Source organism: Acinetobacter sp. 226, from assembly GCF_048147925.1.
Taxonomy (GTDB): Bacteria; Pseudomonadota; Gammaproteobacteria; order Pseudomonadales; family Moraxellaceae; genus Acinetobacter; species Acinetobacter pecorum.
Map to the genome: position 1 here is coordinate 1 of NZ_JAYWYX010000020.1, position 57,671 is coordinate 57,671.

A 57,671-nucleotide genomic window follows, 5' to 3' on the forward strand; every position below is an offset into this window, starting at 1 on the left:
ATTACTCTCTATCTCTAGAAAGTCAACCAGTCATGAACATTATTTTTAAACTTTCTTTCTAAAACCCAACTCAATCATTCTTAACTAAGTCACTGTTTTATCAGAAGTTTTAATCTTCATCACCGCCGATGGATGTGCATTCTACAGCATTTCACATCCCTTGCAACCCCATTTTTTAAATAATTCAGAAAAAACCTAACGACTGTTTATTATTTCTGCAAAATATACATATATGTATACTTTTCAATCTGAAATATTCTTTTTTTAACACTACAAACTTCTATTTTCACAATCTCATTATTAAAAATAATCTTTATTTCTTTATTAACTGAAAAATTACAATTTATGCTTCTTATTTTTTATGCCCTTTAATATCTTTTTAAAACTATTGTTTTGGAATAATTTAAATAAACCTTGTGTCGAAAATAATTGCTAATCCCAAAAAAAGTTCATTAATCAGAAGATCTTTTCTAATCACAGTTATTGGATATTCAAATGAAGAATGAGGAATGAGGAATGAGGAATGAGGAATGAGGAATGAGGAATGAGGAAATATTATTTTAATAACTTTAATAACCAGATAATTGATTAGTTATTTTTAACCCCAAATACTTATCCTTACTCACTTTAAGCCAAACATAGATTTCAGGCATAAAAAAACCGCTTAACGCGGTATCTTTTATCTCGACCATCTTGAAGGAGATGGTCGGAGCAGTAGGATTCGAACCTACGACCCCCTGGTCCCAAACCAGGTGCACTACCAGGCTGTGCTATGCTCCGAATTCAACTTTAAAAGTTGGGGTGAATGACGGGATTCGAACCCGCGACAACTGGAATCACAATCCAGGGCTCTACCAACTGAGCTACATCCACCATTATCACATTTAGTTCTTAATATCAAGCCACCAAATGGCGCGCCTGACAGGATTCGAACCTGTGACCATCCGCTTAGAAGGCGGATGCTCTATCCAACTGAGCTACAAGCGCTTTACTGATGCTAACATCATTTGCCTTGAAGAATTGGTCGGAGCAGTAGGATTCGAACCTACGACCCCCTGGTCCCAAACCAGGTGCACTACCAGGCTGTGCTATGCTCCGATTCATCTCAGCTTTTGTATCGAACATCTCGTTCGGTACGGTGTGCATTCTAGGCGTGACGCCCTGAGACGTCAACACCTATATTTAAAAAAAATCGAAAAAACACTTCAAGCGTTTATTTATCAAGCATTTCAGACATTTTTTATACAAATTTCTAGCGTTTTAAGCTGGCGCTAAAATCTAACATTCGATCTAGGGGTAATTTGGCTCGCTGAGCTAAAGTGGGGTCCACATGAATCTCCTGATCACGATGCTGCAAAACCTGCAAAATTCCATCAAGTTCGTTCATTGCCATCCAAGGACAATGTGCACAGGAACGACATGTTGCTCCTTCTCCAGCGGTTGGAGCCTCAATCAGGATCTTATCCGGGACAGCTTGCTGCATTTTATAGAAGATGCCACGGTCTGTTGCCACAATTAATCGCTTGTGCGGTAAAGTTTGGGCTGCCTTGATCAGTTGCGAAGTACTCCCAACTGCATCTGCAATTTCTACCACGGACATGGGTGATTCCGGATGTACCAAAACTGCCGCATCTGGATATAAAGCTTTCATACTAGCAATACCGCGGGAGCGGAATTCTTCATGTACGATACAAGCCCCGTCCCAAAGCAGCATGTCAGCTCCGGTTTTGTTCTGAATATAACGTCCCAGATGCTGATCCGGTGCCCATATAATTTTTTCACCCAGACTGTCCAGATGCTCAATAATTTCCACTGCACAACTTGAGGTGACCACCCAATCGGCACGTGCTTTCACCGCAGCAGAAGTATTGGCATAGACCACTACAGTATGATCAGGATGAGCATCACAGAACTTGCTAAACTCATCTACAGGACAGCCCAGATCTAGCGAACAGGTGGCTTCCAGAGTAGGCATGAGTACCGTTTTTTCAGGTGAAAGGATTTTTGAAGTTTCACCCATAAATTTCACACCTGCTACCACAAGCGTCGATGCTGGGTGATCGCGACCAAAACGTGCCATTTCTAGTGAATCCGAAACACAACCACCTGTAAGTTCGGCCAGCTCCTGCACTTCAGGATCACAATAATAATGCGCGACTAAAACCGCATTCTGTTTTTCCAGCTCGGTCTGAATCTGGGCAAATTTTTCCTGTTTGGCTTGTGCACTGATCTGATGCTCTTTGGGATCTCCTAAACGATCTAAATGCGCCTGCACAATCGATTTAGCTTCATTCGCTATTAATTTAGTCGCATCATTCATAACAACTCTTACTCTACCCTCATGGTTCATTATTCAATGAACCTTTCACCCTACATCCCGGTCATCTCTGGCGATATGCTATTTTTGACCAGTCATTAAAAATCATTAAGTATAAAAAAAGCCCCGCAATGGAGGCTTTCAAAACAATCTGGATTATGAACGATAATCTGCATTGATTTTTACATAATCATAAGATAAGTCACAGGTATAGACCGTATCTTTTGCTTCACCCCGTCCAAGATCAACACGAATCGTCATTTCAGCTTGTGCCATGACACGTGCACCTGCCGCTTCGGTATAATCTGCTGCTGCACCACCATCTTTGCAGATTTGTACATCATCTAACCAAACCTGAATTTTTGCAACGTCTAAATTTACTACACTGGCATAACCAATCGCAGCCAGAATACGCCCCCAGTTTGGATCAGAAGCAAAGATCGCAGTTTTAACTAGAGGTGAATGGGCAATGCTATAGGCTACATCACAGCATTCCTGGGTATTGGCACCCCCCTCGACTGTGACGGTAATAAATTTGGTTGCACCTTCACCATCACGCACGATCAGTTGTGCAAGGCGTTTCATGATACGCATCAGTACTTCTCGCACCGCTGCATAACGCGAATCTTCAATCGAATTAATTTCGACACCACCTGCCTGACCTGTAGCGATCAAGATACAGGAGTCATTGGTTGAAGTATCGCCGTCAATCGTAATACGGTTAAATGACTGGTTTACTGTCTCAGACAAAAGCTGCTGTACCAGTTCACGGCTGATCGGCGCATCTGTGGCCACATAGCCCAGCATGGTCGCCATATTTGGACGAATCATGCCGGCACCCTTGGAAATACCTGTCATGGTATAAGTAATACCATCCAGTTCGAACTGTTCGGATGCACCTTTCGGTGTGGTATCCGTGGTCATAATTCCTGTCGCTGCATCCATCCAAGCATCATCACGCAATGAATCCAGGGCTGGCTGCAACCCACTGAGCAAACGCTCCATTGGCAACTGCTCGCCAATCACACCTGTTGAAAACGGTAATACTTCTTCAGGTTTTACTCCGGCCAGCTCGGCCAGTTTGGCACAGGTCGCTTCTGCATTTACCATACCTGTCGGGCCAGTACCCGCATTGGCATTACCGGTATTAATGACGAGATACCGTGGATTGCCTATCTTTAAATGTGCTTTTGACACATGCACCGGGGCTGCGCAGAAGGCATTTTGAGTAAATACCCCTGCAACATTGGAGCCGGCAGCCAGTTCAAATATCACCAGGTCACGTCGGTTCTGATAGCGTACATAGGCTTCAGCCGAACCAATTTTAACCCCTTTCACCACATGCATCTGTGGCATAGATACGTCACCAACTGCCATTTTAAAATCCAATCTTGAAGTTTCAGAAAAATACAGCTTAGTTGATCTGCAATAAAAAATCGAGCCAAAGCCAGAGCTCGCCTAAGATTTATTATAGATTTTCACAATAAAAAACCAGTCATCAAGACTGGTTTTCATATTTTTTAATGAGATATTTTTAGTTTTGTGCAATTTGTCCAGCTTGATTCAATAAAGCCTGTTTGGCCTGTTGCTGACTTACGCTTGAAAGAGCGGGATTTGTAGCAACAATCCGGTCTGCATTTGCTGCATTGGCCGCTGCAATCGCAGCAGTCTGCAATACAATCGGACGATTCTGGTTAGCAAAGGTATAACTGATCCCCGTACGTGGACTGACTACCGTCACTTGTGTATCCGTGCGTTGCACTTGGGCAGTGGTCGTACCCACCGCTTGCTCAACCTTATCCAGTGTTGTGGTAGATGGAGTCTGTGCAAAACTTAATACAGGCATTGCCAAAGCAGCAATCATGAGCGTTTTTAATACTTTTTTCATTCAGGTTCTTCCACTTTGAGGTGTTGAATCAGCCATTAAATAGCATTTAATTCCTAAGACTGCAAACAGTATTCAATTTCTGAAAAATCTTCATACATAAAAAAATCAGAGCCATGTGGCTCTGATTTCTAATCCAGTTTAGATCTTGCCATGACACTGTTTGTATTTCAGGCCTGAACCACACGGGCAAGGTGCATTACGACTTGCCGGCGCTTCAAAGACTGGCGCTACAGGATTCGCCTGAGCATTCTGTTCGGTATCCATCTCATGTTCACCTGCAAGCAAGCCGTCAAATTCCTGATGAGATAGCTGCAAACGCATTGCCTCAGCCTGTGCCTGTTGCTGTGCTTCCATTTGGGCCAGTTCTTCAGGGGTCGGTACGTGGATACGCGACAGATCTGTCACGACATCGGACTTAATCGTACCGAGCATGTTCACAAACAGGTTATAAGCTTCTTTTTTGTATTCCTGCTCTGGATTCTTCTGTGCATAACCACGTAAATGAATCCCCTGACGCAAGTAGTCCATAGCCGCCAGATGTTCTTTCCAGTGACGGTCCAGAGAATTCAGCATAAAGTGACGTTCTAGGGATGCTGCAGATTCTTCACCCATTTGCTCACGACGTGAACGGTAGCGATTCAGCACTTCATCTGTAATACGCTCGACCAAAGCTTCTTCATCCAGACGACGGTCCTGTTCCAACCATTGTCCGACAGGAATATCTATTGACAGGTCTTCACGCAACGCCAGTTCCAGACCTTCAATATCCCACTGGTCATGAATCGATTCAGGTGGAATATAATTGGCGATCACACCTTGCATCACTTCACGGATCATTTCTTCAATATAATCCTGCAATGAGCTTTCCGCCAGAATGTCATCACGTTGACTATAAATGATCTTACGCTGTTCGTTATTGACGTCATCGTATTTCAACAGGTTCTTACGAATGTCAAAGTTACGTGCTTCCACTTTACGCTGGGCATTTTCAATCGACCGAGACACCATCTTGTGCTCAATGGCTTCATCTTCCTGTAAGCCCATGGCACGCATCATACCGACCACACGATCACCGGCAAAAATACGCATCAGGTCATCTTCCAGTGACAGGTAGAAGCGCGACACACCGGGGTCACCCTGACGGCCGGCACGGCCACGCAGCTGGTTATCGATACGGCGTGATTCATGACGTTCGGAACCGATAATATGCAAACCGCCCGAATCCAGCACTGCCTGATGATTGACCTCCCATTCTGCTTTCAGACGCGCTTCATCTTCAGGAGTCGGGTTTTCAATTTTCGCCAGTAATGCTTTCCAGTTACCACCGAGCAAAATATCGGTACCACGACCGGCCATGTTGGTAGCAATAGTTACAGCACGTGGTGCACCCGCCTGGGCAATAATATCGGCTTCACGCTCATGCTGCTTGGCATTTAGCACTTCATGTTCAATGCCAGCTGCTTTTAGCTTGTCCGAAAGGATTTCAGACGCTTCAATGGTGGCTGTACCAATCAGAATTGGCGCAACACCTGCTTCGTGAACGCGCATGATTTCTTGAATAATCGCGTTATATTTTCCTTCACGATTTAGATAAATCAAATCATTCTGGTCATCACGGATCATTGGACGGTGCGTTGGAATCAGCACCACATCCAGACCATAAATTTCTTTCATTTCCGCTGCTTCAGTATCAGCAGTACCGGTCATACCGGACAGTTTTTTATACAGACGGAAATAGTTCTGGAAGGTTGTGGTTGCCAGAGTCTGGTTTTCCGGCTGGATTTCCAGTCCTTCTTTGGCTTCTACAGCTTGATGCAAACCTTCAGACCAACGACGTCCCGGCATGGTACGACCGGTATTTTCATCGACAATAATCACTTCACCATCATTGATGATGTATTGCACATTGCGTTGATAAAGATAATGGGCGCGAATCGCTGCAGTGACATGATGTAACAGGTTCAGGTTCGCCGCTGAATACAGGCTCTCACCTTCAGCCAGCAGACCCATTTCAATCAGTTCACTTTCAATGGTTTCAAAGCCCACTTCAGTAATTTCAACTGAACGCTGTTTTTCATCAATCCAGAAGTGGCCACCGTCCGGCACTTTTTCTTCTTTCTGTGGTTTTAACTTTGGTGGAATATTATTAATGGCTGCATAAAGCTGTGAAGAGTCTTCACTTTGACCAGAAATAATCAGTGGGGTACGTGCTTCATCAATCAGGATCGAATCGACCTCATCGATAATGGCATAGATCAGACCACGCTGTTTTTTCTCGGCCAGCGAGAAGACCATATTGTCACGCAGGTAGTCAAAACCGAATTCGTTATTGGTACCGTAAGTAATATCGGCACGATAAGCTTCAGCTTTTTCCATCGGATTTTGCATGGAATAAATGATACCGATGCTTAAACCCAAAAATTCAAATAATGGACGGTTTAACTCGGCATCACGCTGTGCCAGATAATCGTTCACGGTAATGACATGCACACCTTGACCACTGATGGCATTCAGATAGCAGGCCAAAGTACCCATCAGGGTTTTACCCTCACCGGTACGCATCTCTGCGATTTTGCCTTCATGCAAGGTAATACCGCCGATCAGCTGCACGTCATAATGACGCATGCCCATCACTCGCTTAGCGGCTTCACGACAGACTGCAAATGCTTCAGGAAGTAATTTATCAAGGGTTTCACCCTTATTATATCGTTGTTTGAATTCTTCAGTTTTTGCAGATAAGTCTGCATCGCTCAGGGATGATATCGTCGGCTCGAGCGCATTAATCTTGTCTACGATTTTACGCATGCGTTTGAGTTCGCGCTCATTTTTGGTACCGAAGATTCCTCCGATCAGACTTGCCAACATGAATAGACTCTCTAAATCTTGCTTGTCAAATGAATATGTTCTTAGTCGTTATTATGGTGCTAGAAATTTGAACTACAAGGGTTTTGCTGTAAAACCGCTAAAAAAATCTGATCCTTAGTTCTAGCCCTAAGATCTAAGGCAAAGTAATGTAGCAAATTTTCCCTGTGCAACATAGTCAATTAATTGACTGATTTTTGCACTTCTGGATAGATGGATATCTTGCTTATGCAGTTTATTCATAAAGAAAGCTAAAAACACTATTTTTAATTATATAAATCTTGGTTCATATTAAATCTTATCTCTCCATTAAAAAACCAATTGAGGCAAAAAGATGAGTTTACGTCTAGGCGATACCGCACCGAATTTTGAACAGCAATCCAGTGAAGGCCTGATTAATTTTTATGATTTTCTGGGCGATAGCTGGGGCATTTTATTTTCACACCCTGCCGACTATACACCAGTATGTACGACTGAACTTGGCTATACCGCAAAACTGAAAGACGAGTTCGCAAAACGTGGCGTGAAAGCGATTGCCCTGTCGGTCGATGATGTTGAATCACATCATGGCTGGATTAAAGATATCAATGAAACCCAGAATACCACGGTCAATTTCCCGATTATTGCCGATCAGGATCGTAAAGTCTCCGAGCTGTATGACTTTATCCATCCGAATGCCAGCGAAACGCTAACAGTTCGTTCTTTAGTAGTCATCGATCCCAACAAAAAAGTCCGTTTAATTATTACTTATCCTGCATCGACAGGACGTAATTTCCATGAAATCTTGCGTGTCATAGACTCCCTGCAACTCACTGATAAACATAAAGTAGCCACGCCAGCAAACTGGCGGCAGGGTGAGGATGTCGTGATCATTCCTTCATTAAAAGATGAGGAGGAGATCAAGCAACGCTTCCCTAAAGGTTATACCGCGGTAACACCTTATTTAAGGCTTACGCCGCAGCCTGAGCAAAATTAAAAGCGCTATCATAAAAAACAAGAGAACTATCACTATAAAGCCTGTCTTCGGATAGGCTTTTTTATATTCAAAATCTCGTATTCACTTTAAACTTTAAAGGACAAAAACAGCAATTAGGAATTAGGGTTTGTATGAAAATCTGTATATTTCCAATCATGATGAGTGGCTACCTCCTGACCACAGGTTGTGTGACCACGCCCGCCCTGCCTGCGCATGAACGTCCTCAGCATTGGGGAAAGGCAATTCATCAGGAATATAATTTTCATCAAATCAGTAATTTTGTCTATCGTAGTGAACAGCCTTCATCCGAACTTATTTCTTTATTAAAACAGCATCACATCGATGTGGTTATTAATTTACGTTCACGGGATCAAGACAGCATCATTTTAAGCAATGAAAAATTTCAGCTGCATCATGTACCCATCCATACTTGGGCACTTGATCGGGAAGATTTATTGAAAGTTATGTTACTGATCCAGCAAGCACAACAAAACAACCAAAAAGTTTTACTGCATTGTTATCATGGTTCAGACCGTACCGGTGCCAGTGTCGCCATGTACCGGATTATTTTTGAATATTGGTCGATTGAGCAGGCGCTACAGGAAATGAAACATGGCGGTTATGGCTTTCATGCAATTTGGCGTAATATCGAAAAGTTATTCACGCCTGAAAATGTAAAATGGATTCGCGAACAGCTCGCAAATCCATCTACAGAAACTTCGACTAGCCAAAATAATTAACGCTTATCTAGTGGCACCCAGTCATTGACCCAAGCTGATTTCATATTCAGGCTGGCATCAGACGTGATTTTCTTGCGGAGTGCGTCTGCAGTATCACGGTCTTTAGAGGGTCCAACCATGATACGTATGCCTTTAGAAGTAGGACTTTTGGTGACCTTGTAACCTTTGGCACGCAGCTTGGCTGCCACCGCATCTGCATTGGCTTCATTCGCAGCCAGTGCCACCTGCACCATCCATTGCTTGTCCTCTTCTCCTTCCAGAAGTTTACGTGCCTGTTCAGCTTCTGCTTTCTTCTTGGCTTCTTCAGCTTTACGCTTTTCGTCGGCTTTACGTTTTTCCTCGGCAGCTTTACGTTCAGCTTCTTTCTTTTCAGTCGCTTTACGCTCTTCCTCGGCTTTACGTTTTGTTTCAGCCACCTTACGTTCTGCTTCGGCTTTTTGCTGCTGCTCTAACTTGCGTTTTTCTTCTACAGCTTTGCTTTCAGCCGCTTTACGCTCTGCTTCTTTCTTGGCTGCATCAGTAGAACTATTGGCTTTTTGTTGGTCCAGCTGCTGCTGGGCTAACTTTTTTTCTTGCAGTGCTTTTTCTTCAGCCAGACGTTTCTGCTTGGCCTGTTCGTCTTCCACCAGTTCTGGCGGAATATTATCGGAACTTTGCTGTCCCATACGGTGTGCATTCAGGGCAGCATATTCTTCAGCCGCTTTACGCGCAGCATCTGCTTCAGCCTGCTGTTGCATCGCTAAAAATTCGGCTGCACGTGCTTCCTGCTCTGCAACCGATTTTTCCCGGTCACGACGTTGCTGTTCAAGTAAACGCTTTTCTGTTTCCACATCGACCGTCAAAGAACCGAGCGAATGATTGCCTGTCTCTTTATTTTCAACTTCCGCAGCCTGGGCCGGATTTTGCTGACGGTCATGATTGATTTCATCTTGGCCTTTCAGGAGTAATGCTGCCAATAAAACACCACCACCGAGTAAAACAACACCGCCCATCCAGCGCTGTTTGTTATTCATTGACATTCTTCCAAATACTCCCATACCGCTTCTAAGGTATGAAATGATCCACATACCAAAATCAGCTGATTATTATCTGTTTGATCCAGTGCTGATTTAAAAGCTAATTTTACATTGTCAAATTGTTCTACCGCCTCACCGCTTAAAGCATCAGCCAAAACTGTGACCTCTGCCGCACGCGGAACGGATAATGGTGCAATTTTCCACAATTGAACTGTGTCTTTCAATAACTTGGCGACAGAATTTATATCTTTATCTGCCAGCATTGAAAATACGCAAATAACTTCATTATATTTTTGATTATAATTTAAATAACTTCGCAACTGTTTCAGCAGAAATTCGACCCCATGCGGGTTATGCCCGGCATCAAAAATCACGGTTTTATTCTGGATTTGACGGATTTCAAACCGTCCCGGCAATTTTGCCGTTTGAATGCCTTGTGCAATTGCCTGCTGGCTGACGTTTAATCCGCTCAGCAGGATGGCGGCCACGGCGGTAGAAATATTATCCAGCGCCAGCGATCCTGTTGGGAATTTTAAGGTTGTACCCGAAGAAGCAAAAGCCCAGCTTTGGCCATCTTCAAACGCTTCATAAAAATAATCCCGGTTGATTGCATACAAGGGCGCATTGCATTCTTGGGATGTATCCAGAATGGCTTGCGGGATCTGTTGCTGTCCACCAAATACCACGGGAATATCCGGGCGGATAATTCCGGCCTTTTCAAAAGCAATTTTCTCGATGGTGTCACCAAGCCAGTCGGTATGATCCAGACCAATATTGGTAATTACCGCAACATCGGGATTGACCACATTGACCACATCCAGACGACCGCCCAGGCCGACTTCCAGTACCCAGACATCACAGCACTGATCTTTAAAAATCACAAAGGCGGCCAGTGTGGTGGCTTCAAAGAAAGACAGGCTCAAACCGCATTCGCGACGAGCCTGATCGACCTGAACAAAAGCATCAATCAGCAACTGATCTTCCACCTCAATGCCGCGTAATTTCACGCGTTCATTAAAGCGATACACATGTGGAGATTGATACAGCCCGACCTTGAAGCCTTGCGCATTCAGAATCGCGGCCAGTGTGGTAGTGGTTGAACCCTTACCATTGGTTCCTGCCACCGTCAGCACTTTGGCCTCTGGAGATGTCACGCCCAGCTTTTCAGCCACCGGAATGACACGTTCCAGACCTAAATCAATACCCGTAACGTGAACATGGCTCCAATAATCGAGCCATGTATTTAAAGAATCTGTTGCTAAGGGTGCTGTGTTCAATGCAAATTCATCAACTTCGTAACGATACGATAAACTGTATCACGTAATGCGTGACGGTGAACAATCTGATCGATTACCCCATGATCAAGCAAATATTCCGCGCGCTGGAACGGTTCTTCCAGTTTTTCACGTACGGTCTGTTCGATCACACGTTTACCGGCAAAACCAATCATCGCTTTCGGTTCGGCAAGATGCACATCACCCAACATTGCCAATGAGGCAGTTACACCACCGTATACCGGATGAGTCAGTACGACCACATAAGGCAGACCTGCTTCTTTTAAACGCTGGATCGCAGCCGAAGTACGCGCCATTTGCATCAGGGACAACATGCCTTCCTGCATACGTGCACCACCAGAAGCAGCAAAACAGATCAGGGGCTGACGGGTTTCAATCGCACGTTCTGCTGCCTGAACAAAGCGGTCACCCACTACTGTACCCATCGAACCACCCATAAAGTCGAATTCAAATGCACAGGCAATCATCGGTACGCCTTTCAGCAAACCTTGAATCACGACCAGTGCTTCAGTTTCACCGGTTTTCTTTTGCGCTTCTGCCATACGGTCTGGATAGGCTTTGCTATCGACAAATTTCAGTGGATCTTTGGCTACAAATTCCTGACCCAGCTCTGTTTGTACCTGGTCAAAGAACCAGTTCAGACGCTCACGGGCTTTCATACGCAAATGTTCATCACATTGCGGACAGACATAGGCATTGAATGACATGGCAGTACGGGTCACCAATGCATGACATTCAGGGCACTCAATCGTAGGCTCGGTAAATGTCGCTTTATATGCCGTTTGCTCATCGGGTACCTGAATGCCCGGAACAGTGCGCTCCGTCCATGGGGTCGATGGGCTCAGAATTTTGCCTGATTTCAGTTGTTGACTCATACTAACTCATCGAGCGCTGCTCGAAGCTCCTTGACTTTATTCACCGTTGCAATAACGGCTTGTTCTGGTGCGAGCGTTGCAAACTGCTTTACAAACGCACTACCCACAATAACTGCATCGGCAGCAACACCCATCGCTTTCGCAGATGCAGCATCACTGATACCGAAACCTACGCCTACAGGAACATCAGTCACAGCTTTAATCTTTTGAATGCGTGCAGCGGCTTCAGAAACATCTAAAGTTGCTGCACCGGTCACGCCTTTCAGTGACACATAGTAAATAAAGCCGCTGGCCTGTTTTGCTACATGTTGAATACGTGCATCGGTTGAAGTTGGTGCCAGCAGGAAAATCTGATCCATGTCATATTTTTCCAATACTTCACCCAGACTTTTTGCTTCTTCTGGTGGCAAGTCCACCAGCAGTACGCCGTCTACTCCACATTCATAGGCATAAGCCACAAACTTTTCATAGCCAATTACTTCAACCGGATTCAGATAACCCATCAGCACCACGGGTGTTTCGCGGTCTTTCAAGCGAAATTCTTTCACCATATGTAGGGCATCCAGCGTATTGGTTCCACCAGCCAGAGCACGTTCAGCAGCCAGCGCAATTACCGGCCCATCTGCCATCGGGTCTGAGAAAGGAAGTCCCAGCTCAATCACGTCGACACCCGCATCCACCATCTCATGCAACAAAGGCACCGTAATTTCTGGATGCGGATCACCAGCCATTACATAAGAAACTAAAGCTTTACGCTGTTGAGATTTAAGTTGTGCAAATCGGGCGGCTAAACGTGACATAGGGTGATATTTTCCTTAACGTGTTTCAAACTTGAGGCATTGACTATGTAGAAATACAAGACATCGCATTGTAACGCTATTTTTTGTCCAATGAACAGTCTGCGATACCGACCTCGAGTACTTCATTTCCTGTGCGAAGATTTCAAAACAATTCGGAAGAGTCTATTTACGATTATTTTGATTTTTTTCACAATGATCAAAGATGCCTAATTTTGCTATTACCTAAAATCTTGAATATTTAGATAAACTTATTTTTATCATATAAAAATTAATAAAAATGCAGATGTTAGCGCATTCATATAAAGTTTTCTGAAATTGCAAAACCTGCTTTATACTAGTCCTATTCTCTTACTTTTTTATCTCCTATGCAGACTGATTCTGAGGCGACAGTGCAGGCACGCGCCATTGCACTGCTGCCGCTTATTGTATTTTTAACCATATTTTTGGGTAGCGGGATCTATCATTCCCTGATCGGAACCGAGTTCGCGTTCTATCAGGTGAAAGCGCCTGTGGCTGCCCTGCCTGCGATTATCTTGGCTGCATTAGTGTATCGCGGCAAACTCAACCAGGGCATTGAGGAATTCATCAAAGGTGCCAGTCATCCGAACTTAATCCTGATGTTTATGGTGTTTATGCTGGCCGGTGCCTTTGCCAGCGTCAGTAGTGCCATTGGCAGTGTGGATGCCACTGTGCAGATGGGCTTGTCGGTGATTCCACCCACATTTATTCTGCCGATGCTGTTTGTGATCTCGGCCTTTATTGCCACGGCGATGGGTACCTCCATGGGCACCATTGCAGCCTGTGCGCCGATCGCTTTTGGATTTGCCGAGGTCACCGAGATCAATGTAGTTTATGCGGTTGGTGCGGTCGTTGGTGGTGCCATGTTCGGTGACAATCTTTCAATGATCTCGGATACCACCATTGCTGCAACGACCAGTCAGGGCGTACAACTGCGTGACAAATTCAGAGTCAATGTCTGGATTGCGGTTCCTGCCTCAATCGTGACTATTTTGATTTACGTGTTGAGTAGCGGTAGTAGCAATGCAGTGGAATACAAGGACTTCAACTGGCTTCTGGTCTTACCTTATATCGCCGTATTTATTTTAGCCTTTAGCCGTTTACACGTTCTGGCTGTGCTGACCATTGGGGTACTACTTTCCGGCTTGTTTGGCCTGTTTGCCACAGCTGAATTTGATCTGCTCAAACTGAATACTTCAATTTATGATGGCTTTGTCGGCATGTTTGAAGTGGCATTATTGTCCATGTTCCTGGGTGGCCTGTCGGCGATCATGCAACGTGAAGGCGGTTTACGCTGGCTGATCGAGCGTATTTATAGCCTGACCCGTCTGTTTAAAGTCGGTCAGCAACGTGCTGGCGAAATCGGGATCAGCTTCTTGGTAGTATTTTCGAATATTTTTGTGGCCAATAATACCGTGGCGATTATTCTGTCTGGAGATATGGCACGTGAAGTTGCCAAAGAATACGGTGTAGATCCCAAGCGTTCTGCGGCACTGATGGATATTTTCTCCTGTGTGGTGCAAGGGTTGATTCCCTATGGCGCACAGTTACTACTGGCCTGTTCTATTGCAAAAATCTCACCGGTTGAACTGATTGGTGGTGTGTACTATTGCTGGATTCTGGCCATTTTTGCGATTGCGGCGATTGCATTTAGATTCCCCAAGATCAAAGCCAGCGCTTAACCTCACCATTTTCTTCAAATAAAAAAGCGACCTGTTTGGGTCGCTTTTTTTAGCTGCGCTGTTGGTGTAACTGCCTTTTGCGCTCTAACAATGTCTGTCCGGTGGCTGCCTTGTAGGCCCGTGCCAATGCCGACTGGTCAGAATAATCCAGCTGCTCGGCGATCTCGCTCAGCTCCATTCCCTGTTGCAACAGCAGCTCGCAACGTTTAATCCGCTGCTGTTCCAGCAGTTTTTTAAATGAGGTGCCATGGGTGCTGAACAAGCGCTGCAGACTCCGTGTCGACATCAGCAGCTGCCGGGCAAGCTGTTCAACTTTAATGACCTGATGCCGGGTACGGAGCTGTTCGGCAATCATTTGCTGGGCCTGCTCCAGATGACTCTCAACTAGTGGCTTGGCTGCAATGGCCTGTTCTGCCTGATGTACCAGCAACTGCAACAGCATAGGATCTGCCTGCTCAGACCGATGTGCCAGTCCTTGTAAATCCAGTTCTATGCCGTAGTAGGCTTGGGAAAATTTCACCTCGCTGGCGAAAAACTTTTGATAATGCATTTGTTTCCTATCGGGCGCATGGGCAAAGCGTACACAACGGACTAACAGTTGATGATCCTGTAAAATGACACGTCCCAACTGCACCATCGCGGCCATGGTCAGTTCATTTAGCAGATTATATTTTTCGTCCAGATAGGCCCAGTATAATTCAATACTGCATTCATGCTGCTTCAACTGCAAAGGTACAAACTCACCACCATCAACCACCAGTCGTTGAAAACGCATGATATGGCGAATCATTTCCGCAACGCTGCTGCTGCGCGAAGCCATATAACCGAGCACACCAAAATGTTCTGGGCGAATGACTTGTACAATCTCGAAAATCAGCTGCGGACAGTTTAAATACTGCCGGGTTGTTAAAAGAAGCTGATTCAATAATTCCAGAGGCACTTGTGTGGCAAAAGGCTGATCAATCAGGGGAACAAGCGCTTCATGTACATCTTGCAGAAAGTCAGCTTTTAAAGGCTCAATTTGCAGACCACGCAGATAGGTCGCCCAGAGTTGAATATAACCATTGGATATTTTAATTTCTTGCATGCGCGCTTCTCGCTGCCTGCTTTAGTCTGAGCAGTTTTTATTTTCATTTGGCATAAAATGTATAAAAATTGGCAAGCGCTGTCAAAACAATTACAGAATTCCCCGACATACTGTTCGCATCGTCATAAAAAAGAACGTACAAGATGAATGCAGTATTAAAATCTTTGATAAAGCCCGTAGTACGGACCCAGCTTGATTTTAAACTGGATGAAATTCCACGCTACTGGTTGGGCGGCGATCCCTTTCTGACCCGCATGTTCGATGCCCTGAGCCTGACCTTTCCTGATGGTGAGCGCTATTTTATTCAGAGTGTACGCCTGTTCCGCGATCAGATCACAGACCCGGAACTGCAGCAGCGTGTTGCAGATTTTATTCGTCAGGAAGCGCAGCATGGCATGACCCATGAAAAAATGAATCAGCTGATGCGCGAGCAAGGCATGCCCGTAGATCAGTTCATTCAGCGCCTGAATTACATGATGAATTACGACTTGAAAAACCGCTCACCTGAATACAATATCGCGGTAACTGCTGCCGCAGAGCATCTGACTGCGCTAATGGCCGAGACTTTTTTTGGACAGAAAGATACGTTAAGAGATGCCCATCCTTTTGTTCGTGCCATGTTTGCATGGCATGCCATTGAAGAAATGGAACATCGTGATGTGGCTTTTGATGTGATGAAAGATGTAGCAAAAACTCCAGAGCTTCTGCGAAAATATAGCTTGGTGATTACTACCCTGCTCATGTTCAGCTTTACCATATACCGCGCCAATATCATGCTTAAACATGATGGATTCACGCCATTACAACGTTTACAAATGAACTTAAAAGGACTGCCCTGGTTTTTTGGCCGTAACGGGAAATTGACCCGTATGGGTACACAATATCGGGACTGGTTTAAACAAGATTTCCACCCTTCCCAGCATCCGGTAATTGCCCAATATGATGTCTGGGTAAAAACTCTAGCCGAAACCAATGATCCTATTCAGGCCGGTGAAGCCTTCTGGCAGGCTGCCAAAGATTAAGTTCAAATCAAAAAGCCTTCAAAATTGAAGGCTTTTTTTAGGTCTTATGCCTGTACATTTACCACTTGGCATAATGCTGTTCAAGCAAGGCATATTCATTTAGTAAAATAATTTCCTGATCATCTTGCTGAATCGTTCCGGAAACCTTGGCTTGCCACTGACTAAACTGGCTCCCGACCAGACGCAGGTTGAGATTTTCATAACGGCGCCAGCCTGTGCTGACCATCAGATTCAATCTTTCATCCAGCGACTGAATCGTCCATTGGTTTTCCGATTCCTGCTGGAACAGCACATCGGCCAGTGGATAAATTTTTCCATTGACCCACAGACAGTTCTCGTTGCCAAAACTTTCATTCACGCCCGAAGCCAGATTAAGCCCAATCCGGTTATGGTTCACATCCCAGAAATTACAGGACAGCCAGAACCAGGCGGTTTCCGGGCGTAAAAAGCCACACGTATCATCTAATGAGGCAAAGCTGCGTTCATTAAACTGGATGGTTTGTCCCTGCTTGTTAATGAAAAAGCCTTCACAGCCCAAAGTGGTCAGTTTCTGGGTATAGGTCCAGCCGTTGATGCCAGTCGGACTGCACATACTCAGTGGATCGGTTCCAGCACAGAAAATCCGGGCACTGAGTTTAATTTCACCATATTTGCTGACGTTGATATAACGCACGCCGTTGGCATGCTGGATATCGATCTGAAAAGGTGACTTGTGAAAATAACTATGATTAAACAGCGGCTGTTCATCCAGCACAGTGTTACGGGACAGGAAATTAATCGCATTCCATTCCAGCACTTCATTGTTCATATGGTTATAGACATAAACAAAGCCATGCCCTGCCCATGCAATATCGGCAATCGCCAGTCCAATGGTATAATGCTCGTGCTGAATACTACAGAATTTGAATTTCTTATATTTTAGATGCTTACGCCAGCCTGACAGCACATGGCCATAAGGATTCTTGTATTGATATGCCTGATAGTCAATACTTTTTGGAAGCTCCTTAAAACGTCCATAACGCGGTTGTCCATTTGCCTGAATTAAATCCATTTAAGACATTCCATCTCAGTCAAAACTGTTTTTTCCTTGACTGTATTATGCCAATTATTAAATTTTGATAAAGATATTTTTTAAACCGCTTATCGAATCCTTCAGCCGCAAGAAGCTTTCTCTCTCATAGACAACTTTAAATGGTGAGATAGGTATTTTCCCAGTGATTGTCACTAAAACTGCTCTCTACCAGTTGGACGTAGCGGCCATAGACCTGATCAATTGCAAGACAGTCATCTACATCCAGTACACGGTCGGTATGCTGTTTTTGCCAGTGCCGGGCGAAGTAGGCTTTACCGCGCTGTTTAGCGACCATGGCATTCTGTGCAATCACCAGCACATAACGATGCAGCTCGCCAAACTCGCGTGGATCATAACCACCCAGATTAATCAGCCAAAGTTTTTCATCGGCCGGGTTTGGAGCAGCATCAGTAAATTGCAGCGCATAGGATTTCCCCTCGAACTCCAGCCCGTTAATTTTTGCCCAGGCATCAATATGCAGACCTTTCTGCTCAGCAAACCAGGCATTTTTCAATTGCGGATAGGTATCTTCCAGACTCTCTCCTACTGCCAGAACCACATCATGAACTTCTGTATTGGCACGGGCATGACGGCCACCAAGCATCACAATAAACAGGCTGGGCATAGTATTTCCTTATTCGTGTCGATCTTTCAAAATGAATGGATGTATGTCGACCAGTATAGCGCAAAGCCATTTTGTAATTATGGTGTCATCTTCCAGAGCTAGATTGACAGACTGAGGTATGAATTTATGCAAAACAGGTTCCGGAATCGTTATCTATACAAGATCAGCTTTATTCCTTCTCAATTCACTCTCAGGCTAAAAAAGTCTTTTTCAGGGGATACATTTCGCTAGTGGCTCATTTCCAAGCATTTACATCGGGATTTGCAGCCGCAGAAGGATTGTTTTTTGTACAAAACATAAACACGGCTAAACTGCACAAATCTGTACGAATTTTCGCCCGAATTTCAATATGAAAGCATATTTCGTTGACTGAAAAGCGCTGAAGGACGATACTCTCAATGTTTTTATTTAAGCAAATCGGTTCAACGAGGCTGAGCCAAAAGTTCGGGCCTCAGAAACTCAATCCAACGCAAGGGGCTATATATGGCTGGTGGAAAGTCACAAATTATTTACACACTGACTGATGAGGCGCCACTACTGGCGACTTACTCACTGCTGCCGATCATTGAGACCTTTACTAAGCCTGCTGGTGTAGAGATTGTTAAAACTGACATCTCTGTAGCTGCACGTGTGCTCGCAGAATTCTCTGACTATCTCAGCGATGAGCAAAAGGTAACTGACAACCTCGCAGAACTAGGTCGTCTTACACAAGATCCAGACACGAACATTATCAAACTCCCGAATATCAGTGCGTCAGTTGCGCAGCTGACTGCTTGTATCAAAGAACTTCAATCGAAAGGCTATGCGATTCCTGACTATCCTGAGAATCCGGCAACTGAAGAAGAACAGGCACTTAAAGTACGTTACAGCAAATGTTTAGGTTCAGCAGTTAACCCTGTTCTACGTGAAGGTAACTCTGACCGTCGTGCACCAGCTGCAGTTAAAAACTACGCGAAAAAACACCCACATTCTATGGGTGAATGGAAGCCTTGGTCACAAACTCACGTTTCTCACATGCAAGAAGGTGACTTCTACCATGGTGAAAAGTCAATGACTTTAGACCGTGCACGCAATGTGAAAATGGAATTGATCACTACCTCTGGTGAAACCATCGTTCTTAAGCCAAAAGTTGCGCTTCTAGACGGCGAAATCATCGACTCAATGTTCATGAGCAAAAAAGCACTTTGCGACTTCTATGAAAAAGAATTAGAAGATTGTAAAGAAGCTGGCATCTTGTTCTCTTTACACGTTAAAGCGACCATGATGAAAGTTTCACACCCGATCGTATTCGGTCACTGTGTGAAGATTTACTACAAAGACGCTTTCGAAAAGCATGCGAAATTATTCGACGAACTCGGCATTAACGTAAACAACGGTATGGCGGGTCTTTACGAAAAAATCGAAACGCTTCCGACTTCTTTACGTGAAGAAATCATCGAAGATTTACATGCGTGTCAAGAACACCGTCCTGCTCTTGCGATGGTTGACTCAGCAAAAGGCATCACCAACTTCCATTCTCCAAACGACGTTATTGTAGATGCATCTATGCCTGCAATGATCCGTACTGGCGGTAAAATGTGGGGTGCCGATGGCAAGCCTTATGACTGTAAAGCGGTAATGCCTGAATCTACATTCGCGCGTATTTACCAGGAAATGATCAACTTCTGTAAGTGGAACGGCAATTTCGACCCACGTACGATGGGTACTGTGCCTAACGTTGGTTTGATGGCTCAAAAAGCTGAAGAATACGGTTCACACGACAAGACTTTCGAAATTCCGGCAGCGGGTGTTGCAAACATCACTGACCTTGAAACTGGCGAAGTATTGATGTCTCAAAACGTGGAGCAAGGCGACATCTGGCGTATGTGTCAGGTGAAAGACGCACCGATCCGCGACTGGGTGAAACTTGCTGTAACGCGTGCACGTAACTCTGGCATGCCAGCAATCTTCTGGTTAGACCCGTACCGTCCACATGAAAACGAATTGATCAAGAAAGTTCAAACTTACTTGAAAGATCACGATACAGACGGTCTGGACATCCAGATCATGTCTCAAGTACGTGCGATGCGTTACACACTTGAGCGTGTTGCGCGTGGCCTGGATACCATTTCTGTAACCGGTAACATCCTGCGTGACTACCTGACAGACCTGTTCCCAATTATGGAACTGGGCACTTCTGCGAAAATGCTTTCTATCGTGCCTTTGATGGCTGGTGGCGGCATGTACGAAACAGGTGCAGGCGGTTCTGCGCCTAAACACGTACAACAGCTTGTAGAAGAAAACCACTTACGTTGGGATTCTTTAGGTGAGTTCTTGGCTCTTGCTGTATCTCTTGAAGAGCTTGGCATCAAAGAAGACAACGCACGTGCGAAACTTCTTGCGAAGACACTTGACCAGGCAACAGGTCAACTTCTTGACAACGACAAGTCTCCTTCACGCCGTACTGGTGAACTAGACAACCGTGGCAGCCATTTCTACCTTGCTAAATTCTGGGCTGAAGCACTGGCTGCTCAAGACGAAGATGCTGAACTTAAAGCGAAATTTGCGCCGATTGCACAAGCACTTGCTGACAACGAAGCGAAGATTATTGCTGAGCTGAATGAAGTTCAAGGTAAATCTGTAGACATCGGTGGTTACTACGCAGTAGATCCAGCGAAAGTGGGTGCAGTAATGCGTCCAAGCGCTACATTAAACTCAATCCTTGAGTCTTTTGCTGCGTAATCGCATGAAAGCTTGAAGATGATATAAAAAACCGGTCCTTGGGCCGGTTTTTTATATCTTTAGTTTTTCACCTAGCGATTCATGCAGGTACTTATTTGCCAAAGTAATCGGATATTCCAAAGCACAAAAAATTTAAAAGGTACAGTTGAAATGATGCATCATTTTAATTTTTATAAATTTCAGACAATAAAAAACCCCAAGACTGAATATGCTTGGGGTTTTTTAGAATTTTGGTCCCGAGGGTCGGACTCGAACCGACACGTCATCTCTGACAGCGGATTTTGAGTCCGCCGCGTCTACCAATTTCACCACCTCGGGAGTGGATGAAAGGTATAATACGCGATTTCTCAGCACTGTCAACGCAGAATATTTACATTTGTTTAATTTTAAAACAAATGGCATTTTTTCGTATTAAAATCGAGCAATTCCCGCCATAAAAAAGAAAAAAGTTTATACTAGCCGCAGTTTTTTTAGCGTAAATCATCATGCAACTTTCTGATTTTAATTTTGATCTCCCCGATGAGCTGATTGCTCGTTATCCACTGGAAACCCGTAGTGCCTCCCGTCTGCTTCACCTCGATGCCCAAGGCCAATATCATGACCATCAGTTTACTGACATTCTCGATTTACTGAATGAAGGCGACTTATTGGTACTAAACGATACTAAAGTGATGAAAGCCCGCCTCAAAGGTAAACGTGCCTCAGGGGGTGCAGTCGAAGTTCTTGTTGAACGTATGATGGATCAGTTCATTGCACACTGTCATATCAAAGCTAGCAACTCACCTAAAGCAGGTGCAGAACTATTTATCGGACCCGATGCAGTGACAGTAACCGTACAAGGCCGTCATGAAAACCTGTTTATTGTTGAATTTTCTCAACCGATTCTAGATGTGCTGGATCAATACGGCGCCCTGCCTATTCCACCTTACTTTAACCGTGAAGCAGAGGCAATTGATACAGAACGCTATCAAACTGTCTTTAACGACCCGACTAAAATTGCCAGTGTTGCCGCCCCGACCGCATCATTGCACTTTGACGAAGATTTATTGAAAAAGCTGGGAGAAAAAGGCATTCAAAAAACTTTCGTAACCTTGCATGTTGGCGCAGGTACATTTTTACCGGTGCGCACCAGCGATATTGAAAATCACATCATGCACAGCGAATGGTGCCAAGTGTCTGATGCATCTATGGAGCTGATTAAAGCCACCAAAGAACGTGGCAATAAAGTGATTGCTGTAGGTACCACAGCCACACGCGCAACTGAAAGTGCAGCTCAGGCCAATGGCGGTGAACTCAAAGGCTGGACCGGTGATACCCAGATTTTCATCTATCCGGGTTATCAGTTCAAAGTCGTCGATCGTTTGATTACCAACTTCCATCTTCCAGAATCAACCCTGTTAATGCTGGTATCTGCCTTATCTAACCGTGACAATATTCTGGATGCTTACAAGCATGCGGTAGACAGCAAGTATCGCTTCTTCAGTTATGGCGATGCCATGCTGATTGATCAGGTGAAATAACTGAGAGCTATTGCCCATGCCGATCGAGTCTGTACAGCAGTCCATTCATATTCGCCGCAAGAAAAATGCAGTGGTGTTTAAAAATATCGATCGGCTGTGGCACTTATCGAGTGATGCCAAAAGCCATCAGGACATTCTTAATGGCTTGCATCCATGGCAAGGCTCAATTTCTCTAAAATTTGAAAACACCCTACCGTGGTTCTTGGCACTCTTTGGTTTGATGCAAGTATTCAGCCTTATCATTGCACCGCACAATTTCTGGCTGCAATGCAATTTTGCCTTGGGTTTTGGCATGTTGTTTTGGGCCTATCTGATTTATGAGCAGGAGCACTACATCAATGATGTAATTGATTATTTAGAAGAACGTGTGCTGACACATAAATATAATCTCCACTTTCAACAACAGCCACAACATATTTCAATGCCACTTAATCCTCGGCAATTTATTGGCAATTTAAAACGCCTTTTTCCTGTTTTTGAACGTGGCTCATTACGCAATGACATCTCACGTTATGCCAGTACCACATGGTTAGATGAAAATGAACAAGAACACCAAGTCTTGTTGTTTGAATACCACTATGTAGATGAAATTAAAACCATTGATAAAAATGGCAATACCGTCAAACTCATTGAACAACATAAAAATTTGTGGGGTGCATTTGTCTTTGATGTCTCTGTGCAAGGGCTTGCCATTAGCACATCAAGACGTCCCTTCCCCTCACCTTATCGCCATCCTTGGCATAGCAGTGATATACGCACCAATCAGCGTTTAAAATTTTATGGCACAGATCCCATGCAAATGGCAAAACAGCTTAGTCCAGGTTTTGTGCTCCGATTAAGTCAATTTTTCCAATACCGTGAAGGCGATCTTATTTTTCATCCCCAACAACGTGTGCTGTGCTATTTAGGGCCACATGACATTTTTAATGCGCCTGAACGCAAGCAAAATATCCAAGATATTTCTGCATTGCGTGGACACCTGAGAACGTTTAAATTAGTAGAATTGGAAAAACTACAAACTGACTTGGTTCAGTTTTTAAAATAATTATTTTTCTGGGGACTGCTTTTATGGGATTTGTTGTTTTTGTCATTATTCCGATTCTGGTGATTGTTGCCATTATCATGATCCGCAACAGTATTGTCCGTCATCATAACGCCACGATTCGGGCCTGGTCAGATGTTGCCAGTTATGAACGGCAAAAACTGAAAATTCTGGACGGGCTGCAACCACTGGTTGAACAATACTCGAGTTTCGAAAAAGGCACGCTAGAAAAAGTGACCGAGCTGCGTCAAAACATCATGAACCTGAATATCAAGGATGCTGACATTGGACAGTTACAGCGCATTGAAAGCCTGAATAAACAGCTGATGCATAGCCTGAATGTGGTGATTGAAAATTATCCGGAGCTGAAAGCCAATGATATTTATCTGAAGATGATGGCTGAAATTGAAGAACAGAATGAAAATGTCGGTGCTGCGATTACCATTTATAATCGTAATGTCGAGCTGTTTAATAACCAGATCCAGATTTTTCCGCACAACATCATTAACAATATGCTGCTCAGAAAAAAAGTGGTACGCCCTTTCCGCGATCAAAGTGTGACCCAGAATTTTGATTACCGTCCGAACTTTCACTGAATGAGCAGCACCCTCGATCCGGGAAGAGATTATGTGCTCTTTATCGCAGCTTTCTGCGAACTTACGCATTTCACCTGATCTTTCATTTATTAATCGATAAATAAAATTACAGAGCGAATGCTCTACAATGCTGGCGTTTAGCATAAGAATCAAGGAAAATAGCGCCCTTTACATTGAACAATCAGCGAACTGTTTTTTCGCCTTGATGTGGAACTCCTATGAAGTTTGAAAAGTTAGCGCAATCCGGTCGTGCCCGTCGTGGTCGTTTGACGCTTGAACATGGTGTAGTAGAAACCCCAATGTTCATGCCAGTCGGTACTTATGGTACGGTCAAAGGCATGTTGCCGCGTGATGTCAAAGAGATCAAGTCTCAGGTCATTCTGGGCAACACCTTCCATTTGTATTTACGTCCAGGCCTTGATGTGATTCGTGAACATGGCGGCCTGCATGAATTCATGAAGTGGAACAATCCTATTCTGACCGATTCAGGCGGCTTCCAGGTTTTCAGTCTGGGCGCAATGCGTAAAATCAAAGAAGAAGGCGTAACCTTCCGTTCACCAATCGACGGTTCAAAAGTATTTTTATCTCCTGAAATTTCAATGGATATTCAGCACACGCTGAACTCTGACATTGTGATGATTTTTGATGAATGCACACCCTATCCGGCCACACATGAAGAAGCGCAAAAATCGTTGCAGCTGTCTTTGCGCTGGGCGAAACGCTGTAAAACCCAGCATCATGACGTGCTGAAAAACCGTAATGCGCTGTTTGGGATTATTCAAGGCGGTATGTATGAAGATTTACGTGATGAATCTTTAAAAGGCCTGCTAGAAATCGACTTTGATGGTTATGCGATTGGTGGTCTGTCCGTGGGCGAACCAAAAGAGGAAATGATCAAGGTACTGGATTATCTTCCAGAAAAAATGCCTGCAGACAAACCGCGTTATTTGATGGGCGTCGGCAAGCCTGAAGATATTGTGGAAGCGGTGCGTCGTGGTGTCGATATGTTTGACTGCGTAATGCCAACCCGAAATGCACGTAACGGTCACTATTTTGTGACAGACGGCTTGGTGCGAATCCGTAACAGTAAATACCGTCATGACCAGAGTCCACTCGATCCGCATTGCGACTGCTATACCTGCCAGAACTTTACCCGTGCCTATTTATTCCATCTTGAGAAATGTGGGGAAATGCTCGGCTCGATGCTCGGTACGATTCATAATCTGCGCTATTACCTACGTTTGACTGAAGCCATGCGTGATGCATTAGACAACGGCACATTTGACGAATTTGTCCATGACTTTTATACCCGCCGTGGTCTGGAAGTGCCACCTTGTCCGCAAGATTAATCCATCAGCATTTGCGCTGAGGAAAAAGACAATGTAAATTGCAGGAATATGTCAATTTATTATCCAGTTGATCACCAGTTTTTTTATTTTAGGAAAATGTAATGAGCCTTTTTATTTCGACTGCTCACGCTGCAGGTGAAGCTGCACAACAACCAAGCATGATAGCGAACCTTTTGATGATTGCTGTTTTTATTGCAATCTTCTATTTCTTGATCTGGCGTCCTCAATCTAAACGTGCCAAAGAACACCGTGCTTTGGTTGAAAGTCTGGGCGTTGGCAGTGAAGTAGTATTTGCAGGCGGATTAATGGGCAAGATCACCAAGATTGAAGGTGACTTCGCAGTGGTTGAATTGAGCCGCGGTGTAGAAGTCAAAGTTCAACGTGCAAGTGTAATCTCAGTTCTACCTGAAGGCACTTTAAATAACCTTTAATCAAAAATAGTCGTGCCCTCGCACGACTTTTTCATTTTAAGAAGAAAACGAATGCGTTACCCAGCATGGAAATATGTACTGATCCTGGTTGTTCTGGTGATCAGTACTTTATATGCCCTGCCAAGTTTGTATCCAGATGAACCTGCTGTACAGATTTCGGGTGCCAAAGCCGGTACTCAAATTGATGCAAGCATCGTACAAAAAGCAGAGCAAATTTTAAAAACTGAAAATATTGCCACTCATGACAATAGCTTTAGCAACAATGCGGCCCTATTACGTGTAGATTCAAGTGAAGCGCAACTTAAAGCCAAAGAAGCTTTACGTCGTGGTTTAGGTGATGAGTACGTGGTTGCACTTAACCTCGCCCCAACCACCCCAGAATGGCTGCAAAAAATTGGTGCCAAGCCAATGAAGCTTGGTCTGGATTTACGTGGTGGTGTTCACTTCTTGCTTGAAGTGGATATGGACAAGGCCATTGCCCAGCGTATGGAAACCTCTGCGACGGATCTCCGTCGTCAGTTACGTGATAACAACCTGAAATTTAATAGCCTGACTTTAAGCAACAACACCATTGTGATGCAGTTTGCCAACAATGATGATCGTGCTGCAGTGATGGACTTCTTGCGCCGTAACGGCAATGAGTTTACCCAGCAGGCTGTTGCAACCAGTACCGGTTCGACCTTACGTCTGAACTATACCGATGTGCGTAAGCAAGAAATTGAATCTTATGCAGTCAACCAGAACTTAACCACCTTACGTAACCGTATTAACGAGTTAGGGGTGGCTGAAGCACTGGTTCAAACCCAAGGCAGTAACCGTATTGTGGTTGAGCTTCCGGGTGTGCAGGATACAGCTGAAGCGAAACGTGTCCTGGGCCGTACCGCGAATCTCGAGTTCCGTCTGGTATCTGACCTAAATGATCAATACATCGATCCATATACCGGTCAGGCTACAGGTGCATTGCCACCAGGCACAGAAGTCTTTGCCTATGAATCACTGGACAGTGGTCGTCAGCTGCTTCTGAACCGTAACCGTATTTTAACTGGTGAACGTGTTCAAAATGCATCCAGTGGTTTTAGCCAGGACACTGGCGGTGCAGAAGTGAACATTACGCTGGACAGCGCAGGCGGCAAGCTGATGTCGGATGCGACCCGTAATGCGGTTGGTAAACGTATGGCAGTGCTGTTCATCGAAAACAAACAGCGCATTAACTATGTGGAAGACCCGGCAACTGGCACTCAAACTGAAGTCCGTACGCCATATACTGAAGCTGTCGTGATTAATGCTGCGACCATTCAGGCGGTATTAGGCTCTCAGTTCCGTATTACCGGTCTGGACTCGCCACAGGAAGCGGCTGAACTTGCATTAATGCTTCGTGCAGGTGCGTTGGCTGCGCCAATGTACTTTGTTGAAGAACGTGTGATTGGTCCAAGTCTGGGTCAAGAGAATATCGACAAAGGGGTGCTTTCAACTCAGATCGGTTTCCTCTTGGTTGCCATCTGGATGGTGGTGTTCTTCCGCGTATTTGGCCTGATTGCCAACTTTGCCCTAATATTCAACCTGGCCATGATTCTGACTGTCATGTCCTGGATTGGTGCTTCCCTGACCTTGCCGGGTATTGCCGGTATTGTGATTACCATTGGTATGGCGGTCGATGCCAACGTACTGATCTGTGAGCGAATACGCGAAGAAATGAAATGGGGAGCTTCGCCAAAACAGGCGATTGTGGCCGGTTATGACCGGGCCTATAACACCATTTTTGACTCGAACTTGACCACCTTCCTGGTAGCGTTCATTCTGTTCGCGATTGGTACAGGTCCGATCAAAGGCTTTGCCGTGACCTTAATGATTGGTATTGTCTGCTCAATGTTTACTGCCATTACAGTAACACGTGCAATCGTACAGATCATTTATGGCAAAAAACGTAACTTGAAAAAGTTGAGCATTTAAGGAGATCAATGATGACTGAAAATACTCAACTGGATCAAAAACAGTATGGTCGCCCGGAAGACGAACGCATTATCCCGTTTATGAAGATTGCAATGCCTGCGGCATTGTTTTCAATCCTCTTAACGGTTGCGAGTATCTTCTTTATTGCCACCAAAGGTCTAAACCTCGGTCTGGACTTTACCGGTGGTGTGGCAGCTGAACTGAATTATGCCAATCCGGTCAAACCGGAACAGGTTTCCCAAGCACTCAGCAAAGCCGGTTTTAATGATGCCGTGGTTCAAACCCTCGGTTCAGAACGTGATCTGATGGTGCGTATGCCCGTACAAGACGATATCGAAGCTGAAGACTTGACTCTAGCGGTTACAGCAGCGGCTCAATTGCCAAATAATCCGGCAGAAGTACCAAAGGTCGATGTCGTCGGTGGTCAGGTAGGTAACGAGCTTTATGTGCGTTCTGCTGGTGCTGTAGCACTGGCGCTCCTGCTGATGCTGGTCTATGTCACCATCCGCTTTGAGTTCAAACTGGCCATGGGTGCAGTATTGTCGCTATTCCATGACATTATCGTCACCCTTGGGATTTTTGCGATGATGCAGTGGCCATTTGACCTGACTGTACTTGCAGCACTCCTAGCGATCATCGGTTTCTCGCTCAACGATAATATCGTGGTCTCTGACCGTATCCGTGAGAACTTCCGTAAAATTCGTGGTGCAGAACCGGTCGAAATTGTCAACATCGCCCTGACTGAAACCTTGCGTCGTACCATTCATACTTCCATGACCTTATTGCTGGTGGTGCTTGCCATGATGCTGATAGGCGGTGATGGTCTGAAATGGTTCTCGATCGCGATGTTTGTCGGTGTCTTTGTCGGGACCTATTCGTCCATCTATATCGGTACGGCCTTTGCCTTGTGGCGTGGTCTAAACCGTCAGGACTTTATTGTTCAGGTGAAGCCAGAATTTGAAGACGAGAACCCGATTCCATAATCAGTTCTATTTGCATGTTCATCGTTCAGCCCGTCTTATGATGGGCTGAATTATTTCTGCTATTTGAACATACTGGCCGTGGGAAGAATCGCAATGACGGGATGAATTTTCTCAATATCAGTTTTTTGGAAAATCACCTGTCGGTGTTCATCCAGACTTTGAAATTCATAATAATCCTGAGCATCACTGACCAGTTGCAAAACAAGTTGCAAGCCATTGAGCAGATACACACAAAGAATATCCGATCCGGACACCTCTACCTGTTTGTCACAGATCAGCCACCAGCCCGGTTTTAAGCTGGGGACATAATACGGTCCTGCTACCTGAATCGCGTAATGCTGTACTTGCAGATGAAAAATATCCAGATTGAATGAGAGCGCTGAATCTATAGGAATAAGTGCGAATGCCTGCTGTTGCACCACCTGCATCTGAAATAGTCTGCCGTGCTCTGAAAGTGGAGATAACTCTACTTTGGGTTCAGCTGACTGGTCCAGGATTAAAGCATTGAGACCCAGTTGTTGCTCCAACTCTCTTGCTGCTTTCTCGCCGATCTGGCGTTTGCTATTCAGTAATTGTGCGATATATGACGCAGACAAGCCGAAATGCTCACAGATCTCTTTGCCAGTTTTAAATTGCTGCGTCTCGATCAACAGATCAATGACCTTGGCCAAGTTATTCCGTCTACGTTCAAATATTTCAGTCACACTCATCTCGGTCTGCTGGTCTATTTTTTATGCATATGATTTAGTTAGATTACAATAAAAAAGCCCGCAATTGAATTGCAGGCTTTTTAAACTTACATAATGGAAATTAAGTACCTTGCACCAGACGACGTGCACTGATAATTCCCGGTTGTTGTTCAAGACGGGCCAAAAGTTTGGAAAGTTGTGCCAGACCTTTGACTTCAATCAACAGCTTCATATTGGCAATACCGTCCGCCTCCGAAATGGTATTGACCTGACGGATGTTGATCTGATCCGAGAAAATGACTTGGGTCAGATCCTTCAGCAAGCCGCGTCGATCATAAGCTTCCACCACAATCTGTACGCTCTGACCACGGGTTGGCTGCATTTCCCAGTCTGCTTCTACCGCACGTTCAGGCTCTTGAGAAATCATACGCACATAGTCCGGACAAGCGACCTTATGGATGCTAACCCCCCGATTCAAAGTGATATAGCCGGCAATCGATTCGCCATGCACGGGTTGGCAACATTGGGCAATATGCAATTCCACGTTATCCAGACCATCAATCAGAATACCGTGCGCTGACAGCGTATGACTGGCACGCGGGTTCAGGGCAGGTTTCAGCACCAGCTCAGGCTCATCCTGATCCAGATGCATGTGACGGTTCACCTGATTAATCAGGGCATGCAGGCTGATATCACCATTGACCAGATTGACCAGAATGTCATCGCCAGTTTTGACATTGAAGTGACTACAATAATCATTCAGATCAATCGATTTCGGGTGAATTGCCAGACGTGATAGTTCCTTGTTCAGTACTTCACGGCCAACTTCCAGATTCTTGCTGCGATCTTGCTGGCGGAACCAGTGGCGCAGCTTGTCCCGCGCACGGGCAGTTTTGATATAACCCAGCGAATTAACCAGCCAGTCTCGGTTCGGTTCCCGGTCTTTTTTGGTCAGAATCTCGACCTGTTCACCAGTTTTCAAAGTATAGGTCAGCGGCACATAGCGCTGATTTACCCGTGCGGCATAGCACTTGTTCCCGACTTCGGTATGCACATGATAAGCAAAGTCCAGCACCGTCGAATCACGCGGCAGCTCTTTGATATCACCATCACGGCTAAACACATAGATCTTTTCAAAACCTTCGAAATCTTGAATATGTTCAAAATTCTCTATTTCATCTTCAGATTCTTTATGTGCACTGCTTTCATTACGTTCTTGATAATGCTCAAGCACCGCACGCAAGGAATGCAGACGATGGTTAAAGGAGCGATCTGTGGTTTTTGCACCTTCTTTATAATTAAAGTGTGAACATACTCCAAGTTCAGCTTCCTCATGCATTGCATGGGTACGAATCTGCACTTCAAGTGACTTGTTCTCGGCAATGACCGCAGTATGCAGGGAGCGATAGCCATTGGCTTTCGGATTGGTAATATAGTCGTCAAACTGATGCGGAATGTGGCGCCAGATCTGATGCACAATACCTAAAGTGTGGTAACACTCCGGCACACTTTTCACCAGTACCCGTAAAGCACGAATATCATAGAGCTGGTCAAAGCTCAGGTTCTTGCTTTTCATTTTCCGATAAATCGAATAAATGTGCTTCACCCGGCCGTTAATTTCGGCTTCAATGCCATGCTCGGACAATTCATTGCGTAATTTTTCAATCACAAACTGAATATACTGTTCACGCTCGAGACGCTTTTCATTCAGTAAGGAAGCAATTTCTTTATAACGTTCCGGCGCAAGATAACGGAAAGCCAGATCTTCCAGCTCCCATTTTAGCTGGGCAATACCTAAACGGTGTGCCAGTGGCGAGTAAATGGTCAGAATTTCTCGGGCAACCCGTTCCTGACGCTCACGCGAGGAATTGGCCAGTTCACGCAAGGCATAGGTACGTTCGGCCAGCTTGACCAGAACGACACGCACATCTTCGGTGACAGAGATCAGCATTTTGTAAATGCCAGACAGATGCTCGCGCTGGTTATTGTTAAAATGATCTTCCAGACGCTTATTTTTTTCGATCAGCTCGGACAGCTTACCCATGGCAAGCGTACCTTTGACCAGACTATGCACCTGTTCGCCGAACTTTTCCAGTACTTCACCGAGTGGCATGACGCCTTCACGAACAGCACGATACAGCATGGCTGCGGACAAAGTATCTTCATCTACATGCAGATGAGCTAGAATATCCGCCATCTCAATACCGGTATAAAAGGTATTGGAGCGGTGCTGGACCGTACTTTGCAGCTCTCTTTCTAATGTTAAGTGGGCGACTTCTTCGAGCTGCGTTAAAGGTGCGCCATCTAATATGCCACGAACCCGATCCAACCATTCAGTCAGATCCTGGTGTGCTTGTTCGGCATGTTCTACAGTCGTCTCCTGCGACAACTCATTAAGTCGTCCAGGGAGTTGCTCACGTACTGTGACCATACCCTTCTCCTACTTTTAAAAACATCATTTCTTTAATCGTTTATTTGATTTTCTTTTTCGAACAATGCGATTGATTCCACATGTCCAGTATGTGTAAACATATCCATCACTCCCGCCTGGGTGAGACGATAGCCCTGTTGTGCCAATAGTCCTGCATCTCTGGCCAGAGTCGCAGGATTACATGACACATAAACGATTCTTTTTGCTCCAAACTTAGGAATATAGTGCATTACTTCTTCTGCGCCGGCACGTGGCGGGTCGATTAATAATGCATCAAAACCTTGATTTGCCCAAGCATGGTGCGAAAAATCTTTGGTTAAATCTTGTGAATAGAACGATATTTGTGCAATACCATTGTTTTTGGCATTTTCTGCACCACGTCGAACCATTTCCTCACTTCCCTCTACTGCAATCACTTGACCCGATGCACCAACACAGCGCGCAAGCGGCAACGAAAAGTTTCCTAATCCACAGAACAGATCTAAAACCCGCTCTCCCTGTTGCAGTTGTAGCAAATCACATGCCAATCGCACCATTTGCGGATTGATACTTGAGTTCACCTGAGTAAAGTCCAGTGGATTAAAACCGAATTTTACATCAAAGTCATCAAGACCATAGTGTAAGCGTGCAGCGTCCTCTGGCTGATCTATACGCAACAGCCCATCTTTAGCGGCAGGCTGAACATACAGTTGCCAACCTTTCTGTAACGTAAATTCTCGCAATTGGTTGACATCTTCTGCAGATAATTTTGCAGTTTCGCGCACCAGCAGTGCGATCTCTTGATCTCCCATCGCCAATTCTATATGACCGATGTCCGCCTTACCGTTAAGACCTTGCAGTAATTGTTTAAGACGCGTAACCGAACCAAACTCGCGATCCAGAATCATGCAGCGATCAATTGGGATCAGTTTGTTGGACTGGTTCTCACGAAAGCCCACCACCAGCTGTTTTTTGGAAGGCAGATAACGCACACCGATTCGGGCCTTGCGGCGATAATCTTCACGTTGTGAACGTAAGGGGGGCAACCATTGCTCAGGCTGGATTCCAGCAAAATGCTGTAAATGTGACTTTAAGACATTCTGTTTCAACTCAATCTGGGCATCTGGCGCGATATGCTGCATATTGCAGCCGCCACAAGACCCAAAATGCGGGCAGATGGGTTCAACGCGAATTTCAGAAGCATCGCCCAGCAATTCAAGGCTGTCAGCTTCTTCAAGTTTTTTGACTTCACGGGTAATGCGGGCACGCACGGTTTCACCTGGCAAGGCATAGCGTATAAAGACTTTCTTGCCATGTTTTTCCAGCGGATGATCCGGATGCGAACCATAGTGAGCAATGCCACGTCCTTCATGTGAAAGTGCTTCAACCTGAAAAATGTACTCGGGTTGCTGGGTAGGACGTGCTTGTGCTCGATATTTCATGAAAACCTAGGGTGTGGAGATGGGGAAATCAAATTGGGTAAATTCAGTGCGTTGTGAAGTTTCACGCCAGACTGATAAAAACTCTGCATGTTGCGGCTGGGTGTGCAAATACTGGATGGTACTTTGGACCAGATGCTGATAATCAGGCAGCAACAGCTGTCCCTTTAGTAACAGCCAGCGGATATACACCAGCCAGGTATTCAGAACGTCCCCTTCACAATAAGAGGTCAGTTCGGTCCATTGCTGATTGCGGACATATTCGGGTATACGGTAAACGCCGTCACCGCGTTTGCCTGGATAACCCAGCAAATGTGCCACATCATCCAGCTTCTGGAAATGACGGGCATGAAACATGGCCATCACATCCATCAAATCAACATGACGATGATGGTAACGATTCTGGTAGTTATTATAACGCTTTTGCGTATCAATTTCGCCCTGATCGAACAGACTCGGTGCAGAGAGCCCATGATACATGGCACGGTATAAAATTACTGGTAAATCAAACTGTGAGCCATTCCAACTCACTAGAGTTGGATGGCGCTTGTCAAAAATTGACAAGAATTTTTTCAAAATTTCTGCTTCAGAATGCTGTTCCCGGCTAAACGAAAACAGCTTCATGCCCTGCTCATCGATCCATAAACCGGAAATACAGACAATTTCATGCAGCGGCAAACGCTGAAAATCCGAACCTGAATCCTGACGGCGTAATTTGGTCAGCGCCTGATCCAGATCTGCCTCAGGCAAGTCCAGACCAAACAGATGCGCCCCTGATTTGAGATCGGTTTGGGTTTCAATATCGAAAGTTAAAACAGGCAAGCGCATATATAGGTCTCAGAAATTATTCAGTATCTTCTACAGAGAATAACCCTGTAGACAAGTAACGGTCACCGCGGTCACACACAATGCATACAATCACTGCATCCGGGTGTTGTTCAGCAATTCTGAGAGATGCCCATACTGCCCCTCCAGAAGATACGCCTGCACTGATTCCTTCCAGACGTGCCAGTTGACGTGCAGTTTTCTCTGCTTCAATCTGCGGAATATCCATGATCTCATCAACACGGCTGGCATCAAAAATCGTAGGCAGATACTCTTTCGGCCAACGGCGGATACCCGGAATATTTGAACCTTCTGAAGGTTGTAAACCGACAATTTGCACATTCGGGTTTTGTTCTTTGAGGTATTTAGAAATACCCATAATGGTACCTGTCGTGCCCATCGAACTCACAAAGTGCGTAATCTTGCCACCGGTTTGCTCCCAAATTTCAGGACCCGTAGTCAAATAGTGTGCTTCCAGATTATCCGGGTTACCAAACTGGTTCAGCACCAGACCGATGCCGTCTTTTCCCATTTGCTGTGCCAAATCACGGGCATGTTCCATACTTTCAGATTCAATCAGCTCTGCACCATAGGCACGCATGGCATCTTTACGTTCCTGGCTTGAGCTTGCAGGCATAATGAGCTTCATTTTATAGCCACGCATTGCAGCCACCATGGCCAATGCAATCCCTGTATTCCCACTCGTTGCCTCAATCAGGGTATCACCCGGTTTGATCTGACCGCGTTTTTCCGCCTGCATGATCATATTATAGGCCGGGCGGTCTTTCACCGAACCTGCCGGATTATTGCCTTCGAGTTTCGCGAGTACTGTAGCTTGAGTGTGACTTGCCAGACGCTGCAAACGCACCAGTGGCGTTTTGCCTACATAATGGTCCAACAAAAATTCATCTGCTTGAAAATCAGGGGTGGTATTACTCATTATTTGCACCTATATCGAGGTGCGGCTATTGTATGAAAAAATGCTTTTCCCTGCACTCATTTAGCAGGGCTTTTTCAGAAAACTCGCCAAAACTCGTCAAGTATCAAGTCATCCACGACATTTCCCTGTGATCTGCTCAGATGAAGCGGTCAGCTTATATGATAAAAGTACTATTCCGCCCTGCACTATTCACCCTGAAAGTTCCGGGTTCTTGCCCTAGGCCTGCTTGAGCAAAACTGACTCAAATCTTTTATATTTTTAGCCTCTAATCCGAACATTTATAAAAATAGTGCTTAAATTTTAACTGTAGATTTAAAGCATGTTAATATGCCAGGCATAAAGAAAATACTGCTTAAATCATGTCAACTATCAACAAAAAGCTGTTTAAACGCTTACACTTAAATCATGCCTATGGACAGCTGATTGCGCTGATTTTTGTGCCGATTACCATTTTGGCCTGTGTTGGCGCCATGCTGGTGTTGACTGAAACTTCAAATGCTGCACGTGCGCAGCAGAAGCAGATGGCCATCGCGATTCTGACCCGCTTCCAAGGGACTGCAGAATATGCACTGGATATCTTGAATCTGTATCCATGGCAATATGACCAGGCTCACAATGCCATGCAGAACATGCTGAATGAAAAGCATCTGTTACGGGCAGCGGTTCTGGACGAAAATGGCAAAAAACGTTTAGGGATCGGCTTTCAGGAAAAGGCTGCCTGGCCCGATTTTGAGAAAAGCGGCAATTTTGTCGGTCCGATCCTGTATCAGAACAATCATGTCTATGCCCTTAAAATAAATGAAAACACTTTTTCTCCCGGCTGGCTGGCGATTGAACTGGATAATCAGCCTCTGGAAATTGCCCGTTATCGGGTAATGATTGTCTTGATTGCAACCGGATTACTGACCTTATTATTATTGCTTCTCTGTCTGAATTTTTATTCACGGCGCTGGATTGCGCCAATGTATGAAATTCGCATGCAGTTGCAACGCCTGAATGCCGATACCCTCGGCCAGCATATGGTGATTAATAGCACCGGAGAGTTGCGTTTATTGCAACGTGATATTGCCAATGTGGTGAAACGTCTGCATTTTAGCTTTCTGGAATTGCGTGAACATACCGAGCAGACCGAAGATGATTTGCGCCGCACCCTTGATACTTTAGAAGTCCAGAATATTACCTATCGTCAGGCACGTGACCAGGCGATCTCGGCCAACCAGGCCAAGTCTGTGTTTCTGGCCAATATCTCCCATGAACTGCGTACTCCACTGAACAGTATTGATGGTTTTATTCATCTGTTATTACGTCAGGGCAATCTCAGCAACGAGCAAAGCCTGTATTTGCAGACCATCCGTAAATCTTCTGCGCATTTACTGGCACTGATTAATGATGTCCTGGATTTTTCCAAAATTGACGCCGGCAAACTGGAACTGGAAACGGCACCTTTTGACCTGGAAGAAGCGATCTTTGATGTGATGGACATGTTGTCGCCTCTGGCAGCACAAAAACATATTGATATGGCTTTTTATTATGCTGACGGCGTGCCAAAACACATCATTGGTGATGCGCTGCGGTTTAAGCAGATTCTGACCAACCTGATTTCCAATGCGATCAAATTCACCCCGGATGGAGAAATCATTGTCCGGGCTCGCATGGAACATGATGGCAAGGATCAGTGTTTGCTGCATTTCAGTGTGCAGGACAGCGGTATTGGCCTGAGTGGTACAGACCGTAAAAAACTGTTTGAATCCTTCTCTCAGGGCGATACCTCGGTGACCCGCCAGTTTGGCGGTACCGGTCTCGGGCTGGCAATTTCCAAACAGCTGGTGAACCTGATGCATGGCCAGATCGGGTTTGAAGACAATCAGGAACGTGCCCCGACTGAAAAAGGCTCGACGTTCTGGTTTACTGCCCAGTTCCTGGTTGATGAAAATAACGTGATTGAGCATCCAAATTTCAGCGAATTGACTGTCATTTCTTATCTTGCACATCCGGCAACTGCGAACGTGCTACGGCAGTATCTCGAGAATTATCAGGTCAAACACATTGAATGCGCATCAATTCTGGATCTGTTCAGCCGTCTGAACCATTTGCAGGATAGCGAAAATACTTGGCTGATTGTCGATCATAGTGGTGACAGTGAAGTTCTGTTACGTGAAATCCGTTCACGTTATCAGGGACATCTGGCGGTATATGGTTATCAGATGCAGCTGGATCCGAGCATGCTTAATAACTATCGTGCCCGTGCCCTGCATCAGCCTCTCAGCCGCAGCGCGCTGATTCAGCTGCTCGGTAATCAGCCGATCTTTGATCAGGAACAGCATGAAGAATTTAATGGCCAAGGTCTGCATATTCTGGCCGTGGATGATCATTTGCCCAACCTGATTGTTCTGGAAGCCTTGCTGGGCGAACTGAATGTCACTACGACCAAAGCGCTTAGCGGACAGGAAGCGATTGATATTATCCAGCGCCGTTATGAGCAGAAACAGCCAGCTTTTGATCTGGTCTTTATGGATATCCAGATGCCGGTGATGTCGGGAATTGATACCACCCGTGCCATTCGCTCGCTGGAATCGACCTTTGAAAATCATAACCGCCTGCCGATTATTGCTTTGACGGCGCATGCGCTTTCTGATGAAAAACATAAACTGCTGCAAAATGGCATGGATGACTATGTTACCAAGCCGATCCAGATCGAGCAGATTATCCAAATTTTGACACACTGGACCACCGAGCATTTTAAACGCATTCCGGTACTGGAACGTGCCAATGTGATTGATGCCTTGGATCCGAATATTCTGGACTGGCAGCAAAGCCTGCAACTGGCAGCCAATAAGGAAGACCTGGCGGTAGACCTGTTACGCATGCTGGTGGACAGCTTTGCGGATGAACTTGATGAAATGCAGCAACTGATTGAATTGGAAGATTTTCCGCAACTTGAACATGTGCTGCATCGTCTTTATGGCGCGACCCGCTATGTCGGAGCACCGACTTTGCAGAAGGTTACGGGTGGTTTTGAGCAGTTCGTTTCGACCCTGCGCAAAGAACGCCGTAAGGCCGATGAAAGTTTTGTGCAAGATGTACTGAAATATTTTGATGAACTTAAAGCTGTGGTTGAGCAGGTCGAACAGGCTGCCCAACAAATTTTAAGACAACATTTAAATTAAATATCTGAAGCTGCTCAGCTCATGATTTGAGAAGTGTGACTGAGCTGTCATGCAAGCCCAAAGGCTGCATGCTATGCTCAAGCCAGGAAAAATAAGGAAGAATGCCATGTCACTTGTACGCTTGGAAAAAAATAACGGCATTGCCACGGTTACATTGAATCGCCCAGATAAACGCAATGCCATGAGCTTTGCCCTGCTGCGCGAACTGGTCGCGACTGCACAGAAAATCAAAAAAGATAAAAGTATCCGTTGTGTGATTTTAAACGGTGAAGCCCAGGTCTTTAGTGCCGGTATTGATCTGGCCGATTTAAATAATCCTAAAAATCGTGCTTATGCCGCATGGGAACTGATCCGCCCCGGTCAAAGCCTGTTTCAAAAAGCATTTCTGGTCTGGCAGGAATTGCCAGTTCCGGTGATCGCTTCGATGGAGGGCTTCTGTTTTGGTGCCGGCATGCAGCTTGCTCTGGCCGCAGACATACGTATTGCTCATCCTGACACCAAAATGTCGATTATGGAAACCCGTTGGGGACTGGTGCCAGACATGGGACTCAGCCGTTCACTGAAAGGCCTGATTGGGATTGATCTGGCAAAAGAGCTCACTTTGACTGCCCGGATTTTTGAGGGCAAATATGCCAAAGAAATCGGTCTGATCACCCATGTCGATCAACAGCCATTGGCGAGAGCACAGGCTTTGGCTGAGGAAATGCTGCAGCGTTCTCCAGATGCGCTGATGGCCTCTAAATTTGTACTGGATGCCATGCAGCATCGTCCGAATAAATCCCTGCGTATGGAAAAAATCTGGCAGTTGAAATTATTACTGGGTAAAAACAGTCAATTGGCCCGTAAAAAAGACAAGAACCCAGAGGTTCAATTTGTGCCACGCCAATACAAATAAGTCGAGTCTGAGTCAAAGCAAGGAATAAAGGAAAGTATGCAGTTGAATCTTGATACTAAAATTGCCTTCTTAGGGATGGGATTAATGGGCACTCGCATGGCTATGCGTCTGCTTCAGGCAGGTTTTCAGGTGGCGGTCTGGAACCGTACACCTGCGGCCTGTAATCCCTTGCTGGATCAGGGTGCGACTGCGCTGTCTCTAGACCAGATTTCCAATTATCCGGTGATTCTTACCTGCCTGGCAGATGATCAGGCGATGCAATCTGTCTTTGAGCAAATTGAGCCATATTTGGTCGCTGATCAAGTCATTGTAGATTTCTCCAGCCTTTCGGTACAGCAAACTCAAGCACTTGCCGCAGAAGCACAGGCCAAAAAAGTAACCTGGATTGATTCTCCAGTGTCAGGGGGTACCGCCGGGGCCGAACAAGGCAGTCTGGTGATTTTTGCTGGTGGTGATGCCGCTACAATTAGATCACTTGACCCGATTTATAAAGCACTTTCCCAGCGTGTCACCCGTATGGGGGATACGGGCACCGGTCAGGCAACCAAAATCTGTAATCAGCTGATTGTCGCGGCCAATAGTACCCTGATTGCAGAAGCCGTAGCCTTGGCTGGCCTTGCCGGGGTAGATACACGCTTACTGGCGCCAGCGTTGGCAGGTGGTTTTGCCGACTCCAAGCCTTTCCAGATTCTGGCGCCGCGTATGGCCACGCAGACTTTTGTACCAGTGCAATGGAAAGTCCAGACCTTGTCCAAGGATCTGAATAATGCCGTACAACTGGCCCAAAGCTTTGAGCTGGATGTTCCAGTCGCAACTCAGGCACTTTCACAGTTACAGGCCCATCAGGCTCAAGGCTTTGCCGAAGCAGATCTAGCCACTGTAATCCAGCAACTAAAACATTCATAACGCTTGATTTATGCAGCCTCGAATATTGAAGAGAAAGACATGATTAAACTTGCCGTCAACCTGTCGATGATTTTTACTGAAGTGCCACTCATCGAACGCTTCGCGCTGGCTCGTGCGCAGGGTTTTAATCATGTGGAAATCCAGTTTCCTTATGAACTCAGTATTGGCCAGATTCAAAACCAGCTCAGCACCCATCAGCTGAACTTGTGCCTGATTAATGTACCGGCAGGTGATTTAATGCAGGGTGGTCATGGCCTAGCTGGCATTCCGGGACGGGAAATCGAGTTTCGTCATGCGGTTGAGCAGGCCATCCAGTATGCTACCGCACTGAATGTACCCCGGGTGAACATTCTGGCAGGAAAGCAGCCTGTGGATTGTGACCTGTTGCCCTGCTTAAGTACGCTAGCAAGTAATCTGAAAATGGCTTGCTCAATGCTGCTTGACCATCAAATTGAACCGGTCTTTGAAATGATCAATGGCATCGATATGCCACGCTTCTTGATTCAAAATGTTGCTCAGGCCCAGGAAATGCTCGAAGCAGTTCAACATCCGGCCTTAAAAATGCAGTATGACTGCTACCACATGGCGATGATGGGCGAAGATGTATTGGAAACTTTGCAAGAAAATATTGCGTCGATTGGCCATATCCAGTTTGCGGATTGTCCGGGACGACATCAACCCAATACGGCCTCAATTCAATATCATGATATATTTCAGTGGTTAAAACATAACCATTATCAAGGGTACGTGGCTGCCGAGTATAAACCCAGCGGACACTCCTGTGATTCCTTTGCCTGGAAAGACGAATTCTTTGCGGAGCATGACTGAGTAGAATGTGGTCTGATTTGAAATTTTGGACTAAAACCGCTATATTAGATCATGCATAATTGTTAGGAAATTACACCCCCCATGAATTTAGAACCATCGCCCAGCGCTTCTAATTCTCACGATCTTACTATGAATTCAAATTCTCAAGCTGTACAGGATTGTTTAAAAGTCGTACATGCTGCACTTGAAGATGTAAAAGCAAAAGAAATTGTTGAGCTTGATGTTCGCGGTATCAGTAATGTAGCTGATGCTATGGTCATTGCAAGTGGTACATCGACTCGTCATATCAAATCACTGGCCAATAATGTTGCTGAAGAAGCACGTAAAGCTGGCTTTCGCCCTCTAGGTATAGAAGGCGAACGTGATGCTGAATGGATCCTGCTCGACCTCGGTTATGTGGTTGTTCACTGCATGCTTCCAACAGCACGTAAATTCTATGACCTAGAAAGCTTATGGCGCAATCCTACAGATACTGATTCTGTAGCGTAAAAACCGAATATTCAAGAAAGCGACCTGTGTAGGTCGCTTTTTTATTGCCTGTTCATCCAACTTTATAAGCATTAATACAACTCAATCAGCTATTTTTCTTTAATTTTCATCTTGTCCTATGCACCGATTTGATTGGTATTTTAGGATCAATTCATCATAAACATAGAAGTTTGATGACCACAGAATAATGCTTTTTCAAGATATAAAAAAATCCCCCTTTATTAAAGGGGGACTCAGGGGGATTCTAATGATTTAAATGATTAGTGACCGGTACCATTAATCGCTTTGGTCATGTCTTCCACAACTTTCTTGGCATCACCGAAGATCATCATGGTTTTGTCATTATAGAACAAGTCATTGTCCAGACCTGCATAACCGGTTGCCATAGAGCGCTTGATCACCATGATGGTACGCGCCTTATGTGCTTCCAGAATTGGCATGCCATAAATTGGAGAACTTGGATCATCTTTCGCAGCAGGGTTAACCACGTCGTTTGCGCCAATGACAAGAACCACATCAGTTGCCGGAAAGTCCGAGTTGATCTCGTCCATTTCCAGGATGTCTTCATAAGGAACATCTGCTTCAGCAAGAAGTACGTTCATATGACCAGGCATACGGCCTGCAACTGGATGAATCGCGAAGCGAACCGTTACGCCCTGCTCTTTCAGCAAGTTTGCCAGTTCTTTTACCGCATTCTGTGCACGACCTTGTGCCATCCCATAACCCGGTACAATGACTACGCTGTCCGCATTCGACATCAGGAAGCCCGCATCATCTGCTGAACCTGAACGGTAATTACGCTGCACCTGTTCGCCAGCTGCTGCTGTCGGTGCGGCACCACCACCCATCGCACCACCAAACAGTACGTTAATGATGGAACGGTTCATTGCTTTACACATGATGTAAGACAGAATTGCACCTGAAGAACCGACCAGTGAACCGGCAACGATCAGCATGTTATTTTCTAAAGTGAAACCAATACCGGCTGCAGCCCAACCTGAGAAGGAGTTTAACAGTGAAACCACAACTGGCATATCGCCGCCGCCTACCGGGGCAATCCACACCCAGCCAAATGCCAGTGCAAGACCTGTCATCGCCCAGAAAGAAGTCATGCTACCCGTCAGGAAGAAATGAATCCCAAAGCCCAGCATCGCAACAAAAATCAGTGCCTGAACCGGTTTTACCCACGCGCCAGAAATAGTTTTTGCCCATTTCTTTGCAGCCAGCTTGCCATAAGCAAAGACGGATGCGGTAAAGGTAATTGCACCCACGAAACAGCCCACAAACAGTTCAAACAAGTGAACCTTGCTCATTGCATGGAATGCAACGCCATTCGCTGCCAACAGGTCTGGACCTAATTCAATCAGCTTGTTGTTATGGATAATCGCCGCTACTGCAATCAAGACTGCAGCCAGACCAACCAGTGAGTGCATAAGTGCCACAGTTTCAGGCATCTGCGTCATTGGAACGGTACGTGCACGTGCAATTCCCACCACCGCACCGGCTGCCATTGCAGCAAGAATCATCCAGACCACTGGATTGTCTGCAACAAAGAATGTGGTCACTACAGCGATCGCCATCGCGATCATACCGTAACGGTTACCTGCAATCGCAGTTTTAGGACCAGACAAACCACGTAGCGTTAAGATAAAAAGAACGGCGCCAATCAGGTAGAACCAATCCGCATAATCTCGAATAAATTCCATGTATTAACCCTCTTTTTTCTTTTGCTTAGGTTTGAACATTTCCAGCATACGTGCAGTTACAGCAAAGCCACCGAAAATATTAATGCTAGCCAGGAATACTGCAATCGCACCCAGTACGCTCACCACGTTAATAGTCTGAAAATCCACGCTACCTTCAACGCCGATTACAGGCAAACCAACAGTCTGGATCATCGCACCGACAATAATGATCGATGACAAGGCATTGGTGACCGCCATCAACGGCGTATGTAGTGCTGGTGTCACTCCCCAAACCACGTAGTAACCCACGAAGATGGCCAGGACGAAAATCGTAATTGTTTCAACCATGAGTCTGCTCCTTAACCACGTTTTAACAGCACTTGGCCGCCGTGAGTGACAAGTAGGGCTTTTTGAATTTCATCTTCCTGATTCAGGACAAAGTTCTTGTCTGCATCAAAAAGTGTTTCAACAAAGTTATAGACGTTACGTGCATAGAGCGCTGATGCTTCAGTCGATACCGTCGATGGAATATTTGGAACACCCAGAATCTTCACACCATTTTCAGTAACAACGGTTTCACCGCATTTCGAACCTTCAACGTTACCACCTGATTCCACCGCCATATCCAGGATCACTGAACCCGGTTTCATCTTGGCTACAGTTTCAGCTCGGATCAAACGCGGTGCATCACGACCTGGTAAAAGCGCAGTGGTAATCACGATGTCGGCATTCGATACCGCTTTATCAACAATTGCAGCCTGATCGCGGATGTATTCTTCACCCGGCATCCAGCCATAACCATTTTTGGCAGCATCTGCAGCTTTTTGCTGTTCTTCCGGTGACATAGGTACATCCAACCATTTACCGCCCAAAGACTCGACCTGATCCTTTGCAGTTGGACGCAGGTCTGTGGCTTCAACGATGGCACCTAAACGTTTTGCAGTGGCAATCGCTTGCAAACCTGCTACACCGACTCCCATGATCACCACACGGGCCGGTTTGACGGTCCCCGCAGCAGTCATCAGCATTGGGAACATACGCTGGTATTCAGCAGCAGCCAAAAGCACTGATTTATATCCAGCCAGGTTGGCTTGCGAAGACAATACGTCCATGTTTTGCGCACGTGACAGGGTCCGTGGCAACAACTCAAGAGCAAATGCAGTCACATTCTGCGCCGCGAACTGGTCAAGCTCGGTATTGCGGTATGGGTCAAACATCGCCACCACCGTGGTATTGGCAGACAGCTTCTGAATTTCTTCACCCTTGGGTGCACGAACTTTCAAAACCATCTGGCTACCGGTATAGGCATCATCCGTAATTTTGGCACCAACTTGCTCATAGGCACTGTCGATGTAGGCAGCTTTAACGCCGGCACCACGTTCGATCACCACACTATGACCAGCGCTGATCAATTTCTTTACTGTCTCAGGCGTCGCAGCGACGCGATTTTCACCGACGACAGTTTCGGCTGGAATTCCAATCTGCATGAGCGTCCCTCAAGCTAATTTTTCTTAAGTAAACATCGTGATTTACGATGTTTCCCCTCAGGATGTGTTTTTGTTGAATTTTTGGATTCTAATCAAACTGTTTGAAATTACTACCCACTATTTATTTAATAAATACCTATATTTTGAACTGATGATTCATAAAAAATTTCGCTGTGATAGCACATTTATTTCATTTGCTGGAGATTCATAGGTGATGAATTTATAAACGATATTCATTCCATTGGATAATCAACCCAGATTTAACTGGATGGTAGACAGACACATTTCTGATTTATTTTGTTACATTGATCATTCTGACAATTATCGTTGCATCTTTTGGTACAAGTACAGATTTTTGATTTATCTGCTGACTACTCATAGCAGGACCTGAGCTGAACCACTTTTTTAGTTTTGACTTTTCTGACAGATTTAATATTTAAGCAGAAACAATAATTTTTTAGATATTCAAAACATATTTTATAAAATGATAGTGTTTGTTGAGAAGATCTTTAGCTGACCAAATTGGGCTATGTTCTGGAAACAGATCTTTAAACACTTATAAGATTCAAGTCTCAAACCGTCAGATAAAGGGTCAAAAAAAACCTTAAGGACCATTTATTATATTAATGTATGGATCTGACTTACTCATTGAAAAATCAGGTTTTGCACCATATTTGCGCAATAAAATAGAGTAAATGTTCAACTATCTTGACCCTCATGCCCCTTTTTTACCCTTGTCTGCACCGAGGTGCGTCTTAATGAAGCAGCTCTCTTATTAAAAGCGAAAAAATTCCATAACTATTCACTTATATTTTCGAGGTGAGCTTGTTCCCCTTTACTTAATCTGCCTGAGCTCTGGCAATTTTTCATAATGACAATATTTCTTTACTTTTAAAGTAATAACTTCTGACCTATAGTGCCTTCAATTTCTACATTATTCTTTTTTCATTTAAATTCTTCCAGCTTAAATACAAGGTTAACCCTATGAACATGCCTCTCGATATCAGTCAAAACAAGCCCTTATTATGGCTGATGGCGATTGCATGCGGTTTATGTGCCGGCGCTAACTATTATTCCCAACCCCTGATTTCATCGATTCAGCAGTATTATCAGGTACCTGAATCACAAGTGGCACTCACTGTGACCTTTGCTCAAATTTCTTATGCCTTGGGGTTACTGTTTATTGTTCCTTTGGGCGACATGTTAAATAAAACCAAACTGATCCCCTTTCTCATGCTGGGGGCGGCGGTAGGTTTATTTATCTGTGCCAGTGCAGTGAATCTGCCGATGCTCTGGATCGGCACCATCATTGCAGGGCTGTTTTCTGTCGCGGCGCAGATTCTAATCCCCTTGGCTACAATGGCGGTCAAACCGGAAAAAACTGGAGAAGTGGTCGGCTTTCTGATGAGTGGCTTGCTGGTCGGTATTCTGCTCTCGACCAGTATTGCCGGGTTACTTTCCGACCTGTTTCACTGGAAAACGATTTATATCCTCAGTGGTATAACTATGCTGGCCTTAAGCTTTTACCTAAAAGGAAAGTTACCGAGCTTGCCACGTCTGAGAATCAGCTATGCCGCAATTTTTAAATCCATGGCAGCATTACTCAAGCAGGAACCGCGTCTGGTTTTGCGTTCACTGACAGGTGCCTGTGCATTTGCTGCCATGAGTATGCTGTTCTCGACCATCGCCCTGCTATTGACCCAGGAACCTTTTCAGCTTTCTGATGTTATGGTCGGACTGGTCACACTGGTGGGTGTATTTGGCGCGCTTTCCACGCAGTTCATTGGTAAATGGGCCGATCGTGGCCATATCAAAATACTTAGCTGGACCGGCTGCTTTATCCTGATTGGAAGCTGGATCTTCCTGTATTTTGGTGCAGTGTCCTTGCTGAGTTATATCTTGGGTTACGGGCTGATAAATCTGGGACTTGCAATTACGCATAGTTGTAACCAGAACGTGATTTTTCGCCTGCGCCCAGATGCCAAGTCACGGGTGAACTCACTCTACATGACCTTGTATTTTATTGGAGGTGCTTGTGGCTCGGCCTTAGGCGTATATGCCTGGCATCATGGTGGATGGAGCATGACCTGTATGGCAGGGCTCGGGCTGGCTCTATGTGCTGCCTTATTCACTCTGTTGGATCAATGGCATCATGCACGGAAGTTGGCATGATGCTTAATCCTATTTAGCTGACTTGCGCTGCCGGATAATAGGGCTTATTCAAATCCAGTGTTTTTGCGTTTTCCAATAAAATACAGATAAAAACTGGTAATAATGCTGCCAGAATTCGGCAACTTTCCTCGAATGACTTATGGTTCAATGAACTTTGGCAGGTCATACCACCATGCATGAGCTGATGGTGTAAGGTATATAAACGATGAAATAACAGCTTTAGAACTTCAACTGAATTTTTTTCCTGCAAGGCATTCTGTATTTGTTGCTTCTGATTCTCAAGTACTGCCTGACAGTTTTCCAGACTAATTTTTTGATTGCGATAATCCCAAAAGCTTTGATGTAGATATGAGTTATCTAATAGTGAATGAATCGGCTGGCTATATTTTTCCCAGACAATATGGCCGATTTTCTGTTCTGTATCGTTTTGGCAAAGTATTTCTAAAAATTGATGTAACTTGTCTTGTCCCTGAATCAGATCGCCCTCCTCTGCATAAATAGACTGAAAGCTGATCCACAGACTGATAAATTTAAAATCCAGATCTCGATCCAGCTCCAGTGATTTTTTAAACCAGCCCACTCCACGATGAATTCTTAAATTAAAATGTGCCGAATTTTGTGCTTTGTAGCTTTTGTAAATTTCCTCCAGTAACAGCATCATTGTTCTCCTTATTTATAGCGTTTTTTTATTCCTCTCTCACTATCAAAATATACCACTGAGAAATGACTGGGAATTCCATTTTCATTTTTAGCTGACATTGTCAGAGCTCAACAGGAAGCTCGCTCTACTGGGCTTGTTTTTTAATTTTATTTTTCCTCCCCCCTCTTTTTTTAATATCTGCAATTCGGTACGAGTACATCAGCCGTACCTACCAGCTACCAAGGTATTAGTTTTTTCCTTTCTGTCGAAAAAGAGTGAATGGAAAGTGTATTGAAAATGAACAATAAATAAGGCTGTAAACTGATTTTTGAGCGTGAGAACTATATAGGCTTATTCAGATAATATTCCCAAGATCCCTTATCTAAAACAAATAGTTCGGGAATTAATCTAATTTAACCCCTCATTATATTATTTTCGTCGCAATAAAATGAACGCTCATAATATAAAAAAACATATATCAAAATTTAATATAAAAATTAAAACCCCATACAAGAAAATCACCTCACACCAAAAATTAAAATTAATGAATATTTAAGTTAATATTCATTAAAAATAAATTATTTTTAAATTCTGAATAAATTCAGGATTAAATATATAGTAACAATTACCTTTTAATATGTGAAAACTAACATATTGACCCTAAAACCCCCTCCAAAAAAGATTATTAATTACAATATCTTAAGACAATCAAATAAAACCAAGTTTAAATAAACTAATATTTTCATTAAATAAAATATAGACTTAAATAAAAATCATATTTTGTTTCAAAATGTAATTCAATATAAAAAACGGATTTTAAAAATATATATAAAATACTAAGCATTTGATTAATATAAAATCTAGAAAAAATACACTTATTTGCATTATTTAAATCCAACATAGTATTTTTATAAAGTGAAAATCAAAACTCAATTTAAAAATAGATTAAATAATAACAGTGAGTCTATAAAATGATTGAATGGATACAAGGTGAATTAAAACATAGCCCTGAAATTCTATTGTTTTTATCTTTGGCAATAGGCTTTTGGATTGGAAAATTTCAATTTGGCAAATTCCAGCTCGGCGGTGTTGCTGGCTCATTGTTAGCCGCTGTTGTGCTTAGTCTTATTGGTGTACCCGTCGACAATGGCGTTAAGGCCATCCTCTTTGCACTGTTTATTTATGCAGTAGGTTTCGAAAGTGGTCCCCAATTTTTCAAATCGCTGGGACCCAAATCACTCAAAGAAATTCTATTAGCGGTATTTATGGCAGTTTGCGGACTGGCTACCGTGCTCATCATGGCAAAAATATTCCAGCTGGACAAAGGAATGGCCGCAGGACTGGCAGCAGGCGGAATGACCCAATCGGCAATTATTGGTACAGCAGGCGATGCTATTTCTCGTCTAGACTTACCTGCCGCGGAGATCCAGAGGCTTCAAGCCAATGTCGCGATTGGATATGCAGTAACCTATATTTTCGGTTCACTCGGTGCCATTATTATCTGCGCGAGTATCGTACCAAAATTTATGGGTCGGGGCATTCGTGATGATGCGCTCAAGGCACAAGCTGAACAACTAAAAGGCGCCTTTCAACTGGCACCTGGGCAAGAACTTGCTATGCCTGAAATTGTTGGGCGTATTTATAGAGTTCAGCAAGCCTCAGGACAAACAATTTCAGAGCTTCAGTCAAAAATACCCAACATTACAATTGAACGGGTTAAACGCGGCACTCAATTTATTGATTCCTCTCTAGAAACCAAGCTCGAGACAGATGATATTATTCTGGTGATTGGTCGTAGAAGCAGTGTGGTTTCAATTGCTCAACATATCGGAACTGAGCTCGAGTCCTCTGAAGGCATGGAAATAGTCATGTCTACCACGGATATGATTCTCAGAAACTCCAAATACATTAATCGTACCCTAGGAGATGTGAGGGCCAACACCCCAGAATATCTAAAACATGGTATTTATGTACTTGGAATTAAAAGAAATAATGAATCAGTACCCATGGATGATAATACTGTTCTTCATAAAGGAGATGTCATTACTATCTATGGTACAAAAAATGATCTTGATCGGATGGTCAAAGAAGGCGGTCGAGCCATATCCCAAAGTATAAAAACAGATTGGGTCTTCCATGGCATAGGTTTGGCTGTTGGTCTGTTAATTGGCTTAATCGTCATTCGTATTAGCAATATGCCATTAACACTGGGCGCTGGCGGGGGAGCACTTTTATCAGGGTTATTCTTTGGCTGGCTGCATAGCCGCAATCAGGTACGTGGCAACATGCCTCTGGCTGCATCTCAACTCCTCAAAGATTTAGGTCTGGCCGGTTTCGTGGCAGCCGTAGGTCTGCAATCCGGCTTACAAGCCTTTCAGACGATTAAACAAAGTGGCCTATCCCTCTTTCTGATTGGCGTAGTGGTAACAGTCGTCCCACTCATTCTCTCCATGCTTTTTGCACGCTATGTCCTGCGTTATGACAACGTTGCAGTGATGGCCGGAGCATTATCAGGTGCCCGAAGTGCCAACCCCGCTTTTGGTGTTGTCTTGGACAAAGCCGGAAACTCGATTCCAACAGTTCCATTTGCCATTACTTATGCCTTAGCCAATGTGTTTTTAACCTTGCTTGGTCCACTCATTGTGGGCCTGGCTTAACGACATCCACAAATTTCAATTTTGTCTGATTCATCATAATTTTGGAGATTCCTCATGGGAAACACTGATTACTCTAAATACTCAAAACTCAGTCCATTTGAGCTTAAAGATGAACTGATTGCGCTGGCAACAAGCCGCACGGATCGCATGATGCTGAATGCAGGCCGCGGTAATCCGAATTTCCTTGCTACTGTTCCACGGCGCGCCTTTTTCCAACTCGGTTTATTTTCTGCCACTGAATCAGAATTTTCATTTTCATATATGCCTGAAGGTCTAGGCGGATTTCCACGTTCACAAGGATTACAATCACGTTTTGAGCAATTTATTTTAGGAAATCGTGATAAACCTGGCGTTGTTTTTCTAGGTAAAGCAATTTCATATGTACGTGACCAGCTGGGACTGGATCCAGATGCTTTTTTACTGGAAATGGTTGAAGGCATTCTAGGCTGTAATTATCCTGTTCCTGACCGAATGCTCAGAGTCAGTGAAAAAATTATTAAAGAATATGTCCTTCGTGAAATGGGTGTCCAGAGTATGCCTAAAGAAGGACTGGATCTTTTTGCAGTAGAGGGTGGTACTGCTGCAATGGCCTACATCTTTAATTCATTAAAAGAAAACAAGATAATTTCGAATGGTGACCGTATTGCCCTGGGAGCGCCTATTTTTACTCCCTATATTGAAATTCCTAAGCTAAATGACTATGAACTTGAAGAAGTCATGATCCAGGCTGATCCTGAGCTTAACTGGCAATATCCGGAATCTGAATTACGTAAATTAGAAGATCCATCCATTAAAGCATTTTTTCTGGTCAATCCAAGTAATCCACCTTCAGTGAAAATAAATGATGAAGGACTGGCCATCATCGCAGATATTGTCAAGAAACGTCCTGACCTGATTATTCTGACTGATGATGTGTATGGAACATTTGCCGATAATTTCACTTCATTATTTGCCATATGCCCTGATAACACCATTCTGGTCTATTCTTTCTCTAAATATTTTGGAGCTACAGGATGGCGTCTTGGCGTCATTGCACTCACCAAAAATAATATTCTGGATCAAAAAATTGCAGCACTGTCCGCCAAGGATAAAAAGGAACTTGCAGAACGTTATTCCTCACTGACCACCGATCCTTCAAGTATCAAATTTATCGATCGGATGGTTGCCGACAGTCGAAATGTAGCTTTGAATCATACTGCCGGATTATCCACACCCCAGCAGGTACAGATGGTCCTTTTTGCCTTGTTTAATATGATGGATTCGCGTCAAAGCTATAAAAAAGCTGTCCAATCAGTCGTACGTGAACGGGATGCGGCTCTGTATCGGCAACTCGGGGTAGAAGTTCCTCAAGATCCGAACAGTGTGGATTACTACACTCTTGTAAGTCTGGAGAATACCGCACGTACTTTATATGGAGATGACTTTGCAGACTGGATCATGAAAAACAAAAATCCGACTGAACTGTTGTTCCGGGTCGCGGATGAAACCGGTGTAGTGCTTCTGCCTGGTTCCGGCTTTGGTGTTCAACATCCTTCAGCCCGTGCATCCTTAGCAAACCTGAATGAATATCAATATGCTGCGATAGGTATGTCTTTAAGCAATCTGGCTGCTGAAGCTTATGAGGAATACAAAAAAGAAAGTAAAAAGAAAAAATAATATTCAAATGAAGGAACTGAAGCCATATCTGGGTTTATTCCCCTACCCTTGGCAGATTCCTTTTTTAATGAATAACTGATCATTCCTGTTAAGTACGAACAGTATGAATATCAATTAGCAAAGTAAATATTCCACCTCAGCCCTAAAAGATATCACTGATCTTTTAGGGCTTCATCATGATACTGGCTTTTCCTATTTTTCTATTTTTATAGACTGAGCAGGCCAAATCTGTTTACTTTCTTGTTTTTCTCTAAAAAAGACTTCGTTTCCAATTCATTCCAATATTGTCATGGTAGTAAACCCGTACCTTTCAATGCTCTTTTTTAGCCGCAACCTTCTTGATCAATTTATAACATGAATTATTTTTTCATTATGGTGTAAAATTTGGCGCTAAATGCAAATTGCGTACTCTGGCTAAATATAGATTTTTCGCAGATTGCACCACCATGATTAAAGGCATGATTTTTTAATGACTCTCACCCACCCCATTGAAACTGCTCAATCTCCACGAATCAGTGTCGCACCTATGATGGACTGGACGACCAAGGACTATCGTTTCTTTGCCCGTCTGTTTAACCCGAATATCATTATGTACACTGAAATGGTGACAACGGGTGCCATCATTCATGGTGATGCCAAACGATACCTGGATTTCAATCAGGAAGAACATCCGATTGTTTTACAGCTAGGTGGCTCAAATCCACAAGACTTGGCAACCTGCAGCAAAATGGCCCGGGATTGGGGTTATAACGAAATTAATTTAAATGTAGGTTGCCCGAGCGATCGGGTGCAGAATAATAAAATTGGTGCCTGTCTAATGGCAGAACCTGATCTAGTGGCAGAATGTATTGATGCCATGCGTCATGCAGTGGATATTCCAGTAACGGTAAAACACCGGATCGGGATTGATGACATGCAATCTTATGAAGAGATGCTACATTTTGTCGATACTGTGGCCAAAACCGGCTGCAACAATTTTATCGTGCATGCGCGTATTGCCTTGTTAAAGGGTCTATCGCCCAAAGAAAATCGTGATGTGCCGCCACTGCGCTATGAAGATGTCTACCGTTTAAAACAGGATCGTCCTGATCTGCTTATCGAGATCAACGGCGGAATTAAAACCTATGCCGAGACGCAGGAACACCTCAAACATGTTGATGGCGTGATGATTGGCCGTGAAGCTTATCACAATCCTTATTTGCTGGCAGAACTGGGACAATTGTGGAATCTGGATGCACCAGACCGTTTTGACATTATGCAGCAGATGTTGCCTTATATTGCCCAGCGTATGGCAGAAGGCGCACCTTTATCCATTATTACCCGTCATATTCTGGGCCTGTTCCAGAATTTGCCAGGCGCACGCAAATGGCGTCAAGCGCTAAGCGGTGGGAATGCAAAAACCTTGAAAGATGTAGAAACTGCCCTGTTTAATATTCAGGAAGCGATGCAGCGTACTGAAGATTACGTACGTGAACATCAGCAGATTGAATCTTAAAAAACAAAAAGCACCGGTTATCGGTGCTTTTTTATAAAGATGACGCATTGATCAGTGCGTATACGCCGTAATATTACCGACGGGGATCGGCTCCTCATCATAAGAGGCTGCCTGTACCACAGGCTCTATTGCTGGACGTATATTTGAGCTTAGTTCAACTCTTACCGGTTCTTCTACAGATTCCAGATCGTCTAGAGATGCAGACAGTTGCTCCAGTTCACGATCTAACTGCTGGCGATATTTTTCAATTTCGATTTCATCAATGAAGGCAAAAGCATCATCTTCAATGGACCAGCTATAGCCGCCATTAACCTTGATAATTTTGACATTAACGGGATATTCATGCCCCTGATAGTTCAGTTGTGAAACTGCCTCAAACTCATTGCCTTGGCGATGGACAATTTTTACATTCAGCACAGTGAGACGATAATGCTGATAGTCAGGATTAGCATTAAATTCCCGCTGTATCTGTTCCTGAATATTTCTGGCCAGCTCATCAATTGATACAAAGTAACTGCATCCGGCCAGGCAGGCGATCATCCATAACATCATGATTTTTTTCATATCGCCCCCTCCTTGTTGTTTCCAACCACATTCTATCTGTGTCACATTTTTTATCTTTGGTTTATTCTGTGATCTATTTTATACTTTTTCCCATAAAACAATATATAAATCCTTGGTCTATAAAGTCAGCCTATTTTGAAGCCAATTTGGTGATATTTAACTAAATAGTAGGCATAATCTAAAAAAGCCCTGATCATCTCAGGGCTTTTTTAATTTTCTCATATTGATTCAGTCTAGAAATCGTCTTCTGCCAAGGGATCGTGATGCAGGGCATCATGAATCGCTTCAACCAGCTGCTGGGCAATTTCCTGCTTGGAGGCTTTTTCCAGATCACGTTTTTCCAGCTGGTAATGCTCGGCAAAAAATACCGTCATGGCATTTTCATCTGAAGCAAAACCGATATCGGCACGTGAAACGTCATTGCAGGCAATCATATCCAGCTTTTTAGCCACCAGCTTTCCGGCAGCATATTCTTCAATATTGCGGGTTTCTGCAGCAAAACCGACCATAAACGGACGTTTTTCCTGTTGGGCTATAGTGGCAACAATATCCGGATTTTTGACCAGCGCCACATTCAGCTCATCCCCAGCTTTCTTAATTTTATGTTCGGCTACCTGTGCCACACGATAATCGGCTACCGCAGCGGTCGCAATAAAAATGTCACAGCCCTGCTCCAGCATATGCATACTTTCATTTAGCATTTGCACGGCAGAAGAGACATTTTTACGTTTTACGCCATTCGGCGTATCCAGACTGACCGGTCCTGCAATCAGGGTCACATTGGCTCCTGCCGCATAACAGGCTGCAGCCAGTGCAAAGCCCATTTTCCCGGTACTGTGATTGGAAATATAACGCACTGGATCAATTGCTTCTCGAGTTGGACCCGCAGTAATCGTGACTTGTTTACCCGCAAGCAAGCCAAATTTTTCCGCAATCGCACGTTGGGCTTTATGAAAATATTCAGTCACCTGATGCGCTAAATCTTCCGGCTCAGGCATCCGGCCCAAACCTACATCCCCACAGGCCTGTGAACCAGCATCCGGCATGATCACATGCACACCATCTTCGATCAGTGTCGCAAGATTGCGCTGTGTTGCTTTCGCCGCCCACATTTGCTGGTTCATGGCAGGTGTCACCCAGACGGGTGCTTTCGTCGCCAGATATAAAGTACTGAGCAGATCATCCGCCAGGCCTGCGGCAAATTTTGCCAGGGTATCACAACTGGCTGGCGCTACCAGCAACAGGTCAGCCCAACGCGCCAGCTCGATATGCCCCATTCCGGCTTCTGCTTCAGGATCCAGTAATTCGGTATGCACGGGATTGCCCGATAAGGCCTGAAAGGTCAAAGGTGTAATAAAAGCCTGTGCACCGTGGGTCATTACCACTCGCACATCAAAGCCGGCATCTTTCAAACGGCGGACCAAAATCGCACTTTTATAGGCGGCAATACCGCCAGTGACGGCCAGAATGATATTTTTATGAGGAATTACACTTAGATCAAAGCTCACAAACAGATTACCTTGCTGTTGCAGTGAGGCTCACAATAGCATTAAATAATCGCATTCCCAAGAGATCGGCTTGCGGGAAAACTGATAATTCATAATAAAAAAGTATAATCATCATGCAATTTTCTATTAAAAACTGGCCGGAGCAAGAGCGGCCGCGGGAACGTTTGATTCAATATGGGGCTGAGAGTCTATCCGATGCCGAGCTACTGGCCATATTTCTACGTTCAGGTTCACAGCAACATTCGGCAGTTGATCTGGCGCGTTTGCTGATTCAGCATTTTGGTCATTTGACTGCTCTACTCGATGCCCCTTTACAGGAAGTCAGTCAGTTTCATGGCATGGGCATCAGCAAATACACGCAGCTGATGGCTGTCAAGGAACTTGGACGACGTTATATTGCCGAACACCTCAAGCAGGATGCACTGGAACTTACCAATTCCAAGCGCTTGAGAGACTATTTACGCTTTGAACTGCTCGGTGAAACACAGGAAGTATTCGCTGTGCTGTGTCTGGATGCCAGTTTAAGAAAAATTGCATTTAAAAAACTGTTTTATGGTTCAATCAATGCATGTGATATTTCCATTAATCAGTTATTGCGTTATGCCATTAGCCAGCAGGCGACCTCAATTGTCATTGCGCATAATCATCCGCTAGGCCGGCCCTCTCCTTCCAAGGCTGACCTGACATTGACCCGGCAGATTCAGCAGGCCTGCCAACTGGTAGATATCCATCTGATTGACCATTGTATTATCGCCTTGGAAGGCAGTTTTTCCTTTGCGGAACAGCAACTCATCAAACCAGAAGTACAGTATTGAATAGCACTTGACAAAGCAGGCACAACTCAACAAGATCATGGAAAAATTGTGATGATTCTAATAAATGATCGTACGTGACCAGCCGAGTGTTTTTAAACTGCTGTTTTCCTGGCGAGGGACGATTTTGCCTAAAGTTTTGCCACCTTTGGGCGTGGTCATGCTGATTTCGGCCATCATCGGTGGCTTGTCACATATTGGCTATTTTCATTTTCCAGAATTACCTCTGGTCGGCTTTACCCTGATTGGGGTAGTACTGTCGATTTTTCTCGGATTTAAAAACTCAGCCTGTTATGACCGCTGGTGGGAAGCGCGTAAACTTTGGGGCATTTTGATTGCTAATTCACGCCACTTTGACCGTGATTGCCGGATGCTGTCTCAAGGTCGCCGGGAACGTGTGATTCAGCATGTGATTGTCTTTGCCAATGTACTCCGTGATCGCCTTCGCCATCAGACAGCCAATCCGACTGAGCTGGTAGAAACCAGTGGCATGAGCCAACAGGCTGTGACCCAACTCTATCAGCAGGCAAATGCAGCGCAATATACTTTAAGTCTGATTCAGTGGGAGTTGATGCAGGCTCTTAAAGAAGGTGAAATTTCCGATATCATCTATATGCAGATGAATAATCATGTAGCAGAACTGAGTATTGTCCAAACTGGTTGTGACCGGATTGCGACGACGCCTTTGCCTTTTGCCTATTCGGTCTTGCTCAACCGCACCGTGTATTTTTTCTGTTTTATTTTGCCTTTTAGTCTGGGTTCAACGCTCGGTCTGTTTACGCCTTTTCTGGTCGGCATTTTGGCTTATACCTTTTTAGGATTAGATGCTCTAAGTTCGGAAATTGAAGAGCCTTTTGGTACCCAGAGCAATGACTTGCCACTGGACTCGATGGTACGTACCATTGAAATTGAACTGTTAGGAACTTTGGGCAAACCAACACCTCCACCAATTCAGGCCAAAGATCATAATTTGCTTTAAAAGATTAGCCTCACTCATCCTTTGCTATCAATGATAGCTAACTCTCCTTACAAATAAAGAAGATCAAAATAAAGAAATCCCTAGGTAAAACTCTCCCAAATCCCGATCTGACCCGGTTTCAGGCTCGGGACATTACCCAGTTTAATCCAAGGCATATGGTCGCCATGAAAATCGCTACCAATCGAAACTTTCAGACCATGTTCTGCAATCATTCGATCCACCATCTGCCGGGTGGAACTTGGCTCAATCGCCGGTGGCAGTTCCACCGCATCTCCACCAAACTTGGCAAAGATCTCGATCAGATAACGGATATTGGTCGCAGATAAATCATATTTGGTCGGATGTGCCAGTACTGCAAAACCGCCACTTGCATGAATCACCTGAATCGTTTCTTCAAGCCCTAGACCATCAAATTTGACATAGGCCTTTTTGCCTTCCTTGATATATTTATCAAAGGCCTGTTGCGGCCGGGTCACAATACCCTTTTCTACCAGTGTTTTGGCAATATGCGTTCGTGTCACCCGATCAGGGATATTCTCCACTTTGGTCAGTACATCAGCA

At 44.6% G+C, this 57,671-nt stretch carries 46 protein-coding genes and 5 tRNA genes (1 of these 51 running past the window's edge); 23 read left to right on the forward strand and 28 right to left on the reverse strand.

Annotated features, from left to right (window positions below; genetic code table 11):
* Positions 1-703: 703 nt before the first annotated feature.
* The 8 genes from VXP95_RS10510 to secA form a co-directional block, all read right to left on the reverse strand.
* A tRNA-Pro gene (locus tag VXP95_RS10510) sits at positions 704-780 on the reverse strand.
* Positions 781-797: 17 nt separating this feature from the next.
* Positions 798-873: transfer RNA gene (locus tag VXP95_RS10515), tRNA-His, on the reverse strand.
* A gap of 37 nt (positions 874-910) precedes the next feature.
* Positions 911-987, reverse strand: a tRNA-Arg gene (locus VXP95_RS10520).
* 34 nt (positions 988-1,021) lie between these two features.
* Positions 1,022-1,098, reverse strand: a tRNA-Pro gene (locus VXP95_RS10525).
* 154 nt (positions 1,099-1,252) lie between these two features.
* On the reverse strand, positions 1,253-2,320 hold the full coding sequence (gene nadA / locus VXP95_RS10530; RefSeq protein WP_416706144.1) for a quinolinate synthase NadA: 1,068 nt from the start codon (positions 2,318-2,320) through the stop codon (positions 1,253-1,255).
* Positions 2,321-2,473: 153 nt separating this feature from the next.
* Positions 2,474-3,694 (reverse strand): bifunctional glutamate N-acetyltransferase/amino-acid acetyltransferase ArgJ, encoded by a 1,221-nt coding sequence (argJ, locus tag VXP95_RS10535; protein WP_416681924.1) that lies wholly within the window; start codon positions 3,692-3,694, stop codon positions 2,474-2,476.
* 157 nt (positions 3,695-3,851) lie between these two features.
* Positions 3,852-4,205, reverse strand: a complete 354-nt coding sequence (locus VXP95_RS10540) for a hypothetical protein (RefSeq protein WP_064095185.1) — start codon at positions 4,203-4,205, stop codon at positions 3,852-3,854.
* A gap of 138 nt (positions 4,206-4,343) precedes the next feature.
* Positions 4,344-7,070 (reverse strand): preprotein translocase subunit SecA, encoded by a 2,727-nt coding sequence (gene secA, locus VXP95_RS10545; protein WP_416712004.1) that lies wholly within the window; start codon positions 7,068-7,070, stop codon positions 4,344-4,346.
* Between the two features lie 331 nt (positions 7,071-7,401).
* On the opposite strand from secA, the gene VXP95_RS10550 reads away from it, so the two are divergent.
* Both VXP95_RS10550 and VXP95_RS10555 read left to right on the forward strand, forming a co-directional pair.
* Positions 7,402-8,043, forward strand: coding sequence for a peroxiredoxin (locus tag VXP95_RS10550; RefSeq protein ID WP_416712005.1), 642 nt, complete (start codon positions 7,402-7,404; stop codon positions 8,041-8,043).
* A gap of 131 nt (positions 8,044-8,174) precedes the next feature.
* A complete protein-coding gene (locus VXP95_RS10555; RefSeq protein WP_416681917.1) occupies positions 8,175-8,783 on the forward strand; it encodes a dual specificity protein phosphatase family protein in 609 nt (202 codons plus the stop codon).
* Here the strand turns inward: VXP95_RS10555 and VXP95_RS10560 are convergent.
* Genes VXP95_RS10560 through trpA form a run of 4 tightly spaced genes read right to left on the reverse strand, consistent with a single transcriptional unit; the run spans position 8,780 to position 12,769 of the window.
* Positions 8,780-9,796: an SPOR domain-containing protein gene (locus tag VXP95_RS10560; protein WP_416681915.1), complete on the reverse strand. Its 1,017-nt coding sequence runs from the start codon at positions 9,794-9,796 to the stop codon at positions 8,780-8,782. The two genes, VXP95_RS10555 and VXP95_RS10560, sit on opposite strands and share 4 nt — an antisense overlap.
* Positions 9,793-11,076 carry a bifunctional tetrahydrofolate synthase/dihydrofolate synthase gene (folC, locus tag VXP95_RS10565; protein ID WP_416681914.1) on the reverse strand — a complete coding sequence of 428 codons (1,284 nt, stop codon included), beginning with the start codon at positions 11,074-11,076 and terminating at the stop codon, positions 9,793-9,795. The genes VXP95_RS10560 and folC overlap by 4 nt, the downstream gene beginning before the upstream one ends.
* Positions 11,073-11,969 carry an acetyl-CoA carboxylase, carboxyltransferase subunit beta gene (gene accD, locus VXP95_RS10570; protein WP_064095191.1) on the reverse strand — a complete coding sequence of 299 codons (897 nt, stop codon included), beginning with the start codon at positions 11,967-11,969 and terminating at the stop codon, positions 11,073-11,075. The genes folC and accD overlap by 4 nt, the downstream gene beginning before the upstream one ends.
* Positions 11,966-12,769, reverse strand: a complete 804-nt coding sequence (trpA, locus tag VXP95_RS10575) for a tryptophan synthase subunit alpha (RefSeq protein ID WP_064095192.1) — start codon at positions 12,767-12,769, stop codon at positions 11,966-11,968. Before trpA ends, accD begins: the two co-directional genes overlap by 4 nt.
* Positions 12,770-13,134: 365 nt before the next feature.
* Here trpA and VXP95_RS10580 point away from each other — a divergent pair, with 365 nt between their 5' ends.
* Positions 13,135-14,469 carry a Na+/H+ antiporter NhaC family protein gene (locus VXP95_RS10580; RefSeq protein ID WP_416681912.1) on the forward strand — a complete coding sequence of 445 codons (1,335 nt, stop codon included), beginning with the start codon at positions 13,135-13,137 and terminating at the stop codon, positions 14,467-14,469.
* A gap of 49 nt (positions 14,470-14,518) precedes the next feature.
* On the opposite strand, the gene VXP95_RS10585 is transcribed toward VXP95_RS10580, so the two are convergent.
* Positions 14,519-15,556, reverse strand: coding sequence for an AraC family transcriptional regulator ligand-binding domain-containing protein (locus VXP95_RS10585; protein ID WP_416712006.1), 1,038 nt, complete (start codon positions 15,554-15,556; stop codon positions 14,519-14,521).
* Between the two features lie 143 nt (positions 15,557-15,699).
* On the opposite strand from VXP95_RS10585, the gene VXP95_RS10590 reads away from it, so the two are divergent.
* Positions 15,700-16,578 (forward strand): metal-dependent hydrolase, encoded by an 879-nt coding sequence (locus VXP95_RS10590; RefSeq protein ID WP_416712007.1) that lies wholly within the window; start codon positions 15,700-15,702, stop codon positions 16,576-16,578.
* A 58-nt stretch (positions 16,579-16,636) separates the two neighbouring features.
* On the opposite strand, the gene VXP95_RS10595 is transcribed toward VXP95_RS10590, so the two are convergent.
* Both VXP95_RS10595 and VXP95_RS10600 read right to left on the reverse strand, forming a co-directional pair.
* Positions 16,637-17,629, reverse strand: a complete 993-nt coding sequence (locus tag VXP95_RS10595) for a DUF2804 domain-containing protein (protein WP_416706149.1) — start codon at positions 17,627-17,629, stop codon at positions 16,637-16,639.
* 136 nt (positions 17,630-17,765) lie between these two features.
* Positions 17,766-18,275, reverse strand: coding sequence for a DUF1543 domain-containing protein (locus VXP95_RS10600; RefSeq protein WP_416712008.1), 510 nt, complete (start codon positions 18,273-18,275; stop codon positions 17,766-17,768).
* A gap of 483 nt (positions 18,276-18,758) precedes the next feature.
* Here VXP95_RS10600 and VXP95_RS10605 point away from each other — a divergent pair, with 483 nt between their 5' ends.
* Complete coding sequence (locus tag VXP95_RS10605) at positions 18,759-20,996, forward strand: NADP-dependent isocitrate dehydrogenase (protein ID WP_064095198.1); 2,238 nt, start codon at positions 18,759-18,761, stop codon at positions 20,994-20,996.
* Between the two features lie 231 nt (positions 20,997-21,227).
* Here VXP95_RS10605 and VXP95_RS10610 read toward each other — a convergent pair.
* Positions 21,228-21,314 (reverse strand) — tRNA-Leu (locus VXP95_RS10610).
* A 167-nt stretch (positions 21,315-21,481) separates the two neighbouring features.
* Here VXP95_RS10610 and queA point away from each other — a divergent pair.
* The 7 genes from queA (at position 21,482) to secF (ending at position 28,867) form a co-directional block, all read left to right on the forward strand.
* Positions 21,482-22,516: a tRNA preQ1(34) S-adenosylmethionine ribosyltransferase-isomerase QueA gene (gene queA, locus VXP95_RS10615; RefSeq protein WP_064095199.1), complete on the forward strand. Its 1,035-nt coding sequence runs from the start codon at positions 21,482-21,484 to the stop codon at positions 22,514-22,516.
* 16 nt (positions 22,517-22,532) lie between these two features.
* Complete coding sequence (locus tag VXP95_RS10620) at positions 22,533-23,561, forward strand: hypothetical protein (protein WP_416681908.1); 1,029 nt, start codon at positions 22,533-22,535, stop codon at positions 23,559-23,561.
* Between the two features lie 23 nt (positions 23,562-23,584).
* Positions 23,585-24,154, forward strand: a complete 570-nt coding sequence (locus VXP95_RS10625) for a LemA family protein (RefSeq protein WP_144725074.1) — start codon at positions 23,585-23,587, stop codon at positions 24,152-24,154.
* 218 nt (positions 24,155-24,372) lie between these two features.
* Positions 24,373-25,503 (forward strand): tRNA guanosine(34) transglycosylase Tgt, encoded by a 1,131-nt coding sequence (gene tgt, locus VXP95_RS10630; protein ID WP_064101890.1) that lies wholly within the window; start codon positions 24,373-24,375, stop codon positions 25,501-25,503.
* A 101-nt stretch (positions 25,504-25,604) separates the two neighbouring features.
* Positions 25,605-25,934 (forward strand): preprotein translocase subunit YajC, encoded by a 330-nt coding sequence (gene yajC / locus VXP95_RS10635; RefSeq protein WP_064095203.1) that lies wholly within the window; start codon positions 25,605-25,607, stop codon positions 25,932-25,934.
* Between the two features lie 51 nt (positions 25,935-25,985).
* Entirely contained in the window at positions 25,986-27,884 is a 1,899-nt protein-coding gene (gene secD, locus VXP95_RS10640; RefSeq protein WP_064095204.1) for a protein translocase subunit SecD, read from the forward strand.
* A gap of 8 nt (positions 27,885-27,892) precedes the next feature.
* Positions 27,893-28,867 carry a protein translocase subunit SecF gene (secF, locus tag VXP95_RS10645; RefSeq protein WP_171254909.1) on the forward strand — a complete coding sequence of 325 codons (975 nt, stop codon included), beginning with the start codon at positions 27,893-27,895 and terminating at the stop codon, positions 28,865-28,867.
* Between the two features lie 59 nt (positions 28,868-28,926).
* Here the strand turns inward: secF and VXP95_RS10650 are convergent, their stop codons facing one another.
* The 5 genes from VXP95_RS10650 to cysM form a co-directional block, all read right to left on the reverse strand.
* Complete coding sequence (locus VXP95_RS10650) at positions 28,927-29,577, reverse strand: hypothetical protein (protein ID WP_416706151.1); 651 nt, start codon at positions 29,575-29,577, stop codon at positions 28,927-28,929.
* Between the two features lie 100 nt (positions 29,578-29,677).
* Positions 29,678-31,987 (reverse strand): RelA/SpoT family protein, encoded by a 2,310-nt coding sequence (locus tag VXP95_RS10655; RefSeq protein ID WP_064095207.1) that lies wholly within the window; start codon positions 31,985-31,987, stop codon positions 29,678-29,680.
* Positions 31,988-32,019: 32 nt separating this feature from the next.
* The gene (gene rlmD, locus VXP95_RS10660; protein ID WP_416681903.1) at positions 32,020-33,408 is read right to left on the reverse strand and encodes a 23S rRNA (uracil(1939)-C(5))-methyltransferase RlmD; all 1,389 of its coding nucleotides are present in this window, start codon (positions 33,406-33,408) and stop codon (positions 32,020-32,022) included.
* 6 nt (positions 33,409-33,414) lie between these two features.
* Positions 33,415-34,233, reverse strand: a complete 819-nt coding sequence (locus tag VXP95_RS10665) for a 3'-5' exonuclease (protein ID WP_144725082.1) — start codon at positions 34,231-34,233, stop codon at positions 33,415-33,417.
* A gap of 16 nt (positions 34,234-34,249) precedes the next feature.
* Complete coding sequence (gene cysM / locus VXP95_RS10670; protein WP_064101887.1) at positions 34,250-35,170, reverse strand: cysteine synthase CysM; 921 nt, start codon at positions 35,168-35,170, stop codon at positions 34,250-34,252.
* Between the two features lie 359 nt (positions 35,171-35,529).
* On the opposite strand from cysM, the gene VXP95_RS10675 reads away from it, so the two are divergent.
* The 5 genes from VXP95_RS10675 (at position 35,530) to rsfS (ending at position 41,455) form a co-directional block, all read left to right on the forward strand.
* Positions 35,530-38,337, forward strand: coding sequence for an ATP-binding protein (locus VXP95_RS10675; RefSeq protein ID WP_416706152.1), 2,808 nt, complete (start codon positions 35,530-35,532; stop codon positions 38,335-38,337).
* 106 nt (positions 38,338-38,443) lie between these two features.
* Positions 38,444-39,232, forward strand: a complete 789-nt coding sequence (locus VXP95_RS10680) for a crotonase/enoyl-CoA hydratase family protein (protein ID WP_416706153.1) — start codon at positions 38,444-38,446, stop codon at positions 39,230-39,232.
* Positions 39,233-39,268: 36 nt separating this feature from the next.
* Positions 39,269-40,138: an NAD(P)-dependent oxidoreductase gene (locus tag VXP95_RS10685; protein ID WP_064101884.1), complete on the forward strand. Its 870-nt coding sequence runs from the start codon at positions 39,269-39,271 to the stop codon at positions 40,136-40,138.
* Positions 40,139-40,177: 39 nt separating this feature from the next.
* On the forward strand, positions 40,178-40,966 hold the full coding sequence (locus tag VXP95_RS10690; RefSeq protein WP_064095214.1) for a hydroxypyruvate isomerase family protein: 789 nt from the start codon (positions 40,178-40,180) through the stop codon (positions 40,964-40,966).
* Positions 40,967-41,047: 81 nt separating this feature from the next.
* The gene (rsfS, locus tag VXP95_RS10695; RefSeq protein WP_064095215.1) at positions 41,048-41,455 is read left to right on the forward strand and encodes a ribosome silencing factor; all 408 of its coding nucleotides are present in this window, start codon (positions 41,048-41,050) and stop codon (positions 41,453-41,455) included.
* A 260-nt stretch (positions 41,456-41,715) separates the two neighbouring features.
* On the opposite strand, the gene VXP95_RS10700 is transcribed toward rsfS, so the two are convergent.
* From VXP95_RS10700 to VXP95_RS10710, 3 genes are read right to left on the reverse strand one after another with little or no spacing between them, the layout of a single operon-like run.
* A complete protein-coding gene (locus VXP95_RS10700; RefSeq protein ID WP_416706155.1) occupies positions 41,716-43,161 on the reverse strand; it encodes an NAD(P)(+) transhydrogenase (Re/Si-specific) subunit beta in 1,446 nt (481 codons plus the stop codon).
* A gap of 3 nt (positions 43,162-43,164) precedes the next feature.
* The gene (locus VXP95_RS10705) at positions 43,165-43,488 is read right to left on the reverse strand and encodes a proton-translocating transhydrogenase family protein (protein ID WP_004281642.1); all 324 of its coding nucleotides are present in this window, start codon (positions 43,486-43,488) and stop codon (positions 43,165-43,167) included.
* Between the two features lie 11 nt (positions 43,489-43,499).
* Positions 43,500-44,627: a Re/Si-specific NAD(P)(+) transhydrogenase subunit alpha gene (locus VXP95_RS10710; RefSeq protein WP_416681896.1), complete on the reverse strand. Its 1,128-nt coding sequence runs from the start codon at positions 44,625-44,627 to the stop codon at positions 43,500-43,502.
* Positions 44,628-45,611: 984 nt separating this feature from the next.
* Between VXP95_RS10710 and VXP95_RS10715 the strand changes: the two genes are divergently transcribed.
* On the forward strand, positions 45,612-46,799 hold the full coding sequence (locus VXP95_RS10715; RefSeq protein ID WP_416712009.1) for an MFS transporter: 1,188 nt from the start codon (positions 45,612-45,614) through the stop codon (positions 46,797-46,799).
* Between the two features lie 13 nt (positions 46,800-46,812).
* On the opposite strand, the gene VXP95_RS10720 is transcribed toward VXP95_RS10715, so the two are convergent.
* Positions 46,813-47,457 (reverse strand): hypothetical protein, encoded by a 645-nt coding sequence (locus tag VXP95_RS10720; protein WP_416712021.1) that lies wholly within the window; start codon positions 47,455-47,457, stop codon positions 46,813-46,815.
* 953 nt (positions 47,458-48,410) lie between these two features.
* On the opposite strand from VXP95_RS10720, the gene aspT reads away from it, so the two are divergent.
* The 3 genes from aspT (at position 48,411) to dusA (ending at position 53,247) form a co-directional block, all read left to right on the forward strand.
* Positions 48,411-50,096, forward strand: a complete 1,686-nt coding sequence (aspT, locus tag VXP95_RS10725) for an aspartate-alanine antiporter (protein ID WP_416712010.1) — start codon at positions 48,411-48,413, stop codon at positions 50,094-50,096.
* Between the two features lie 54 nt (positions 50,097-50,150).
* A complete protein-coding gene (locus tag VXP95_RS10730; protein WP_416706157.1) occupies positions 50,151-51,752 on the forward strand; it encodes a bifunctional aspartate transaminase/aspartate 4-decarboxylase in 1,602 nt (533 codons plus the stop codon).
* A 469-nt stretch (positions 51,753-52,221) separates the two neighbouring features.
* The gene (gene dusA / locus VXP95_RS10735) at positions 52,222-53,247 is read left to right on the forward strand and encodes a tRNA dihydrouridine(20/20a) synthase DusA (RefSeq protein ID WP_416712011.1); all 1,026 of its coding nucleotides are present in this window, start codon (positions 52,222-52,224) and stop codon (positions 53,245-53,247) included.
* Between the two features lie 51 nt (positions 53,248-53,298).
* Here dusA and VXP95_RS10740 read toward each other — a convergent pair whose 3' ends face one another.
* A complete protein-coding gene (locus VXP95_RS10740; protein WP_416681887.1) occupies positions 53,299-53,811 on the reverse strand; it encodes a hypothetical protein in 513 nt (170 codons plus the stop codon).
* A gap of 233 nt (positions 53,812-54,044) precedes the next feature.
* Positions 54,045-55,319 carry a bifunctional phosphopantothenoylcysteine decarboxylase/phosphopantothenate--cysteine ligase CoaBC gene (gene coaBC, locus VXP95_RS10745; protein ID WP_144725285.1) on the reverse strand — a complete coding sequence of 425 codons (1,275 nt, stop codon included), beginning with the start codon at positions 55,317-55,319 and terminating at the stop codon, positions 54,045-54,047.
* A 113-nt stretch (positions 55,320-55,432) separates the two neighbouring features.
* On the opposite strand from coaBC, the gene radC reads away from it, so the two are divergent.
* A complete protein-coding gene (gene radC / locus VXP95_RS10750) occupies positions 55,433-56,134 on the forward strand; it encodes a RadC family protein (RefSeq protein ID WP_144725287.1) in 702 nt (233 codons plus the stop codon).
* A gap of 64 nt (positions 56,135-56,198) precedes the next feature.
* Positions 56,199-57,110, forward strand: a complete 912-nt coding sequence (locus VXP95_RS10755) for a bestrophin family protein (protein WP_064095227.1) — start codon at positions 56,199-56,201, stop codon at positions 57,108-57,110.
* An 80-nt stretch (positions 57,111-57,190) separates the two neighbouring features.
* Here VXP95_RS10755 and VXP95_RS10760 read toward each other — a convergent pair whose 3' ends face one another.
* Positions 57,191-57,671, reverse strand: partial view of a PHP domain-containing protein gene (locus tag VXP95_RS10760; RefSeq protein WP_064095228.1) — the 3' portion only. It continues 371 nt past the right edge of the window; 481 of the gene's 852 nt are visible here — the last part of the coding sequence; its start codon lies beyond the right edge, outside the window; the stop codon is at positions 57,191-57,193.

Bases quoted from the DNA above. Each gene is read 5' to 3' on its own strand.
- tgt (WP_064101890.1), top strand. From the start codon at position 24,373: ATGAAGTTTGAAAAGTTAGCGCAATCCGGTCGTGCCCGTCGTGGTCGT.
- VXP95_RS10550 (WP_416712005.1), top strand. From the start codon at position 7,402: ATGAGTTTACGTCTAGGCGATACCGCACCGAATTTTGAACAGCAATCC.
- VXP95_RS10705 (WP_004281642.1), bottom strand. From the start codon at position 43,488: ATGGTTGAAACAATTACGATTTTCGTCCTGGCCATCTTCGTGGGTTAC.
- VXP95_RS10595 (WP_416706149.1), bottom strand. From the start codon at position 17,629: ATGGATTTAATTCAGGCAAATGGACAACCGCGTTATGGACGTTTTAAG.
- VXP95_RS10555 (WP_416681917.1), top strand. From the start codon at position 8,175: ATGAAAATCTGTATATTTCCAATCATGATGAGTGGCTACCTCCTGACC.
- VXP95_RS10665 (WP_144725082.1), bottom strand. From the start codon at position 34,233: ATGCGCTTGCCTGTTTTAACTTTCGATATTGAAACCCAAACCGATCTC.
- secF (WP_171254909.1), top strand. From the start codon at position 27,893: ATGATGACTGAAAATACTCAACTGGATCAAAAACAGTATGGTCGCCCG.
- nadA (WP_416706144.1), bottom strand. From the start codon at position 2,320: ATGAATGATGCGACTAAATTAATAGCGAATGAAGCTAAATCGATTGTG.
- VXP95_RS10730 (WP_416706157.1), top strand. From the start codon at position 50,151: ATGGGAAACACTGATTACTCTAAATACTCAAAACTCAGTCCATTTGAG.
- VXP95_RS10715 (WP_416712009.1), top strand. From the start codon at position 45,612: ATGAACATGCCTCTCGATATCAGTCAAAACAAGCCCTTATTATGGCTG.
- argJ (WP_416681924.1), bottom strand. From the start codon at position 3,694: ATGGCAGTTGGTGACGTATCTATGCCACAGATGCATGTGGTGAAAGGG.
- VXP95_RS10685 (WP_064101884.1), top strand. From the start codon at position 39,269: ATGCAGTTGAATCTTGATACTAAAATTGCCTTCTTAGGGATGGGATTA.
- VXP95_RS10540 (WP_064095185.1), bottom strand. From the start codon at position 4,205: ATGAAAAAAGTATTAAAAACGCTCATGATTGCTGCTTTGGCAATGCCT.
- secA (WP_416712004.1), bottom strand. From the start codon at position 7,070: ATGTTGGCAAGTCTGATCGGAGGAATCTTCGGTACCAAAAATGAGCGC.
- VXP95_RS10690 (WP_064095214.1), top strand. From the start codon at position 40,178: ATGATTAAACTTGCCGTCAACCTGTCGATGATTTTTACTGAAGTGCCA.
- VXP95_RS10675 (WP_416706152.1), top strand. From the start codon at position 35,530: ATGTCAACTATCAACAAAAAGCTGTTTAAACGCTTACACTTAAATCAT.
- VXP95_RS10755 (WP_064095227.1), top strand. From the start codon at position 56,199: ATGATCGTACGTGACCAGCCGAGTGTTTTTAAACTGCTGTTTTCCTGG.
- rsfS (WP_064095215.1), top strand. From the start codon at position 41,048: ATGAATTTAGAACCATCGCCCAGCGCTTCTAATTCTCACGATCTTACT.
- rlmD (WP_416681903.1), bottom strand. From the start codon at position 33,408: ATGAAATATCGAGCACAAGCACGTCCTACCCAGCAACCCGAGTACATT.
- VXP95_RS10650 (WP_416706151.1), bottom strand. From the start codon at position 29,577: ATGAGTGTGACTGAAATATTTGAACGTAGACGGAATAACTTGGCCAAG.
- VXP95_RS10600 (WP_416712008.1), bottom strand. From the start codon at position 18,275: ATGCCCAGCCTGTTTATTGTGATGCTTGGTGGCCGTCATGCCCGTGCC.
- VXP95_RS10560 (WP_416681915.1), bottom strand. From the start codon at position 9,796: ATGAATAACAAACAGCGCTGGATGGGCGGTGTTGTTTTACTCGGTGGT.
- VXP95_RS10655 (WP_064095207.1), bottom strand. From the start codon at position 31,987: ATGGTCACAGTACGTGAGCAACTCCCTGGACGACTTAATGAGTTGTCG.
- accD (WP_064095191.1), bottom strand. From the start codon at position 11,969: ATGAGTCAACAACTGAAATCAGGCAAAATTCTGAGCCCATCGACCCCA.
- radC (WP_144725287.1), top strand. From the start codon at position 55,433: ATGCAATTTTCTATTAAAAACTGGCCGGAGCAAGAGCGGCCGCGGGAA.
- VXP95_RS10605 (WP_064095198.1), top strand. From the start codon at position 18,759: ATGGCTGGTGGAAAGTCACAAATTATTTACACACTGACTGATGAGGCG.
- VXP95_RS10720 (WP_416712021.1), bottom strand. From the start codon at position 47,457: ATGCTGTTACTGGAGGAAATTTACAAAAGCTACAAAGCACAAAATTCG.
- VXP95_RS10580 (WP_416681912.1), top strand. From the start codon at position 13,135: ATGCAGACTGATTCTGAGGCGACAGTGCAGGCACGCGCCATTGCACTG.
- VXP95_RS10740 (WP_416681887.1), bottom strand. From the start codon at position 53,811: ATGAAAAAAATCATGATGTTATGGATGATCGCCTGCCTGGCCGGATGC.
- yajC (WP_064095203.1), top strand. From the start codon at position 25,605: ATGAGCCTTTTTATTTCGACTGCTCACGCTGCAGGTGAAGCTGCACAA.
- VXP95_RS10590 (WP_416712007.1), top strand. From the start codon at position 15,700: ATGAATGCAGTATTAAAATCTTTGATAAAGCCCGTAGTACGGACCCAG.
- VXP95_RS10620 (WP_416681908.1), top strand. From the start codon at position 22,533: ATGCCGATCGAGTCTGTACAGCAGTCCATTCATATTCGCCGCAAGAAA.
- VXP95_RS10585 (WP_416712006.1), bottom strand. From the start codon at position 15,556: ATGCAAGAAATTAAAATATCCAATGGTTATATTCAACTCTGGGCGACC.
- trpA (WP_064095192.1), bottom strand. From the start codon at position 12,769: ATGTCACGTTTAGCCGCCCGATTTGCACAACTTAAATCTCAACAGCGT.
- VXP95_RS10710 (WP_416681896.1), bottom strand. From the start codon at position 44,627: ATGCAGATTGGAATTCCAGCCGAAACTGTCGTCGGTGAAAATCGCGTC.
- VXP95_RS10625 (WP_144725074.1), top strand. From the start codon at position 23,585: ATGGGATTTGTTGTTTTTGTCATTATTCCGATTCTGGTGATTGTTGCC.
- VXP95_RS10680 (WP_416706153.1), top strand. From the start codon at position 38,444: ATGTCACTTGTACGCTTGGAAAAAAATAACGGCATTGCCACGGTTACA.
- aspT (WP_416712010.1), top strand. From the start codon at position 48,411: ATGATTGAATGGATACAAGGTGAATTAAAACATAGCCCTGAAATTCTA.
- VXP95_RS10700 (WP_416706155.1), bottom strand. From the start codon at position 43,161: ATGGAATTTATTCGAGATTATGCGGATTGGTTCTACCTGATTGGCGCC.
- dusA (WP_416712011.1), top strand. From the start codon at position 52,222: ATGACTCTCACCCACCCCATTGAAACTGCTCAATCTCCACGAATCAGT.
- secD (WP_064095204.1), top strand. From the start codon at position 25,986: ATGCGTTACCCAGCATGGAAATATGTACTGATCCTGGTTGTTCTGGTG.
- cysM (WP_064101887.1), bottom strand. From the start codon at position 35,170: ATGAGTAATACCACCCCTGATTTTCAAGCAGATGAATTTTTGTTGGAC.
- queA (WP_064095199.1), top strand. From the start codon at position 21,482: ATGCAACTTTCTGATTTTAATTTTGATCTCCCCGATGAGCTGATTGCT.